This window comes from Weissella sagaensis (assembly GCF_005405285.1).
Taxonomy (GTDB): Bacteria; Bacillota; Bacilli; order Lactobacillales; family Lactobacillaceae; genus Weissella; species Weissella sagaensis.
In genome coordinates this window covers 115,344-173,014 of record NZ_BJDT01000002.1, presented here as the reverse complement: position 1 = coordinate 173,014, position 57,671 = coordinate 115,344, and the positions used below count along the sequence as shown (strand labels likewise).

Genomic DNA, 57,671 nt, shown 5'->3' with positions numbered 1-57,671 from the left:
CATAAAAAGGGTGAATTTGAATAAAAAAGAATTTTATTTGCGATAGATTGGAATAAAATATGTTTAAAAGTTTAAATTTTTCTAAAGTTTAGCTATTTCAAAAAAATAAAGACACTTTATATATAAATATTAGTTTGTTTTTTAGTGTAGATTTTTACTATTTGTTTGTAATGCAAATGATTGTTTTTATATTATAATTAGCTATTTTTTTAAAAATAGCATGCGAATTATAAAAAAATTTGATAAAAATACATAAAAAAAACAATATTTTTATATAAAAGCCAACTTGACACGTGGCCACTATTTCCAATATAATTTTAAGTGGTAAAAGAAAAGTAAGCGTTTTCAAACGCGTCGAGTAGGAGAATGTGGAATGTCAGATAAGAAAATTTCTGCTGGATTAGCAGCATTGAAGGTCATGGAAGGCTGGGGGGTACCTACAGTTTATGGTGTTCCTTCTGGAACGTTGAGTGGCTTTATGAATGCTATGGGTGATCCAGAGAATAACATTAAGTTTTTGCAAGTTAAGCACGAAGAAGTTGGTGCTATGGCTGCAGTTATGCAATGGAAGTTCGGTGGTAAGCTAGGTGTTGCTGTTGGTTCTGGTGGACCTGGTGCAACTCACTTAATTAACGGTTTGTACGATGCAGCAATGGATAACGTTCCTGTATTGGCTATCTTGGGATCAAAGCCTGTTCGTGAGTTGAACATGGATTCATTCCAAGAATTAAACCAAAACCCAATGTACGAGAGCATTGCTGTTTACAACCGTCGTGTTGCGACTGCAGAGCAATTGCCTCACTTGGTTGATGATGCGATCCGTACTGCTATTGCAAAGCGCGGAGTTGCCGTACTTGAAGTTCCTGCAGACTTTGGTTTTGCAGAACTTGATGAAGATTCAATTTACTCAACACCTTTGTACTCATCAGGTTTGAAGTTTAAAAACTACAAGTCAGCACCTGTTGAAGAAGAAGATATTGATGAAGCTGTTGAATTATTGAACGCTGCAAAGCGTCCAGTAATCTATGCTGGTGTTGGTACTATGGGTCACGGATCAGCTGTTCAAGATTTGGCTCGTAAGATCAAAGCACCTATTATCACAACTGGTAAGAACTTTGAAACTTTCGAATGGGACTTTGAAGCCTTCACTGGTTCAACTTTCCGTGTTGGTTGGAAGCCAGCTAACGAAGCTGTTCTTGAAGCAGATACGGTATTGTTTGTGGGAACTAACTTCCCATTCTCAGAGGTTGAGGGAACATTCCGTAACGTTGACAAGTTCATCCAAATTGATAACAACCCTGCAATGCTAGGTAAGCGTCACCAAACTGACGTTGCTATCTTGGGTGATGCTGGTGAAGCAATTGATGCTATCCTTGGTAAGGTTTCAGAAGTTAAGGAATCAACTTGGTGGAATGCTAACGTTAAGAACGTTCAAAACTGGCGTGACTACATGAACAAGTTGGAGCAAAAGACTGAGGGTGACCTACAAGCTTACCAAGTTTACAATGCTATTAACAAGTATGCTGCAGAAGATGCAATCTTCTCAACTGATGTTGGTAACGTAACACAAATGTCAATTCGTCACTTGCACATGACACCAAAGAACCTATGGCGTACTTCACCATTGTTTGCAACAATGGGAATTGGTTTGCCAGGTGGTATCGGTGCCAAGAACATCTTCCCAGAACGTCAAGTATGGAACTTGATGGGTGATGGTGCCTTCTCAATGACTTACCCAGACGTTGTGACAAACGTACGTTATGACATGCCTGTTATTAACGTTGTCTTCACAAACACTGAGTATGGTTTCATTAAGAACAAGTATGAAGATACTAATACTTATAACTTTGGTGTTGACTTTGGTGATGTTGACTACGCTAAGATCGGTGAAGCTCAAGGAGCTGTTGGTCTAACTGTTAGCCGTATCGAAGATATTGACAGTGTTATGAAGGAAGCTGTTGAATACTACAACCAAGGTCGTGTTGTGGTTATCGATGCTAAGATTACTAAGGATCGTCCAATTCCAGTTGAAACTTTGAAGCTTGACACTAACTTGTATAGCGAAGATGTTGTTAACGCATACAAGGAAAAGTATGAAGCACAAGAATTGGTACCATTCCGTGAGTTCCTTGAAGCTGAAGGCCTAACTTCAAAGTACATCAAAGAAGAAAACGGTAACAAGTTCAGCTTCTAATCTAAATTAAACAATTTATAATATCTATTAAATACGATAAGATTATGAATTGTGATAAAAAGCTACCAAATCTATCTGATTTGGTAGCTTTTTTGTTGGTTATTTTTAATAGCGAGTTTATTGTTCACGATTAATTTAAAACTTTGTTGTAAAAGTGCCGTTTCACTATATACTAATTATATAGAAGTGAGTATCTTTATGAATGTTGTTTTATTTAAAGAACTGGTAAATAGTTATTGAACGTCATAACATATAGCTGGTTTATGGTAGTAGTAATTTATTTTTGGGAGATCGTATGAATAATCATTATTTAAAACAAACAACGTTAATGATGATGTTGTTATTGGTTTATAATTATATTGCATCAGTCAGCATTGGGTATATTAATGACTATTTGCCACCAGCTTATCAGCTTGATACGTCAGGAGTATCAGCGTTGTTGAGTGACTTAAAAGCAAATGGTTTACAATATGGTATGTCGATGTTGGGCTATTTTTTAGTTTATTTAGTCTTTGTTATCTTGTTGATTGGGGTTATTTTATATCATTATCACAAATTAAGTATTAAAACGTTGTTGCATAATATGCATCGAATTAAAATATATGTTTTTACATTTATTTTATTATTAATTTTATTACCGCTGAATCAAGTCGGATTGAAAGTGCCCGTTATTAATTACATTCCAATTCCTGAAACTTTTATTGGTATGATTAGTGGATTTTGGTTAAAAGTAATTGCAGCATTTGTTTATATAGGTATAGTGCTAGTTTTACTTAGATTTAAGGATTCGATGTATTATCTAGTCGTTGCGGATGATAAGCTAAAAAACGCATTAACTAAAAGTTGGCATAGAAATAGTCATCAATTAAGCGCAAGTATTATGGCGGTATTACGATTAGTTGGACAATTATTAATATCAGTTGGCGTATTAATGGGATTACAGTATCTAGTTGATCAATTAGGCAATTCAGATTTTAGTACTTTGATGGTGAACGTATTAACGGCCTTTTTGATGGGCATGTTGTATTTTATAACTGCTGAAGTATTATTGTTGTTTACGACTAATTTAAATCCACGTATTGGTAGGGAGCCGGCTAAAATAACGTGGTTGCTAACGATTGCAACGATGGGCGCAACTGGCGGGTTATCGTTAAGCTTAGCAAATCGATTTATTCAACAACCTATGGATTCACAATTAGTGATGGCCCATATGGGTGTAACGTCTAAGAACGATGCGCAAAATGCCATTGAAAATTTGGAAAAAGTGAGCGCAACAAAGCCAGACTATGTTGAAATTGATATTCAACATACAAAAGATGGGGTTTATGTACTAAGCCATGATGCTAAGATTACAGCGCTTAATGGGCAAAAATATAAAATTAGTGAGACGAATTGGTCGGAACTAAAAAATATCAGCTATGATTCAAATGGGCATAAAGTTAGCGTATCCAATTTTGGTGACTATCTTAATAAAGCCAATGAGTTAAATCAAAAATTGTTAATTGAGTTAAAAATTAATTCATCAATTAGCAATCAAGAGCTAAAAGATTTTAGTAGCAAATATGGACAAGCAATAAAACAAAATAAGGCACAGATTCAATCGTTAAATCAAAATGCATTGAAGCGTCTATCTGATTATATTAATGCCACGAGCGGGCTACTATCGCCACTCAATAATACGATTAATCGTGACAAGTCGCATCAATTTTATGCACTTGAATATTCAAGCGTTGTGCCAAAAACAAGCGATCAGGCACATCAAGTAGGTAAAAAATTATATGCATGGACAGTAGACGGCCATGTTAATATTATGACGATGTATGCATATGGCGTAGATGGCTTTATTACTGATGAGCCTAAAAAAACACGGGCATACTTAACCAAGATAAAGAAGCAGCCAAATTATGCATTGGTACTTTGGAAGAGCATGATGTTTACGAAAAATAATTTTTAAAGTGAATGGATGAAAAACAACCTAAGCTAGGTTGTTTTTTTGTATGCATGAATCATGACACGCCACAATAGAAAAAATCACTAAATTCGATAGAATTTAGTGATTGAATCAGGCATATTAAGCTTTATTAGCATTGCCAAAGACATCAATGCGTTCAGTGAGAGCAGATTCAATGCCTTTAACACCAGTTGCCAGCAACTTACGTGGATCATAATTTTTTCCTTCTAAATCATGATCAGCTAGAATAAATTCACGTAGCGCTTCATGGAAGGCGAGCTGTGCTTCTGAATTAACGTTAACTTTTGAAACGCCCATTGAAATAGCGGTCTTTATTTGATCGTCGGGGATGCCAGAACCGCCATGTAAGACGATAGGCATTTCGTGACCAATGGCCTCGTTAACCGCTAAGGTGATGTTTTTTAAGTGGTCTAGATGTAGCCCTTTCCAGTTATCAGGATAAGGACCATGAATGTTACCAATACCAGCAGCTAAAAAGTCGATGCCTGTATTAACCATTGCCACAGCATCCGGGATAGGTGCGATTTCGCCGCCACCGATGATGCCGTCTTCCTCACCGCCTATTGAACCGACCTCGGCTTCAACAGAGATGCCTTTAGCATGTGCGAGATTTACGATTTCTTGTGTTTTAGCAAGGTTTTCATCAATGGGTAAGCTTGAACCGTCAAACATAACCGACGTGAAACCAGCTGCTATAGCTGCTTTGGCGGCTTCAAAGTCACCATGGTCAAGATGGATAGCAATTGGTACGGTAATGTTTAAATCATCATGCAAATCATGGATTAAATCGACGACAGTTTTAAAACCACCCATGTATTTAACGGCACCCATTGAAGCGGCGATAATTGTTGGCGCCTGTTGTGCTTGTGCTACCCGTAAAATGGCTTCGGTCCATTCAAGATTATTAGTATTAAATGCGCCAATCGCATAACTGTTTTGACGAGCTTTGTTGATTATGTTTTTTCCTGAAACAATAGTCATTAATTATTCCCAGCTTTCTTTTTTAAATTCAGTTGTTGCATGACGCAACTGGTACTGCTTTTGCTCATTAGCCTGAACGATAGCTGTGCGTAAAGTTTGCTCATCATTTTGTGCAATGCTAATTAAAAAAGGCACGAGGTCGTCAGTCCAAACTAGGCGAGGATCGTATCCGTATTGTAACCAAAAGCTATCAAGCATTTCATCGTCCCAATCGCTTGCACCGTGATAAGGACGATCGTCAAGCAAGATACTATTGGGTAATTTTACAAGATTTTTTTTGTGAGTTAATACAACCTTTTTGTAAAAGGGACTGTTTTCATCATTGCCAAAGTATTCGGTAAGCCAATTAATTTTATCTTGCCAAGAACTTGGGTTTTCCCATGGAGCAGTTGATAAAATGTAAAGATCATAGTAATTTGCTAGTTTGAAGACGCCATCAATGGCACCAGGAATTGGCTGTAAATTACGAAAAATACCAGGAATTTGATCTGGTTTATTGACATGATATTTTTGGATATTTTTACTCTCTGCATTTAACACGGGTAATGTGTCAACCAGCGTATTATCCATATCGATAAATAATTTTTTGATAATGCCCCTCTTTTCTATACATTATGTCATAACATTATTTAGGAAGAGTATACCTCTAAAAAGGGAAGTTATCAAGGTGAAAACAAAAATGGTATAGTTATTAAAATTTATTATATTTATTTAAATAGTATGTAAAATGACTGTATTAGTTTAAAACAATGTGATTAATAGTTGATTTAAGGCTTTTGTGATAACGTTAACGATTGTGAAATGTATGGAGGGGTTTATATTATAGTGATGATGATACGTGATGTGATTTTAATATTGGTATAGGCTTTGTTTTGTAGCGGTAGTTTTTAGCGTATAATAGTAAACTAACATTGTAGGTAAAATTAACACGTAAGTGACTTTATATGTGATAATAGATATAGTAAAAATAGGTTATTAGAGGAGTGGACAATGACCGATGAAGAAAGATTGCGTCAGTATCAAGAATTATTGAATAGTGGCGTTATTACAAAAGATGAATATAATGATATGACAAAACATTTGCAAGCAAGAGTGCAACAACATGCAGAGTTTGATGCGCAAGTTGTACCCGAAGCAAAAGAGGAGGTAAAACAAGACACGTCTCAATCGGCGGTGGATGACGCGCAAATGTCATCAGAATCTAGTATCGATGAACAAGCTGAGGCACCAAAGGAAGTCGAAACGGTTATTGATGAGCGCAAAAAACCAATTATTTTGATGCCAAGTCAGACAACAAAAGAAGCTGTGACAACTACGCTTGATGAACAGCCGTCACGTGTGACGCGTATGGCCAATGAAGCTGACCAAGTTTCTCCAAAAGGACCTAAGAAGAATAGTGATTTGTTAATTGCTATCATCATAGTGTTAGTGGTTTTGATTGGTGGTGGCGTTGTTGTAACGCATCATAATCAAAAGAATGCCCAAATTGGAACTGAAAATGTTAAAAAAGAAACCAGCAAAAAGGCAGCTGCATCTTCTTCAGTAAAGAAAAATGCTAGTGAAAATGCAGAAAAGAAAAAAGCAAGTAGTGAAAAGAAAAAAGCTGAAGAAAAGGTGCCAGCCCAATGGTCTGATGCACAGAATAAAGAATTAGCAGATTACATGGGGATATGGCAAACCGCTGTTGGCCAAGACTTTGTTGGTACCTATAATGGTGGTACGCCAAAGCACTTAGCATATAAATTTCCAGATGCCCTTAAAGATGGTCAATTAAAGGATCATTTGAAACTCGATGATCATAAAGTGGCCTTTACTTGGTCACCAAAAGCTGATAAAAAAGCTGATTATCAAGTCGTTGCAGTTGCAACAGGATCGCGCCAAGGTGTTGATTCACCTACTTCTTATTTCTTTGTTATTCACGAAGGTCAAGGACAAGTGTATGCAACAGAAACGGCTAGTGGTAAAGATTTGACACTTACCGAAACGCAAAATGCGGACTTAAAGAATAATTTTGCTAGCATTGTTGCGGAAACACAAAATGCTGCAAGCGAGGCACAATCAGATGAAACGCCACAAGAAGATGTCACCATTAGTGATGATGCGACGGTTACAGAGTATTAAATAGTGCAATTAACCAGTATGACCTGCGCCAATGCGCTAGTCATACTGGTTTTTTTGTTATTTTGAGATGAGATAAATTCTTTACGAATATCTTTAAAAAGCATATACTTACTTTTAGTAAATTAAAAAATAAAAAAGAAAGTCAATTGGTGAAAATGAAAACAGCACGATATGATATTCAACATTTAACAATACGCGTAGTTGATGAAAAACGGACTCGGGTCTTTTATGAAAAAGTTTTGGGATTAGTGGATGTTGCATCAGACGAAACGCAAATTAATTATGCATTTCATGCAGGTGAAGCACCATTTTTAACGATGTTACTAGGTGGAAAACCACAAACGGTGGCACAAACTGGTTTATATCATATGGCATTGCTTTTTCCAAATGCTGCCGAGTTAGCATCCATTTTGCATCGTCTATTAACCTTACAGATTCCAGTGGGAGCTGGTGATCATGACGTCAGTGAAGCAATCTACATTAATGACTTTGAAGGGAATGGTATCGAATTATATCATGACCGGGATGCGCAGAATTGGAAATGGCAAGATGGCTTTGTCACAATGGGCACAAATGAAGTTGATGGCGATAAGCTATTAGCACAAAAGCAACATGATTGGACAGGCTTTCCAACCGGTATGAAAATTGGACATTTGCATTTTATGGGGAGTCATTTAGTTGATGCTGACAAGTTTTTCTTAAAATTTTTACAAATGGACTTAGTGTCAAATGTTTCAACTTCAGCGCATTTTTATTCAAATAATCATTATCATCACCATCATGCGGTTAACTTATGGCAGAGTGAAAACAGTGATTTACGTCATTTGGATGAAGCAGGATTAATTGATTGGCGTGTGGTTGTTGACCAAGCGTATTTTGATTTATTGGCACAACGCGCACAATCAGAAGAGGTGACTGTTAGTGTGAATAATGATAAACAAATTAAGGTTATAGACCCTATGGGGACGACTTTATTGATTATGCATGACTAAGATAGCGTGCTTAGTTATTAACACTTATCACTAATACGATTTGTTAGACAGGTAGCTGATGACTATGTTACGCTTCCAATAAGATAATGATTGTTATAATTAATTTTAATGAACAACGTTCTTTTAGAAAGAAGGATACAAATAATGACAACAATTTATGATTTTACTGAAACAGAAATGAATGGAAAGCCAATTAATTTAAAAGATTATGAAGGCAAGGTCGTTATTATCGTCAATACTGCAAGTAAGTGTGGCCTAGCCCCTCAGCTTGAAGGATTAGAAGCTTTATACAAAGAACACAAAGATGAAGGGCTAGTTGTTTTGGGATTGCCATCTAATCAATTTAAGCAAGAACTTGATAGTGATGGAGAAACTAACGAATTTTGCCAAATGCACTATGGTGTCACTTTTCCAATGACAAAACGTGTTATGGTTAATGGTCAAGATGAAGATGAATTGTTTACATATTTAAAAGAACAATCTGGTAATGGTGCTATTAAGTGGAATTATACAAAGTTTTTGGTTGGGCGTGATGGTAAATTAATTCATCGTTACGCACCAATTACGACACCTGAAAAAATGACGGATGATGTGTTAGCAGCGTTGAAAGACTAAGCAAACATGTTGATTTGTGTAAAATAAAACAATCTACAACGGTGGTTATATAGGTTTTCAAGTCTATATAACCACTTTTTTGTTAAAAAAATCACAAAAATGATTGAATTAATAAAGATTCCCGTATTTGGGAATTTTGTTGTTTCGTATAGGAGTAATGCCTTAGTTGATTATGGATATTGAGAGCGATAAAATGTAATTGTTGATAGATAAGTTTATGAAATATAAATTGATTGTAATTATATATAATTTCTAGTTACTCGTATTATTTGGGGGTATTAACATGAAGGCAGCAGTTTGGCATGGTGTAAAAGATATTCGCGTAGAAGATGTAGATTTAAAGCCAGCGCAAGATAATGAAGTCGTTGTTCGCGTTGCCTATGCGGGAATTTGTGGTAGTGATTTGCATGAGTACTTAGAAGGACCTGTTTTTATTCCAGTTGATAAGGTGGATGAGTTAACGGGTGGACAAGCACCATTAACAATGGGTCACGAGTTCTCAGGAGTTATTGAATCTGTTGGTAAGGATGTTAAGAATTATAAAGTTGGTGATCATGTATCAGTAAATCCAACTGTTACACATGCACAATCACCTGATGATGTTGATGTGTATGATGGTTATAGTTTTATTGGACTAAGTTGTGATGGTGGTTTTGCAGCACATGTTAATGTACCAGAAACTAATTTGTATGCTTTGCCAGCTGATTTCTCATTGAAGTTAGCAGCAACGATTGAACCAACAGCTGTTGCAGTTCAAGCTGTTAAAGAAGGTGGCTTAAAGTTTGGTCAAAAGGTTGCTATTTTTGGTGCTGGTCCAATCGGTGTTTTGGTAGCAGCTGCAGCCAAAGCAGCTGGTGCAACTAAGATTGTTGCAGTTGATTTATCAGCTGTTCGTTTGGAAAAGGCACTCACAATGGGCGCAACTGATGTTGTGAATCCAGCTGATTTTGCGGACCCTGTAGCAAAAGTTCGTGAAATTTTAGGTGGTGGTGCAGATGTATCCTTTGAAGTTGCAGGAGTACAACCAACTTTTGAGCAAGCTATTTCAGTAACTAAGGCTCGCGGAACAGCTGTTATTGTTTCAATCTTTGCCCACCCAATTTCATTTGATCCAATGCAATTGATGAATGCTGGTGTTAAGTTAACATCAACGATTGCATATTCACGTGAAACATTCCAACAAACTGTTGATTTGGTAAGTTCAGGACAAATTAATGTTGAACCTGTTATTACGGATATGATTGACTTGGATGACGTGGTTGAAAAAGGATTTGATCGCCTATCAACTGATAAGTCACAAGCGAAGATTTTGATTGATTTAACTAAAGAAGATTAAACTAAATATAATATCTAAAACACATGTATTTCATATAATATGTGTGTTTTTATTTTGCTTATTTAAAATAAGTGTTTACAACTTTGTAAAAGTAAGTTAAGTTAGTATTAACGACGAAAACGTTGTACATAATGATTAATTTTAAGGAGAAATATCATGGCAAAATATGGTGTAATTGTTGGATCAACTCGTAAGAACTCATACTCATTGGGTGTAGCAGAAGCATTGGTTGCTGGTTTACCAGCAGATGCAGAAGTTACTTATTTGGATATTGCAAAGCTTCCTTTGTATAACCAAGATTATGATGAAGCTTCACCAGTAGAATATACTGAATTCCGTGATGCTGTTAAGGCACAAGATGCATTTATTATTGTAACGCCAGAGCACAATCGTAGTGTGCCAGCTGCTTTGAAGAATGCTTTGGATGTTGCTTCACGTCCTTGGGGACAAAGTGTTTGGGCAGGTAAGCCAGTATTGCCAGCTTCACAATCAATTTCTGGTATTGCTGGTGTTGCAGCACACCATGTTTTGCGTAACTCATTGGACTTCTTAGACATGAAGATTATGCACCAACCAGAATTGTTCATTGGTAACACTGCTGAACTAGCTGATGAAAATGGTAAGATCACTAACGAAGGCACAAAAGAATTTTTGGCTAACGTAGCTGGTCAATTTGCAGAATTTGCAAAGAACTAATAAATTAAATCAATAGTCATTGATTTAATTATCTAAATAGCAAACCACTAACACACTGGTGGTTTGCTATTTTTTGTTTATTAGTTAAGTAATTATTTTTTCATATAACAAATGCATTAAAAACTAATGTAAAATTTATTTTTGACAGCTATAAAATAAGACGGTATAGTTTTTAACGGACTTTTAAAATTTTATTTGATAGAAAACAGAGGTATTATATGAAGAAAAGATGGTTATTTATTTTAAGCATTGTTTTGCTTGGTGTGGTAATGCGGTCAACGTTTACAACAATTCCCGTAGTTATTGATAATGTGGCTAATACATTTGGCTTGCCAGTATCTCAACTAGGTATATTAACGACACTACCTTTGTTAACATTTGCAGTTGTTTCGCCAACAACAACATTTTTTACAAAACGTTTTGGGATTGAAAAAACATTATTAGCTGCTTTGTTGTTTGTCTTGGTTGGATCAATTGCCCGTATTGTGAGCGCACCAATGTTATTTATTGGCACAATTTTAGTTGGAATTGGTATCGCCTTTATTAACGTGTTATTACCAGCAACATTAGTGAAATTTACACCTAACAAAATAGGCGTTTATACATCACTGTACAGTACAACCATGACGTTAATGACAGCAGTATTTCAAATTATCGCAGTGCCAATTACCAAAACATTTAGTTGGCAAATGCTAGTTGTCTTTATCACAGTCATTGTTTTACTAGTAGTGGTGACTTGGATAGCGCATATGTTAGTTAATACTGACCCGGAGTTAGATAAGGCAGTAACACAAACAACACATACGACAACGAGAAAAATTAATCCTTGGCGTAATAAGTATGCCTGGTCATTACTAGTGATGGCAGGGATTCAATCGGCAGTTTTTTACACGTCGATTGCATGGGTACCGACGATTGCACAACGAACAGGTGTAACAGCCATACAATCAGGTTGGGTAATTGGTGTCCTATCATTAATTGGAATTCCAGTATCAATGTGGGTGCCTAGTTTTTTGGAACGCTCGTCATATAAAGGACGACGGACATTGATGACAGGTGCTACGGGTCTATGGTTACTTGCCATCCTAATGATGTTTAATCAACATGCTGGTCTTGTCTGGTGGTTAATTGTCACTGCCTTTATTGGTATTGGTGGAACTGCTGTGTTTGTCTATATGGTAACCTCTTATGCTATTCGGACACGTAACGCAAATGAGAGTTCAGCGTTATCAGGAATGGCACAAACGGGTGGCTATCTCATTGCAGCAGGTGCACCTTGGGCTTATGGTGTTTTATATGCGCAACTTAATAACTGGATTTTGCAAACAGCTGTGATGGCTGTTGCAATTGTTGTATTTATTATTTTAATGTGGTTTTCTGAACGTGATAAAACGATTTTTGAATAGTCTAGTTTAGTTAGATTAGTTGATTTAATATACGTCTTGAGAGTAGCAAGCTACCAGGTTAATGGTTAGATTGTTACTCTTTTTTTAAGGGTACGTTTGTACTCAAAATGTGCCATAAAATAAGGGGTACGCTGGTTAAAACAATACTTGCAATAGATAAAATTAGCTATCGCCTTAGTAAAGGCGAAATCAAAATAATTGTAGCAATTCATGGCTGATTGGTATGGGTATCGACTTTGTCGAGCATGATTTGGCTAATATAACAATCGTGTGAGTTAAATAGAAGTCGATTAATTAAGGCATTAAGTAGAATGATTGCCTGATATTGATAAACTAGTATAATGAAAGACAGTAATGCTAAAGATAATGAGAGAGATAATATGAGTCATACAATCATGCCTGTACGATTAGGGCAAATACTAACAGGAAAAGTCGTCGAAGTGCTCTATAATGGATTCGGTGTTGTTATGTTGAATGATTATCCGATTCGCATGGCAAATGCATTTACAGACGAGACTGTTAAGTTTGAAATTACCCAGGTAAATCGTAAATTTGCGCGTGCTGAAGTTGTGGGTATTATTGACCCGTCACCAGATCGTGTTGAAATGGGCAAAGATTACTTGTTGGATGTAGGGATTGCACCCTATGTAAACTTACGTTATGAGGCCCAATTAAAGTTAAAGCAGGCGCAAGTTAAAAAAATTTACGAAACAGCAGGGATAGCAGCAACCATTGCACCAACTATTGGTATGGCACATCCTATTCAATATCGTAATAAAACAGTCGTACCGATTAAATATGATGGTGAAAAATTAGTAACGGGTTTCATTAAGCGACGGACACCTGGAGAAATTTTGCCGTTAACGGACTATTATGTCAACGATCCAGTTATTGATCAGACAATTGCCACAGTACGTAATATCTTAAATCAACACCAAGTAACGGTGTTTGATGATGATACCCAACAAGGGGCAATGCGCTATATTATGGTGCGTCGTGGTTATTATAGTCATGAATTAATGGTTGTTTTGGTTTCTCAAACTGCGACAATTAAGGATGAAGCAATAATCGCACAAGAAATTGTTGCCGTTGTTCCTGGTATTCATAGTGTTGTCTTAAATCATAACCCGCGTTCATTACATTTGTTGATGTCTGGTAATAACCGAACGCTATGGGGAGAAGATGTTATTCATGATACTTTGTTAGGAATTGAATTTGAAATTGGTCCTAATTCATTTTATCAAGTTAATCCACAAACAACAGAAGTGTTATATGCATTAGCTGCTAAAAAAGCTGAATTAAAGTTAACAGACACGGTCATTGATGCCTATTCTGGTATAGGTACAATTGGGTTAACAGTTGCTAATCAAGTTAAACAAGTGTTGGGTGTTGAGGTAATTGAGCGTGCTGTTATTGATGCACAAAAAAATGTTGCGAATAATCATGTAGAAAATGCCAGCTTTATTACAGCAGATGCGCCAGAACAAATGCGTAAATGGCAACAATCAGGAATTAAAGCGGATGTTATTTTCGTTGATCCACCGCGCCGTGGGTTAACAAATGAATTATTGGATGCAGTAACAGAAATTCGACCTAAGCGCTTTGTTTATGTGTCATGTAATCCAGAAACCATGGCGCGTGATGCCAAGTATTTGATTGAAAAGGGATTCCACATCAAAGGGGATGTGCAACCATTAGATCAATTCCCACAAACAGCCCATGTTGAAGTGGTAACGGTTTTTGAACCTAACAATTAAGCGGCGCAAGCCAAAGCACAATAAAAGTCGATTTTGAATATGTTTGAGTACCGTCAAGCGACAGCGCAATGTTGTTAGTCTGACGGTTTTTCTGTTATATAATTAATAAAAATTGTTAAGGCTTATTGATGAAAATGATTATTTGATTTCTAATAGAGCATGCATTTTTGGAGAATCTAGATGGTCAAAATCAAAGCGTATGACTGGTGAGCTTTGATATAATAAGCTTATACAAGATAATTTTTGAAAGGTAAGCACGGTTAGTATAATGAAACCTAAGTTAGAAGATGTCGCAAAATTAGCGGGTGTATCAAAAACAACAGCCTCTCATGTGCTTAATAATCGTGGCTATTTAAGTGAGAAAACGCTTGAAAAAGTACATGATGCAATGGAAACATTAAATTATCAACCAAATGCAGCCGCACGGCAATTGTTTAAGCAAAAGACGGGATTGATTGGGCTTATTTTCCCAACTGTGTCAAATCCTTTTTTTGGTGAGTTAGTAAATTATTTAGAGTATGAATTATATCAACGAGATTTTAAAGTAATTATTGGTAATTCATTGCAGGATACACATAAAGAAACGGATTATTTAAATCAATTATTAGCAGGACAAGTAGACGGTTTAATTTTGGGAACACATAATCAGGGGATTGCTGAGTATAAATATAGTCATCTACCAGTTGTGGCAATTGATCGTGTTATGAATAGTGATATTCCAATTGTTGAATCTGATAATTATAAAGGTGGTATTTTAGCAACACAACGACTAATTAATGCTGGTGTTACACGTATTATTCATACAAATGGACCAAGTTCGTTAGAAACACCAGCACAGCGACGGCGTACTGCTTATGAAAAGGTCATGACCGATTATGGATTAGAGCCACATACTTTCACAATTGATTTTAGGTTATCGTTTGCTGAGAAAAAGCAACGTTATAATGAACTATTTGAGATATATCCAGATATGGAAGCGATATTTGTTTCAAATGATGTCGATGCAGGCATTGTGATGTCAATTGCAAAGGAACGTGGCCAAAATATTCCTGCTGATTTATTGGTTGTCGGATATGATGGTACTGAACTCATGAGAAATATGGTGCCTGAATTAACGACAATTGTTCAGCCAATTGAAGAAATGGCTAAAGTAGCCGTTGATGTTTTATTAAAACGGATTTCGGGAACGAAGACGGAATTGGAATATATACTACCTGTCGATTTGTGGGAAGGGGAAACAAGTAACAGATAGTTTTGAGAGACCAGGTAACTGGTCTTTTTTTTGTCGCTTTATATCAACCGGTTGACATACTCCAGAAACCCGGTTTATAATATCAATTGTGAAAGCGATTACATTTTTGTTTTAGTTACATGACACGATTTTTTGTTTATTCGAAGGGGGACTATCTTGTGTCAAAATATATGAAAGCTTTTAAAAATGAATCTTATCTTCAAAGTTCGGTAACAATGTTTTTGTACTTTGCATCCTGGGGGATTTGGTGGTCATTTTTTCAATTATGGTTAACATCTAAAAGTGGTTTGAATTTAAACGGTAGTGCTGTGGGGACAATTTATTCTGCTAATTCATTAGTGACATTAATTTTGATGTTCTTTTATGGGGCATTACAAGATAAATTGGGAATTAAAAGACATTTGCTAATATTTAGTGGTATCTGTGCAGCGCTAGTAGGGCCATTTTTTATTTACGCATATGAACCCATGTTGAATAGTAATTTTACAATTGGGTTGGTAGTGGGTTCAATTTTCTTGTCAGCAGGCTTTTTAGCAACTACGGGTATCTATGAAGCTTTAATAGAGCGATTTAGTCGGGTATTTAAGTTTGAATACGGTCAAGCACGTGCTTGGGGATCATTTGGTTACGCAGTGGTAGCACTATTGGCAGGACATTTATTTGTTATTAATCCTGATTTAAATTTTTGGATTGGTTCAATTTTTGGTGTGCTATTACTGTTAAATGTTTGTCTTTGGGTGCCTAAAGCAGAGCGAGAAGAAAAAAAGCGTAGCAACCAAGCAACACAAACGTCAGTACCTAGTGTTAAGGAAATGTTTTCCTTATTGAAGTTACGTGATCTTTGGATTGTTATTATTCTAATCTTTTTTACATGGACATTTTATACAGTGTTTGATCAACAAATGTTCCCAAGCTTTTATGCAGGTTTGTTTGGGTCAGTTGCTCAAGGACAACAAATGTATGGTAATTTAAATTCAATCCAAGTTTTTGTAGAAGCTATTATGATGGGAATTGTCCCCATTATTATGAATAAGATTGGCGTACGTAACACGCTATTACTAGGAATCACAATTATGGCAATTCGTATCGGCCTATGCGGATTTATTGATAATCCAGTTGCGATTTCATTTGTTAAAATGCTACATTCTTTTGAAACACCACTCTTTATTTTATCGATTTTTAGATATTTCACATTACATTTTGAAACCAAGTTATCAGCTACTTTATATATGATTGGTTTTCAGGTTGCGGCTCAATTAGGTCAAGTTGTTCTTTCAACACCATTAGGAATGTTACGAGATAACTCAGGCTACGCAACAACTTTCCATATCATTACGGTTATTGTGGCCATTGCCGGTGTTTATGCATTCTTTATGATTAAAAGAGATGATCAAGATGTAAATGGTGAGCCATTAGTTAAGCCAGCTGCTTAAGAAGAAAGGAATTTGACATAATGACTGAAAAATTAATACAAGTAACTAATCCACGTTATCGTCCTAATTTTCATGTGGCAGCACCATCAGGTTGGATTAATGATCCAAACGGTTTTGTTTATTTTAAAGGGTATTATCATATTTTCTATCAATACCATCCGTACAGTGCAGAATGGGGACCAATGCATTGGGGGCATGCCCGTAGTTTAGATCTTGTTCATTGGGAATCATTGCCAATTGCATTATCACCGGAAAAACCAATTTCTAAGAACGGTATTTTTTCAGGAAGTGCGCTTGTTAAAGATGATAAATTGTATTTGATGTACACAGGACATCATTTTGGCGATAGTGGTGATGATGATGACTTCTATGAGGATCAAAATATTGCTGTTAGCGAAGATGGACTTAATTTTGAAAAATATGCAAATAATCCAGTTATTTCAACGCCACCCCGTGATAATACAGCTAATTTCCGTGATCCAAAACTTTGGCAAAGCGACGACACTTATTATGTAATTCTTGGTGGGCAAACGCTAGATTCAAAAGTAGGGCGCGTATTGCTTTATTCATCAAAAGATTTGTTGAGTTGGCATTATGAAGGTACAATCGCGCAATCGCAATCAGTCGCTACAGAAGGTTATATGTGGGAGTGTCCAGATATCTTTTCACTTGCTGACCAAGATGTTTTGTTGATGTCACCACAAGGTATGCAACCTGATCATGAAAAGTATTTAAATCTACATCAAACAGGATATATGATTGGTAAATTGGATGTGGCGACAGCAAACTTTGAAAGAAGTGGGTTTGTTGAAATTGATCATGGTCATGATTTTTATGCTAGCCAGACCATGTTAGCACCAGACGGTCGACGCATTATGTTTGGTTGGATGGCCATGTGGGAAAGTGAAATGCCTGAGAAAAAAGATGGCTGGGCAGGAGCATTAACTTTTCCCCGTGAATTAACGCTCAAGGACAATCATGTTTATATGCAACCGGTTGCCGAACTAGATCAGTTAAGGATTAAGCAGACTAAAAATAAAATATCATTTGTATCAGGTTCAACAACGCAATTATTGCTATCAGATGCTGATAGTCACGAAATTCAAATGCAATTAAAGGCAGATGAAGATTTTACGATAACGTTTATGGCGGCTGATGATGCGGCCTTAGCCTTACAATTTGCGCATCAAGAAAATAAGGTAACGATTTCAAGATCTGATCGCATAGACAAACGAATAGCTTACGTTAACGAATCAGCAATAATAAAGTTACAATTATTGATTGATCGTAGTTCAGCAGAAATTTTTATTAATGATGGTGAAACAGTATTTACAGAACGGTATTATAGTGAGATTCATCCAAATATCATCCTAGATAGAATAAACTTTGATGATGTGCAAGTGACCACGTATGAGTTAGAGAAAGATGCTGTTAAATATTAACATAACTAAAATAGGAGAAATAAAATGTCACTTTTAGGAGCAATTGAAGCAGGCGGAACAAAGTTTGTTGTTGCAGTAGCTGATGTAAGTGATCCAGATACAGTTATTGCACGTGAAAGTTTCCCGACGTTAGATGGATCGGCAACAATTAAGCAAGTTACGACATTCTTTGATCAATTCGATGATATTGCTGCGATTGGTGTTGCTGCGTTTGGTCCAATTGATATTAATCCACACAGTCGGACATATGGGTATGTCTTGGATACACCCAAAAGAGGTTGGTCGGGTTATGATTTTTTGGGAGCTATGAAAGCATGGCGTGACATACCTTACTATTGGACGACAGATGTGAATGGTGCCGGTTGGTCAGAGTATGTTTCCGGCGCCGCAAAAGATGTTGAAAATGTGGTTTATCTAACGGTCGGTACCGGTATTGGGGCAGGAATCATTCAACATGGTCAATTACTAAGTGGGCATTCACATCCTGAGGCTGGTCATATTATGATGCGCAAACATCCTAAAGACCAATATGTCGGTCATTGCCCCTTTCATGGCGATACATGTTTAGAAGGATTAGCTTCAGGACCAGCCATTGAAGAACGCTGGCAAGAATCAGCTAAGTCTTTACCTGATGATCATGTAGCTTGGGAAATTGAAGCAGATTATTTAGCACAGGCTTTGGTAACTTATACGACTATTTTAAGACCAGATAAGATTGTATTTGGTGGTGGTGTACCACATCGTCGAATCTTGTTGCCAATGGTTCGTCAATCATTTGCACGACAATTAGCGGATTATTTGCCAGTTGATGATTTAGAACGTTATATTGTACCTGTTGAACATGGGGACAATGCGGGAATCTTAGGATGCTTTTACTTAGCTAAATCATTGTTAATCGAATAAATTGATAAAACAAAAAGTCATTGCTTACTAACGATGTTGACCACACTAGTTAGATAAGCAATGACTTTTTTAGTGCCGTTGAATGACGAGGGCACTTTCGGTAGTTAATAGGTCTTCATAGTAAGAGACGCTATAAGAATTGGCGGGTAGTTTTGCAAAGTAGGCTTTGCTGGTGTTTAGCAATTGCGCATCGTCACTTAGCAAACATAATAAACCATCTGTTTTTAAAAACATTAAAATGGCCTTAGCAGCATTTTGCACAGCAGCTAAATCCATTTTGGAATCTACTTGAAACATGGCAGCACCAATGGGCTGTGTTGGTTCTAGGTAGTTAATAATATTTGAAAAATCTTTATTAATTAAATCAACTCGGTCGTTCAGACCACTTAAGAATAGTGAGGCAGCAACATCATCGATTTCATCTTTTTTTTCTGAAAAAGCCAAAAGTTTGCCAGTATCACCAATACGACTAGCTAAAAAACGAGTGATGTCCCCATGATGAATAGTGGCATCAATCGCGAGGTCACCAGGGTTTAGGTATTCATTTAGTGATATTTGAACTAGATTTTGAATTTTGCGCATTTTCGAAAACCTCTCGTGTACGATATTTAAAAATAATTTCCTTAGACATGATTAATAGGAAGACGCCCAAGCCAAAACCGGCCAAAACATCTGACAAGTAGTGTACGCCCAAATAGACACGACTAACAGGAATGGCAATAATTAAAGCCGCAAACAAAGTCATAAAAGCATAGCGAATATTATCTTCAGATTTTAAATAATAATGAACTAAAACAATTAATGAACCATAGAGCAAAATGGCATTTAACGCATGCCCTGAAGGAAATGAATAACCTGATTGCTCAATAACATGATAAATGTCGGGGCGTGGCCGTTTGAAAATATGCTTAAACACACTCATAACGCCACCACCAAAGACACCAACGTTGACAACCATAAATACAGCAACATCCCATTTGCGAATCAATAATGCAATGATGGCGGTGATAGCCATGACGAGAGCAGTCCATTTTGTGTTACCAGCACGTGTAATGTTGCGGAAAAACCAGGATCTTTCAGGGGTTAATGGTTCACGAATATAACGGAAACCAAAGTGATCGATTATGCCAATGTAACCAAGATTGTAGACATAACCCAATGCCATGATAATAAAGATTGCTAAACCACCTAAAGCAACGGCTAATTGGAAATAATCAAATTTACGTAAGTGCACTTGTTGCGACCTCCTTCTTATTTATTTCTCATTTTATTAGTTTAGCACAAAATGTCTTAAAAATATTAATAAGAATTAATTTGACGAATCCTTTATGAATATTGAAAGCTCGGTCTTTTTTTGATAAAGTAAGACTATTAAAGTGAGGTTATCAATCATGGCATATCAACACAAATTAGTAGAGAAAAAATGGCAACATTTTTGGGATGAAAATCAGACATTTAAAACAACAAATGCAACTGATAAAGAAAAGTTTTTTGCAATGGACATGTTTCCATTTCCATCTGGTCAAGGCTTGCATGTTGGTCATCCAGAAGGTTATACGGCGACGGACATTGTATCACGTATGAAGCGGATGCAAGGCTATAATGTTTTACATCCAATGGGATTTGATGCTTTTGGGTTACCAACTGAAGAATACGCCATTAAAACTGGTGAAGATCCAAAAACGGTAACGGCTAAAAACGTTAAGACTTTCCGTCACCAAATGAAATCATTGGGGTTGTCTTATGATTGGTCACGCGAAGTTAACACAACAGATCCAAAGTATTATAAGTGGACACAATGGATTTTTGAACAATTATATAAAAAAGGGTTAGCTTACGAAGATGAAATCATGGTTAACTGGGCCCCTGATTATAACGGTGGAACAGTGGTTGCCAATGAGGAAATCATTGATGGTAAAACTGAACGTGGGGGTTATCCAGTTTATCGTGTGCCAATGCGCCAATGGGCTTTGAAAATCACGGCATATGCAGATTGTTTAATTGATGATTTGGAAGATTTAGATTGGCCAGAAGCCATTAAGGAACAACAACGTCACTGGATTGGTCGTTCAATTGGGGCATCAGTTAATTTTAAAGTACAAAATACTGATGATGAAATTGAAGTCTTTACGACACGTGCTGATACGTTGTTTGGTGCAACATATTTGGTCCTATCACCAGAACACCAACTTGTTGAAACGATTGTTAGTGATGCACAACGTGATGCTGTTGAAGCTTTGAAGGCTGAAATTGCTTCTAAGTCAGATTTAGAGCGTACGGACTTGAATAAAGATAAAACTGGTGTGTTCACAGGGGCTTATGCCATTAACCCAGTTAATGGTGAAGCATTACCAATCTGGATTGGTGATTATGTCTTAGCATCATACGGAACGGGTGCTATTATGGCAGTTTCTGCTCACGACAGTCGTGATTATGATTTTGCTAAGAAATACGACTTGCCAATTCGTCCTGTTATTGCTGGCGGTGATCTTGAAAAAGAGGCTTATACTGGCAATGGTGAACACATCAATTCTGGCTTCTTAAACGGTTTGGATAAAGAAGAAGCCATTACAAAGATGATTGATTGGCTAGAAGAAAATCATGCTGGCCATAAGAAGGTTAACTTCCGCTTGCGTGATTGGATTTTCTCACGTCAACGTTATTGGGGTGAGCCAATTCCTGTTATTCACTGGGAGGATGGCGAACAAACATTAGTACCTGAGTCAGAACTACCATTACGTTTGCCAGAGGTTGACAATATCATGCCTTCTGGTACTGGTGAGTCACCATTGGTTAATGTTGATGATTGGGTTAATGTTGTTGATGAAAATGGCCGTAAAGGTAAGCGTGAAACGAACACGATGCCACAGTGGGCTGGTTCATCATGGTACTACTTACGTTATATGGATCCACACAATGATCAAGAAATTGTGTCACCAGAAGCAGAAGCTTACTGGAAAAATGTTGATTTGTATATCGGTGGTGCTGAACATGCGGTATTGCATTTGCTATATGCACGTTTCTGGCACAAGGTATTGTACGACTTAGGCGTTGTGCATACGAAGGAACCATTCCAAAAGTTAGCTAATCAAGGAATGATTCTTGGTGAAAACCATGAAAAGATGTCAAAGTCAAAAGGAAACGTTGTTAATCCTGATGATGTTGTTGATGAATATGGTGCAGATACATTGCGCTTGTATGAAATGTTCATGGGACCCTTGGAACAATCGATTGCTTGGTCAGAAGAAGGATTGGCTGGTTCACGTCGTTGGCTAGATCGCGTTTGGCGTTTGTTTATTGATGATGAAGATAAGTTGCGCGATCACATTACAACAGTTAATGATCACAAGCTTGATAAAATCTACAATGAAACAGTCAAAAAAGTAACTGATGATTACGAGAACTTACGTTTTAATACGGCAGTTTCACAAATGATGATTTTTATCAATGAAGCTTATAAGCAAGAAAACTTGGCAGTTGAATATGTTGAAGGATTTATTAAAATGTTAAATCCAATTGCGCCACACATGACTGAAGAATTGTGGAGCTACTTACATGCTGACGAGTCAATTGCGTACGCTAAGTGGCCAACATATGATGAAGCTGCTTTGGTAGCTGATGAAATAGAAATAATTTTACAAGTTAATGGTAAGTTACGTGGTCGGGTTACTGTTCCTGCTGATGCTGATCGTGAAGCAATGATTACGATTGCTACTAACGAAGAAGCTATTCAAAAGCAACTTGATGGTGCTGAACCAAAGAAAGTTATTGCCGTACCTGGTAAGCTAGTTAACTTTGTTGTTTAGTTTGACAATTTATTTGTAATAGGTAAATGAAATCACTGTATTCGTCTGAACACAGTGATTTTTTTATGTGTTATTTATGGTCAAATACGTTATCATTATTGAATATGGTGAATTACATCTACAAACAATGAGATTTATTGTGTATAATAATATATTGGGTTGATACTGGCGCTATAGTTCAACAGGATAGAACAAGGACCTCCTAAGTCTTAGATCACAGTTCGAGTCTGTGTAGCGTCATTAAATATTAGGAAGGGGACTACGCATGAAGGACGATAAAACACCCCAATCAAATTCACCATTTCGACGAGATATTACGTTTGAAGAATTAAATCAAATTATTAATGGTAAAAAAGTTGATGAAATTTTTGATGAGCGGCATGATGAGGCACTTTCTCCGGAAAATACAACGTCAGAGCGTACGAAACCACTGACAGTAAATAGTGCTAACGTTAAAATGCATAAAAATGGGGTTGCAACGTTTAAAGTACATGAAGTACCCGACACGGTCACTAGCAATTCAGCAACGCCCCTGACTAAACAACCAGTAACTGAGAAGGTGTTTAAAAACAGTGTTGCAGCGCCGCCTGTACAACCAGAAGTAACCAATCAAGAAACAATGACACCACCAGTAGAATCAGAGAAGGATGCAAAATCCCGAATGTTACGTGGATCAGCTTGGATGACAATTGGTAGCTTAGCATCACGTCTGTTAGGTGCATTATATGTGATTCCTTGGATTGCAATGATTGGTAATGTGTACTATAACTTAGCTAATTCACTATTTTCACAAGGTTATCAAATTTATAGTGTAGCTTTGCTGATTGCTACAGCTGGGTTGCCTAACGTTTTGGCACGATTAGTTGCTGAATATAGTGCTTCGCGTCAGTATGAAGCAATTCGGCATATTTTCCGGCAAGCTTTAAATTTAGGTGCTATTTTAGGCATTGTTTCTGGTGCAGCATTGTATTTGTTAGCAGGGTTATTATCACAAGGTGATCCTAACGTCGTTCGGGTTATCAGAGCTTTATCGGCTGCTGTTGTGATTATTCCGGTTCTATCAATGTTGCGAGGCTATGTGCAAGGGTTTGAATTCATGGCTTTATCGGCTTGGTCACAGTTTATTGAACAACTAGTGCGAGTCGTGTACATGCTGGCCATGACGTATTGGATTATGGTCGGACATCATGGTAACTGGGTTGATGCCACTGTCCAATCAACGTTTGCTGCCTTTTGGGGTGCTTTGGCAGCGATTATTATTTTACTATTTGGCATTTTACGTAGGCGTCGTTTCTTTAGTGAACAACGCCAGCAGGGTGTTCAAGTTAAGAAATTTGATGCTCGTGCTATTTTAATCAGAATGGCACGACAATCAGTACCGGTTATCTTTGCAGGGTCAGCCATTTCCTTAGTCCAAGTATTTGATCAGTATACATTCTTTAGAATTATACGTGCCTTTACTAGTGTTTCGAATGATGCAATGCAAGCAATGTATGCCCAATTTGCTTTTAATTCAAATAAGTTGGTCATGTTAGTTGTGTCGCTAGCAGTTGGGATGTCTGAAACAGCGTTGCCAATGATTTCAAGAGCACGTGAGCTGGGTGATCGTGAAAATATTGGCCATCAGATTCAATTTGCTTTTAAATTATTAGCGTTTGTTATGGTGCCGGCAGTTTTGGGGATGGTGGCAATTGCACGACCACTTTATATTTTGTTTTATCAAACATCTGATTTGACTAATGGTACTTTAATTTTACAATTTGCTAGTTATTCAGCTATTTTCTTGAGTTTATATATGGTTGTTTTAGCAATTTATCAAGGATTAGGACGATTGGGTTATACAGTTAGACTGTTAGTACTAATTTTCATTTTGAAATTTGTTTTGCAAATACCATTAACCATCTGGCTACAAGGTATGGGACCATTGCTTGCAACAACCATTGCATTTATGGTGGGGATGATTATTGCGATTCATCATCTATCAACGCTATATCATATTGATTGGTCATCCTTTAATGCAACATTCATGGTTATTCTGTTTTGGAGCTTGATTATGTATGCGGTTGTCACGCCAATTACGTACACGTTAGGTTTGTTTGTGCCAGATACTAAATCAGCACAATTATTATTGTTGCTAATTGCTGGTGCGATCGGGACCGTTATTTATGGTATTACTATCTTAAAAACGCATGTTGGTGAAGAAATTTTAGGTGCTCGTGCTGTTAAATTAGCACATAAGTTGCATTTGAAAAAATAAAATGATGAATATTACGATAAAGTTGGACTCAAATATTGAGTCCAACTTTTTTTATGCTAAACTGTGGAAAAACTTGTGCAAAAGATCGCTTGTTTGTGGAAAACTCGCGTGAAAAGGTGGAAAAGATGGTTAGATTTCCACCGACTATTTTTAATTTAAGTTTGAAGCCATAAAAAAATAGTAAAAAACCAATACAAATTGCTTGTTTGGACACTTTTTATTAAAATTTTTAACACTATTTACTGTGGAAAACGTAGATTTATGAGTTGTTTGCCAAAATTTAAGGCAGATAGCGTATAATTTAAAATAACATATATGAAGATAAGGATGAGAGTTAAACATGACACGTTCATTTGAAGAATTAACAACGGCAGAATTTGAAGCATTTGCCCAAACGCATGCTGATGGTAGTTATTTACAAACAGCCTCACAAGCTCGCCTGTTGGCTCGTCGTGGCTGGCAAACAAGATTAGTTGGTTTAGTTGAAGATCATAAAGTTCAAGCAGCTGCAGTTTTGGGATGGATTCCAGTTAAAATGGGAAATCTTTTTCAAATTGACGGTGGTATGTTGATTGATTTTAGTAATCAAGAATTAGTTACAGAATTTGTTGCAGGTGTTATGGCGTTTGCCAAGGAACATCGAGGTCTATTTTTACGAATTATGCCAAATGCAATTTATCGTAAATTTAATGATGACGGTGACCAAATTGGTACAGATAATCGTACTGTGATTGATGCACTAACAGCAATTGGGTTTACACATACGCCAGCAACCCAAGGCTGGACGACTAATTCATCACCATCTTGGCAATATGTGAAATCACTACAGCCAGTATTAGATGCTGGTGGTGATTCTAAGGCATTACGGGCATCGTTTGCCAAAGATGGTAAATATTATTTGAAGAAAACAGATCAATTTGGTATCAAAGTGCATCGTTTAGTCAAAGATGAATTACCAGCATTTAAGGCTTTAACGCAAGATACGGCTAATCGATTAGACTATCACGATAAAGACTTAGATTTTTATGAAACTGTCTTTGAAGAATATGGTGATGATGCGTACTTTGTGTTTGCTGAAATGGATTTTCCAGCCTATATTAAGGGACAACAACAAGCTCGTGATCATTTAGCTGAAGTTGTGGCTAATTTAGATACACGCATTTCTGAGAAACCAAATTATAAAAAGTTAAAACGACAACGCGCTGAATATGCTGATCAACATAAGCAACATGAGAAACGAATTGCGCAAGCACAGACTGCACGACAAGAAGCTGGTAAGGATGTTGTTGTCATTGCAGGTGCTTTATTCTTGGCGACAGCTAATGAAATGATTTACCTTTATTCAGGAACGTATGATGAATATAAGAATTTTTATGGACCATATGCTGTGCAAGAATACGCGTTTAAACAGGCAGTTGCACGTAAAATTCCAAATTATAATTTTTATGGTATTTCTGGTGTGTTTGATGGTTCTGATGGTGTATTAGGATTTAAACAAGGTTTTGCTGGTCATGCAGAAGAAAAAGTTGGTTCATTTATTAAGCCGATTAACAGTACCAAGTATGCCGTGTATCGCTTCTTAAAGAAAATTTTGGCTCGAGGATAGTGTGAATAAATAAAAAAATGTAACGAAGGCCGTTCTAAACGACGTTTGTTACATTTTTTTGTTTTATTTATTTTTTAAAGAAACCATAACGCCATAGAATTAGTGTGATAATAACCATAAAAATAACGGTAATCAAGATAGTGTATATCCAACCATCGTTAACACGCGTTAATGGTAGAATGACGTTTTGACCAAAGAAGCCAGAGATAATTGTGGGGACGGTTAAAACGATTGATGACACAGTTAATAATTTCATTGTCCAATTTAGATTAGCGTTGGCAACATTATCAAAAGCATTCGCAACACTACTGGTAACTTCTTGAGATAGTTTGCTAGTATCTAAAGCTTGCTTTAGTTCTACCTCAACATCTTCAATTCGTTCGATTTGCCGAGAATTTAGATTGTTATGATCATGATTTTTAAGCGTTGTTAGTAATGTATAGTCAGTTTGTAATGAATTAATTAAATAAATTAAGTCCGTTTGTAGGGACATTAATTGATTAATGGCAGGTTGAGTAGGTTTCGTTGACTTGATTGAACTTTGAATAGAAAGACGTTTCCGATTGATATTTAAAATTACTTTCATAAATTCATCAGACAGTTTTTCAGCAACGTTGAGAATAAGATCAATGGGTTGGATTTGTGAATTTTCATCTGCTTTATTGGTGAATTCTGTGATGTAATTAATAACATAGTCAGTTTCTTTACGTGTAAATATGTACAAATCAGGTTGGTCAATGTTGTATAAAAAGCTAATTGGTTCAGTTGTTGCACGATTTGATGTCGGAGTAACAACGTCAAAAATCATTAGATTATAATGATGGTCATCATCAAATTCCATGCGTGCACTTTCATAGGGATCGATAGCATAGTTTATTATTTCGTTTGGAATATTTTGGGAATTTATTAGCCATGCACGGTCGTTGGAAGTTAATTCATCGATTTGGTACCAAGTAGAGTTGGCAGATAATGGTTGCTTGTTAATCATGGGAGTGGCTCTTTTCTTTAATTAATTCATACATTTTTAGAGTATTTTATCATACTTTAACCAAATAGATGGTATATATAAAGACCGACAAACTAACTCATTGAATATGAGCAGCTTGTCGGTCTTTGGTTTGACTATAAATTTTATTGATTGTTGAACATAGAAGAGTCGGTTAAGCGATTTGTGTACCTGCTTCTAATGTGTTGTCTAATTTAAAAATATGCTCTACATCGATAATAACCAGAGCAGCGCGTGGAAAACGTTCGAAAATACTTTCAGGCAATAGTTCATTAGCTAAATCATCATTTTCATGTATGTGAGCTTGGCCTTCAAAGCGGAATCCTTTTTGCGCCTCTCTGTCAGCAACGGCAACAGCAGCTCGTCCGTTTTGTTGTAAATTATGGTATGCATGATGGAAAGTGTGCTCGAAATATACTAAATGTGAGTCGTCTAACACGTGTAATGATCCTTTTGGTCCAACTTTTGGCATACCGTTTTCATCAGCAGTTGCTAAAAATGGGAATTGTTCTTGTAGCATTTTTTTCATGTCATCAGTTAATTTAGCCATAATAAATGACCTCCCTCATAAAATTCAGACTATATCACTTACTAATTATAAGGAGTCGAAAGCTAGAAAGCAAATGATTATTTCTTATTTAGAAATTATGTAATCTAACGGTAATGAGGAGTTGACTAATTTGGTAAATATCGGTATACTTTAAAAGTTATCGATAACAAAAATGGAGGAATTAAACTATGACAGTAAAGTCACCATATAACTCATGGGCCAGCCGTCGTCCAGTTTCACATGACCAAGCAAAGAAGGCTCGTCATGCTGAAGTTGTTAACATCCAACAATGGGCCAAGGGTAAAGCTGAATTAGAATCAAAGTAATCCGATTCTAATTAGTGATTAAACAAAAACCGTACTGATGTAGATATACATTTGTACGGTTTTTTTGTTATTAAAAAAGCAGTGATTATAAGATATAGGTAAAATAGAAGATGAATGAGTTATAAAATATCAAAAGATTAATAGGAAGGTTAAACTATGGCAAGTAAATATCCGACAGCAGAATTGATCGGCGTTGTAATGCAACAAACCAATAATGGTCAATACGCACTAAAAGAAAAGCAAGTCGACCAGGTAATGTTCCATAGTTGGCGTATCGGCAAACATACTAAAGGTAAATTACTAGAACCAGGTCAATTATTTTTAACAGAAAATAATTTAATTGTGATGTTGATTGCAATTAGACCATTAGCGTTTAAAAATCGGCATGACTTAAATCCAATAGCACGCTTTCTAACAACAATGGGACCAGAATCGTTGAAAAATCAATTATTAACAAACTATACCAGTTAACTTTTATTATCAAATATTGGGCTGCTATTTTATAAGACTCAGGTTAAAATAATGAATATAGACTATTTTTATTTGAACAAATAGGGGGGATTTAAATATGGCAACAGCCGAATTTGGGGTTGTAGGACTAGCTGTTATGGGACGTAATTTAGCCTTGAATGTCGCATCACGTGGCTATAAGGTAGCACTTTATAATCGTACATCTGGGCGTACGGAAGACTTGGTGGCAAAGCATCCTGATTCAGGATTTGTCCCTAGTTATTCGATTGAAGATTTTGTCGCATCAATTCAAAAGCCACGTCGTATTCTGCTAATGGTTAAGGCAGGTGCCGGAACTGATGCCGTCATTGAAGAATTATTACCTTATCTAAATGAGGGTGATATTTTATTGGATGGTGGTAACACTTTCTTTGAAGATACGATTCGTCGTTCTAAAAAGTTAGAAAAATCAGGGATTAACTTTATTGGCATGGGAGTGTCTGGTGGTGAATTGGGAGCTTTACAAGGTCCTTCAATGATGCCAGGTGGTCAGCGGGGTGCTTATGATTTAGTCGAACCAATTTTGCAAGAAATTGCAGCAAAAGCGCCTGAAGATGGCAAGCCAACAGTTACTTATATTGGGCCTGATGGTGCTGGTCATTATGTGAAAATGGTACACAATGGGATTGAATATGGCGATATGCAGCTAATTGCAGAATCATATGATATTTTAAAGCGTGTTCTTAAACTAGATAAGCAACATTTAGCGGATACTTTTGCGCAATGGAATACAGGTGAATTAGATTCATACTTGATTGAAATTACGGCAGATATTCTAACGCGTGATGATGACTTGGGGTCAGGTAACCCAATGGTTGATATGATTTTGGACCGTGCTGGTAATAAGGGAACTGGTAAGTGGTCATCACAATCAGCCTTAGAAGTGGGGGCACCACAATCATTAATTACAGAATCTGTCTATGCACGCTATATTTCAGCATTGAAAACTGATCGTGTTGCAGCTGCTGAAGTATTATCAGGCCCAAATTATGAATTCCAAGGTGATCAAAATGCAACGATTGAAGATATTCGTAAGGCATTGTACTTTGGTAAAGTAATGTCATACGCGCAAGGATTTGATCAATTACGAATGGCTTCAAATTACTACGATTGGTCACTACCATTTGGTGAATTAGCACAATTGTGGCGTGCTGGTGCAATTATCCGCGCGCAATTCTTGCAACGCATTACTGATGCATATGATGAAACGCCTGATTTACACAATTTATTACTATCACCTTACTTTAAACAAATTGCTGAGTCGTACCAAGCTGCAGCCCGTCGTGTGATTGCATTAGCCACCACTGCAGGTGTCCCAGTGCCGTCATTGTCAGCAGCGGTGGCTTACTATGATTCATATCGTTCGGCAGTATTGCCAGCTAATTTAATCCAAGCACAACGTGATTATTTTGGCGCCCATACGTATGAACGTGTCGATAAGCCAGCTGGTGAAATGTATCATTATTCATGGTATGACGAAGCATAAAATAAAAACACATATTTATTTATGTTGTTATGCGATATAAAGTATGGTAATATTTATTTGGTTAAGCAAAACCCGTACATTGATTAAGGAGAGTTAAACAAATGATTGTATTTATGAACAATAATAATAATCGCTTGAACTCAACACAATTAGTGATTGGGCGTTTTGTGTAACGCTTAAACTGTGAGTACTTATCGAGCAGTCACCCAATTACTAAATTGGGTGACTGCTTTTTTTGTTTATTTTTATATTAGGAGAGTGATTATATGGCGCAGGATGTCGAGTTAAAACGATCGATGGGTATTTGGTCAGGATTATCGTTGGTCGTGGGGACGGTAATTGGATCTGGAATCTTTTTCAAACAAGCAGGTGTTTTACAAACAGCTGGTTCATCAACATTAGGGTTATTAGCTTGGCTAGCGGGAGGAATTATTACGCTGGCGGCTGGTTTAACCATTGCAGAAATTGGCGCACGTTTACCTAAGACAGGAGGGTTGTATAGCTATATTGAATCTTTATATGGTCCTGTTGCTGGCTTTTTAACAGGGTGGATGCAAGTCGTTATTTATGCACCAGCAGTTATAGCATCAATTGCAGGTTATGCTGCCTTTTTAACAGCTAACTTTTTAGGTGTGTCAACAAAATATGCGACTTGGATTTCTGTCTTATATGTTGCCTTCATTGCAGCTGTCAACTTATTTGAAAATCGTGTGGCAGCTGGGTTTCAAGTATTAACAACATCAATTAAATTAATTCCCATTGCAATTTTAATTATTTATGGACTATTTTTTGGGAAAGTTGATGCTCTTGGACAAACTGTGACACATACTGTGACACACGGTGGTGGATTTGGAATGGCTATTTTGGCAACATTATTTGCCTATGATGGTTGGATTTTATTGGCTAATATTGCTGGTGAATTAAAGAATCCTCGCCGCGATTTGCCACGATCACTTGTTGGTGGCGTTAGTATCATTGTAGTTGCTTATGTAGGTGTCTCGTTTGGTGTGTATCATGCATTACCATCAGATAAAATCGTTGCATTACAAAACAATGCAACATTTGCTGTTATGCGCTCGGCTTTTGGTGATTTAGGTGGACGTGCTTTGAGTATTGCCATTATTATTTCAATGTTAGGGACCTTGAATGGAAAAATGATGTCATTTCCTCGTATGGCCTATGCAATGTCTTTGGATGGCTTATTTCCAAAATATTTATCAAAGTTAACACGTAAAACGCAAGAGCCAACAAATGCCATTTTGACTGTTGCCGGTATGACAATTGCTTTAGCGATTGTTTATACAAATGGTGTTGATCGTTTGTCAGATATTGCTATTTTTACAATTTGGATTTTTTATACAGCTGCATTTATTGGTGTTTTCATCTTGCGTCGTAAAAAGACGGATGCAACATTAGATGAGAAAACTTTGTTTAAGACACCTTTGTTCCCAGTTACACCATTAGTTGCTATTTTCGGTGCTCTTTTTGTGATTTTTTCAACGATTATTAATGATTTCACTGGTGCAGTTATTTCTTTGCTATTAGTTGCGGTTGGATTACCAGTATTTTATTACTATAACCATAGGCGTCAGCACTAATTGTGAATGATTGTCAGCAATGTTAAAACGCGGTACACTAACTCTATTAGAATTTAATTAGAGGTAGGGATAATGACGTGGGCGACACAAGCAAAACAGTATGAACAAGCATTAATTAATGATTTAAATCAAATTATTCGGATTCCTTCTGTGTTGGATGTAAAGACGCAAACGCCACAGACACCATTTGGGATTGATATGATTCGTGCTTTGAGTCAAATGGAGGCGTTTGCCAGTCGCGATGGGTTTAGGTATGGGCGTGTTGATAACATGGTGACATGGATTGAATTTGGACCACAAGATGCTATTGAAACAGTTGGCATTTTAACACATATCGATGTTGTTCCAGCGGGGGATGGTTGGCTACGACCAGCGTTTAATCCAGAAATATTAGATGGTTTATACTTTGGCCGGGGTGCTGCTGATATGAAAGCAGATCTTATGTCAGCTTATTATGCGATTAAGATGCTAGCTGATCAAAATCGATTATTAAAGCGAAAAATTCGACTTATTATTGGAACTGATGAAGAAAATGGTTGGCGTGATATACCACGCTATATTGAACAAGAAGGCGAACCGACATTGGGCTTTTCGCCTGATGGTGCCTTCCCGGTTATTAATGGCGAAAAAGCTTTTCAAACGGTACAATTACGATTTCCTAGTATTTCAAATGGTACTTATATTTTAGAGCGGTTTATATCAGGAAATCGACCAAATGTCGTGCCAGGTGAAGCTAAAGCTCGTATTCAAGTACCACACGGTGTTAACTTGGTGCAAGATTTTGATAACTTCTTACAACAACAGCCTTTTTTAAACGGCGATGCACAACAAATTGGTCAAACAGTTAAACTGTCGTTGTTGGGTGTACAGGCGCATGGGGCTTATCCGGCTGATGGGAAAAATGCTGGCACTTATCTTGCTCATTTTTTGAGTCATTATGACCTTGGTGGGGATGCTCGTGCTTTTCTTGATTTTGTGGGTATCACCATTCACCAAGATGTATATGCGCATGGATTAGGCTTAGCCTATCAAGATGCACAAATGGGTGATTTAACGTTAAATGTTGGGGTGATGCGTTATAGTAATCATGGTCAGGGAACAATCTTATTGAACTTCCGTTATCCGCAGGGTGTTAATTTACAAGCGGTTATTACACAAGTTCAACGCCATTTAAATGGGTTACAAGCAACGGTAAATCAAGTTCAAGCGGGGATGCCGCCACATCTAGTACCAGTTGAAGATGAATTGGTACGAGTTTTATCCGATGTTTATGCCAAACAAACTGGGCAGTATTTACCACCTAGGACATCAAATGGTGGGTCATATGCACGTTTATTGAAACGAGGCGTTGCTTTTGGCGGTCAGTTTCCGGATTTAAAAGTGACCAGCCATCAAGCGAATGAAAATATACCAGTTGTTAATTTGACTAAAACGATGGCTATTTTCGCAGAATCTCTATGGCGATTATGTCAATAAAGAGATTTTTAATGTTTAATCAGCCATAAACAGTCGTTAACGGTTCATGAGGTGTACCCCGAAAGTTAATTTTTAACTTTCGGGGTATTTTTGTGATTAAAATGACTAAACAAATGAAATTACAAGCTAGTTATATCTATTTAAACTGTTCCAATAGTGTTAAGGAAATTTGTTAGTCAAATCAGACGATAACCAAATTTAATCCAATAGATAAAACTGGTAAAATGATAACAAACAAAACAATTAATGGGGGTAAGAAATGGCATTAGAATTATTGTTTGGTCGCGCAAGTGCTGATCATGAGCTAGCTTTGTTAGAGCGGGCACAACATATTTTAGCTAATGATGATCAAGCAGAAATATTTTATTTGGTGCCTAATCACATTAAATTTGAAACGGAAATTAAGGTTTTAAATCGATTGGCCAATTTGTCGGGACATTATGGTGCAGCTGTCTCAGTGCCACGAGTATCCGTGTTTTCCTTGAGCCGTTTAGCATGGTATTACATGCAAAATGATCCGTTATATCAACGAGCAACGATGTCACAAAATGGCTTAACCATGTTGGTACAAACGTTACTTCAAAAAAATAAAAAGTCTTTAGAACTTTATGGTAATTTGCTATCAAAGCAAGGGTTTATCGGTCAATTCACGACCCAATTACTAGAATTAAAGCAATCGGGTGTGCGTTGGTCAGAAGTTAATGAGATGGCTGATCAATTAACGAATCAAGAAACCTTACAGATGAAATTGCACGATTTAGCAACGATTGGGATTGATTTAGATAATGAGTTGATGCAACGTGAACAATATCTAAGTAGCGACTTGTTGTTAGCGTTACGCGTTTATTTAGCAACCGGTAAAACAGATATCTCGCATCATTACTTTTTAATTAACGATTATTCGCAAATGACATCAGTGGAGCAAAGTTTAGTTGAAGCTTTGATTATGTATAGTGCGGGGGTTATTTTAGCATTACCAGCTGATGATGGTGCAGCGAGTTTGACGCAAGCTGCAATCAGTGAAAACGATTTATTTTATCGCCCTAAAAAATTAGGCCGCCAATTACGTGATTTCTCAATTAAGCATGATATTCAGGTCGTAACGAAGACGATTGAACCACAAAGAAAAATTAGTTCAAGTATGCAGGCAATTGAATCATTTTGGATTCAGTATGAGCAAACTGGTGTCACGCAAACGGTTTATCAAGCTGATGATGTGGCCGTGTGGCAGTTGCACACACGTTATCAAGAAGTTGAACAAATGGCGCGACTAATTCGTCAAGAAGTTGCTAGTGGTAAACGGCGTTATCGGGATTATTTGTTGATGACTCGTGATTTAGGGCAATATGAAAATATTATGCCAGCAGTTTTTGAACGCTATAATATTCCCATGTTCATGGATTTAGATCGGCCGATGGCAGCTCACCCATTAGTAGCCTTTTTAGATAAATTATTGCGATTAGCACCAGCATACACAATTACTGATGTTATGAGTTTTTTAAAAACAGAATTATTTATACCAGCAGATGTATCGGTAGCAGATTATCGCGAAGCGCTGACAGAAACTGAAAACTTTGTGCTAGCTAAAAATCTTGGCGGGTGGCAATGGACAAATACAAATGCCTGGCGCTATGATCGGCAAGCACAAGTTAGTGATGATAAAGTAACGCGTGAACGAGTAGCTAGTAAAGATGCGCAATTGTCGCTGATTCACGATCAGATTAGCCAAGTAGTAGCGCCATTTTTAAAAGATTTGCAACATGCAACGAATGCTCGTGATATGGCTGTAAAGTTGTATGAATTTATGACGCAAATTGGTATTCAAAAACGTTTGATAGACTGGCGCGATACAGCAATTGCACGTGGTGATTTATGGGCAGCCCAGCAGCCTGAACAAGTTTGGCGGGTCTTTATTGATGTTTTAGATGATTTTGCCACAATTTTTGATCAAGACACGATGACTGTCGTGCAAATGCAAGAAATTTTTAAAGCAGCTTTTGATAATGCCAAGTATGCAGGTATTCCAGCAACGATGGATCAAGTGCGGATTTCAGAAAGTGGTATTGTACAACGAACGGGATATGAAACAGTCATTGTGTTTGGGGCAACCAATCATAATTTACCAGCTGTTACCCGTACTAAAGCTATTTTGCACGATGGTGATCGCGATATATTACAATCAATTTTACCGGAACATGTCTTTTTAAAGGAAACCTCCGAGCAACAAATGGCACAAGAATCATTATTGATGTATAAAGCGATGATGATCGCTGATCAACGTTTGATTTGGACGTATGCGACTAGTGATGGTGATAGTGGGCAACAACCGTCAACGTATGTCACACGGATTCAAAAACAATTTAATTTAGTAGTAAAGCAATTTGATGCTTTACCAGATCCTGATAGTGATGATTTAACACCATATGTTGGTACGCCAATAAGCACAATTGCACAATTAGTTGTTGTTAATCGACAAGCAAAATTACAACAAAAAGATCAAATAGTGCTGAGCTCAGCTTGGCAGAACCTGACGCAACAACTACAACAAATTGCGCCGAATAAGTTAAGACAGTTATTGGGCGGTCTTTATTATGTTAATGAACCCGAGCTCTTACAACCAGCATTAGTGACATCATTATTTGGTCAAGAATTAAAGGTATCTATTTCACGACTAGAAAGTTATTCACGAAATCCATTTGAATTTTTCTTGCAGTATGGATTAAAACTACAAGAACGCCAAGTTTTACAATTAACACCAGCAGAAAAAGGAACATTAATGCATGCATTGTTAGAACAAGTATTCCAAGCATTAATTGCACAACAAAAAGCCTTAGGTGAACTGACCGAACAGGCGCTACAGCAATTAGAACAAGACATGTTACAAGGCCTTTTAAAGAGTGATGATCCAACCTATGATATTTTTAATAGTTCATATCGTATGGGCTTTTTAACGAAGCGATTGGCTGATCAAGTTCATGAAACGATTATGAGTATGCGTCGGGGGCAACTGGATCAAGGTGGTGTACAAACAATTGGTGTAGAAGCTGGCTTTGGGTTACCACAAAGTCAATTAAAACCTGTAATGTATGAAATGCCATTTGGTAAAGTGACCGTCCGAGGCAAAATTGATCGGTATGATTTGGTTACCACAGCGGCTGGTAATTTTTTGACAATTATTGATTACAAATCAGGAGCTCGTAAATTTGATTACAAAAAAGCATATGTTGGTCTTGAATTGCAGTTAATGACATATTGGACCGCTATTTTGATAAATCAGCAGTTGTTACCAGCAAGTCAGATGGGCGGTGCCTTGTTTTGGTCATTGAAAAATCCCTGGATTGAAATGAAAAATGTTACGGGCGATACGTTCACCCAAATGCAAGATAACGCGGGACAATTAATGGTTGAACAAGGTCGCTATCGCGGTGTTTTGAAAAATGATGAGGATTATATTAGTCGTTTAGAAAGTGCTGATGAAATTGTCGCACCCTATGCGATTGATCGTAAAAAGGATGGCTCATTTAAAGCAGCTAGTGACGTAGTGACTGATGATGATTTGGACACGCTATTGTTATTTAATGAATTTAAAATTAAAGAAATCGCTGAAAATATATTGGCAGGTACTTTTCCATTGTCTCCTTTTAAGGATGGTGCTACGAGTACAGGATTAATGTATTCACCATATACGCCGGTGATGATGTTTGATGCCATGATGGGAAATAAATATAACGATATTAGTGGTGCACTTAAAGACAATGAGGTTTTGACGGCAATGAAGGCATTCATCGCACAGTACAATCAGACATCATCGCAAGGAGAAAAATAATGAATTTTACGGACTCACAAACTGCAGCAATTACCACAAAAGGACAAAATGTTTTGGTTTCTGCCTCTGCTGGTTCTGGTAAAACTCGTGTTTTGGTGGAACGCGTATTGCGACGCTTATTGGCAGGGGAAAACGTCAATCAGTTTTTGATTGTGACGTTTACGGAAGCAGCAGCAGCAGAAATGAAAGAGCGTTTAGAAACAGAAATTCGTAAAGCATTAGCAAATGCTAGTGGGCAAGAACGACAACACTTGTTAAAACAATTACGGTTATTAAATGTTGCTAATATTTCAACCTTGCATGCATTTGCATTACGTTTAATTGAACAATATCATTATACGATTGATTTAGATCCGCAGTTTCGGTTGATGGATGATGCAGAACGTACTTTAGTGATGTTAGAAGTCTATAACACATTATTAGAAACGCAGTATACACAAGATGTCGAAGATGAGTTTGCGACTTTTGCAACGCAGTTTACAAGTAGTACGACTGATGATCAAAGTCTGCAAGATGCTGTGTTCTCATTATATAATTTTGCAACAGCACGCCCGGATACTAAGGAATGGCTAAGTCATTTAGCAGATTTATATGATATTGGGACTGATGATTTCACCCAAAGTGATTTTTACCGTAATTACTTACGCCCAGTTATCTTAACAGAATTACAAGCGATTTATGATAAAGCACATCAATTAAGCCAACAAGCGCCAGATACCATGGATGCCGCACCGGCAATCAATCGGTTATTAAATTTACAAACTGATGAAACAACGTATCAAAATGTTTTAAAGGTTGTACAAAATGAGACAAGCGATTGGCATACGATTCGCCAAGTCGTTCAGAATGCTGATTTGATGGGATGGGGAAAGGACGATCAAGGTAAAGGCAAAAACTTTACTAAAAAACACGATCCGGCACTAAAGGCAGCTTGGGAACAAGTTAAGGTTGAACGAGTAGCTTTAAAAGATCGATTTGATAAATTACAAGCGCAATATTTTACCTTAGATCAAGATGGTTTACGTTTTGCTATTCAAGGCGCGAAAAAAGTCATGCAACAGCTTGTGGCATTGACCACAGCATTTAGTGATGATTTTCTAACTGAAAAATTACAGCGGAAAGTTTTAGATTTCAATGATTTAGAGCATTTTGCATTGCAGATTGTAAATCAAGAAAAAGTAAAAAAAGAGTTGCAAGCACACTATAGTGAAATTATGGTGGATGAATACCAAGATACAAATCAATTACAAGAAGCCATTTTGCATGAAATGACTGCAGGCGATAATTTATTTCAAGTAGGTGATATTAAACAATCAATTTATAAATTTCGTCAAGCTGATCCAACATTGTTTGCGCATAAACTGACAACATATCCACAAACTACCGATAATACTGTGATTACATTGCAAGAAAATTTTCGCTCGTTACCAAATGTCACCAATTTTATTAATTACATCTTTGCCCAATCGATGAGCCAATCATTAGGTGACATTGATTATGAAGGGGATGCTGAACTAGTAGCTGGTGCTGATTATTATCCAGATGAATTAGTGAAAAAAGCTGATTTATTAGTGTATTTGAATGACGATCAGGATGAATCATTAGATGAAACAGCAGCATCATTGTTGACATCAGAGAGTTATACAAAGGCTACTGGTCAAATTCGCATGACGGCGTTGAAAATTCAAGAATTAATGCAATCCAAATTTGTCATATTTGACCGTAAAGCTGGAATATCACGACCAATTAAGTATAGTGATATCACAATTTTAGTCCCAACGAAGGGACAAAATTTAGAAGTGTTGGACGTTTTTCGTGAAATGAATATTCCCATTGTGATTGATGGTACAGAAAATTATTTTCAAACGACTGAAATTTCTGTCATGATGAGTTTTTTGAAAGTAATTGATAATCCGCATCAAGATATTCCGCTAGCAGCGGTTTTGCGTTCACCTTTGTATAATATTACTGAAAATGGCTTGGCCTTAATTAGATTACAAGCAACGGATGCTGATTTTTATACGGCTGTTCAATCTATGGCCAAGCTCGATATCGCTAACCAGACGGCAACGGATGATACACAATTAGCCAGTCAAACGCAGCAAAAAGTCCAACAATTTTTACATGATTTGGCTATTTTTCGAGACTTAGCAGTCCAAAATCAAATCGTGACATTACTATGGTCAATTTATAATGAAACTGGTTGGCTCGATTATGTAGGTGGTTTACCATCTGGTGCCCAACGGCAAGCTAATCTACATGCACTATATGAACGTGCTGCAGCCTATCAAAAGAGTAGTTTTATTGGTTTATATCAATTTATTAATTACGTCACACAGTTGCAAAGTCAAACGAAGGATCTTGGTGAAGCTGATGCGAATGTTGCCCAAGAGACAGTTTCTTTGATGACAATCCATCATTCCAAAGGTCTAGAGTTCCCAGTTGTCTTTTTGCTAAATGCAACACGCACGATGATTAGTACTCGTGAAACGCAAGGTAGTATTTTATTAGATGCGCATGCTGGTGGTGGGTTAAACTATGTTGATATTGCACATCATTTGAATTTATTGACACCACAACATGAATACATCGCACAGGTGAAGCGGAAGAATGCCTATGCAGAGGCGTTACGCGTGTTATATGTTGCCTTAACACGTGCAGAGCAACAATTGTTTATTGTGGGTGCGTATGACAATGTTCAAAAACTTTGGTCAATGTGGCAACAAAGCGCGGGTGAGACAGAATGGATGTTGCCAGAGACAGTTCGTTTAGCTGGTAAATCATTTATGGATTTAGTGGGGATGGCATTAGTACGCCATCCCCAAGCGCCAGAAAAATTAGCAGCATTGGTAAAATACGATACGGATGATAACATGCAATTTGATGATATTCGGATAAAAACGCCTAAACAACCGTTTGAATTCAATGTGGAAGCTTTGAATGCGCAAGAATTAGCTGATGCGATGACGAATTATCAACCAATTATTAAGGAGACAACAACGCCGATAGCTGTTGCAACGTCTACCAGTGATGTTACCCAAGATTGGCGGCAAGTTTTAGAATTTAAATATCCTTATGACAATGCCACTCGCGCAACCTCATATCAATCCGTTTCAGAAATTAAACGGTTGTTTGAAGATCCGGACTTGCCACAAGGTCGGGTTCCAGTCGACCGACGCTTAGTGACTGATGATTTTGCTGGATTACGTGCGTTAGATGAAACATTGCCCGAACCGGCGTTTATGCAGGTTAGTACACCGCAGGTTTCACCGGCAGCTATTGGAACAGCGACGCATTTAGTGATGCAGCGGATTGATTTAGCTAATGGTCAGATTGATACCGCAACGATTCGGGCGCTTATTCAACAATTAGTTACGGATAAAATGATTGATGAAAAAGTTGCCCCATTAATTAGTGTGACGAAAATTCAGCGTTTCTTTACTGAATCTGTTCTAGGACAGCAGATGGTGCAACATGCGAATACTCTGAAACGTGAAGTGCCTTTTTCGTTGTTATTGGATGCCAATCGTTTGTATCGCAACTTTGATGGTGATGATAAGGTGTTGGTCCATGGAATTATTGATGGTTATTTCCAGGTAGGTGATGAAGTATGGTTATTTGATTATAAAACAGATCATGTTAAGCCGGCACAGGCAGCCACAACTTTAAAACAGCGATACGCTGGTCAAATAAATATCTATTCACAAGCGTTAATTGCGATGGGATTAGCAGTGCCTAGAAAGTTTATTTATGCGTTAAACGCAGAAACCTTAATCGAACTAACGAATTAATATAAAAAGAAATCCTGATAGCTATTGATATATGAAATCAATAGCTATCAGGATTTTTAATGTTATATCAGCCCTAAATTTAGCAGAAGCAGTCTGATAATTTATGCTCTTTTATGTAAGTTACTGAGTAACCAAGTTAATATGATGAAGAACAACATTATAATAAAGACTGACGTAAATAGTAATTTATACGAACCACTGTCAATTAATAAGCCACCGTATAATGGTCCGATTGCGCGTCCTAAGGATACAAACATGGTTAATAATCCTTGGGCATGTCCTTTAGCATTTGGATCACTAACATCATCTACCCAAGCAGGAATTTGAGGACTAGCTAAAATTTCACCAATCGTCAGAATCAAGAAACTAACAATAAACATTGAATAAGTTGTCGCTTGAATCAAAACTAAGAATGAGCCGGCAAATAAGGTTGAACCAACTAATACGGTCCAACGTACAGGTAAACGTTCGATAAAACGATCCAGCAAGCCTTGACCAAATATAATGACGATACCGTTTAGCGTCCATAAGAATGAATAATCTTTGGTCGTCATGCCTAAATCAGTCATGTGAGTCGCAATAACAGTTTCCCAGAGGATGTATGCCATATAAAATGAAAAAGCTAATCCTAAAATGGCATAAATAACAACGGGGGTTTTAAAGTTGCTTTTAGAAGCCCTAGCGGTAGCACGAGCGCTTTGCTTAGCAAGACCTTTGACGTTGAAATAGTAGCAAACCAGGATAAAAAAGATACCATACATGATGGCAGCACTACCAAAGACCAATTGAACACCATGGTCGAATAAAAAGCCAACAATAGCAGTACCAGCAACAACACCAACATTCATAAATAAATATTGTAAATTAAAAACTTTACGTGTATCAATTTTTTGAATTGTTGTGGCGTAAGAATTTAATAATGTATAAATTAAGCCATCTGAAAAACCTAATAGTAATAAAAAAATAGCAAATACTGGCCAACCATTCCAAAAAGTTAAGCATAACAGTGTGGTTAAAGCTAGGCCAACTGAAATGACGAGGGCTTTAAACGGATTCCAATGATCAAAAAGTTTGCCACCAAACCAATTGCCAAGCATCATTGCAGCAGAAAGCCCCATGACAACACTACCTGATATTGTCATATTTTTATGTAAGACATTATGCATATATAAAGTTGTTATTGGCCAAATTAATGATGCGCCAGTTGATTGGAAAAAAGTTGTGATATAAAGAACAATAGCGTTAATTTCGACGTGCTGTGATCTGAGCACATCGCCGTCTTGTGACGACTGACTTATCATAAATCCTCCATGATGATGTAGTTTTATTTAAACTAAAATTTGATGCCAGATATCATTTAAATTATATCTGGCATCGAACACATTTTTAATGTGTTTGTCCGTTTTTATTAACGAGAAAAGTTTAGCATAAATCAAAGGAGTTGGTATACTTAAAAAAGATAAGTTTCAAATTTATATAGAATTATTGGGGAATAGAAGATGGCGATTAAGAAACCAGAATACATTTTAGCGATTGATCAAGGGACGACAGGGACACGGGCCATCGTTTTTAATCACAATGCTCGCCGTGTGACATCAGCATCGATTCCAATGACGTTAATAGCACCACAACCAGGTTGGTTAGAACAACAACCTTTGGATATTTGGCATGCAACGCAAACTGCCATCGCAGATGCATTGATTAATGCAGGTATTCGTGGTGACGAAATCAAAGCGTTAGGCATTGCAAATCAGCGTGAGACGGCCATTGTATGGAATCGTCATACTGGTCAACCGATTTATAATGCTATTAGTTGGTCGTCAACACAATCACAAGCAATTGCACAAAAAATTGCAGATGATGAACAAAAAACAGAATTAATCCGCCAAAAAACAGGATTACCAATTAGTGCCTATTTTTCAGCTACTAAAATTCGTTGGATGCTAGATAATGTACCTGATGCACAAGCTGCAGCGCAACGTGGTGATTTGTTGTTTGGAACGGTAGATACCTGGTTAACATGGCAATTAACAGATGGTGCAGTGCATGCAACGGATGCAACTAATGCAGCTCGAACAATGTTGTACAACATTCATACACAAAAATGGGATGAAGAGTTATTAGCATTATTCAATATTCCAGCAGCAATGTTGCCACAAGTGCATAAAAGTAGTGAAGTCATCGGTCATACCAGCCCAATGACATTTTTTGGTGGCCGTGTACCAATTGCTAGTGTGATTGGTGATCAAAATGCCTCAATGGTGGGTCAGTTAGCCTTGGAAAAAGGGATGGTTAAAAACACTTATGGTGCAGGAGCATTTATGATTATGAATACTGGTGAACAGCCAGTTGTTTCAAATAATCGTTTGGTAACAACGATTGCTTATCAAGTTGAAGATCAACCAGTTTATGCTTTAGAAGGATCTATTTTTTCAGCAGGAACTGCTATTCAGTGGTTGCATGAGCGACTAGATATGATTGATACACAATTAGACGCATGGATGTTAGCCGAAGATTCTAAAAATCATAACGAAGTTTACGTTGTCCCTGCTTTTAATGGTTTGGGTGCACCATATTGGGACCCACATGTACAAGGAACTGTATTTGGTATGACTAGAGGGACTAATAAGGCTGATTTTGTTAAGGCAACGTTGCAATCAATCGCGTATCAAACAGCGGATATCTTAGATATTATGAAAAAGGACTCGGGTTATACGTTAGCAACAATGAAGGCGGATGGTTCTGTATCACGTAATCCATATTTGATGCAATTCCAGGCTGATATTGCTCATGTTGCAATTGAACGTTCATTAGATGAAGACGCAACCCCAATGGGAGCGGCCTTTCTTGCAGGATTAGCAGTTGGTTATTGGCGTGATTTGTCAGACTTAGAGCAATATGTACAAGCAGGTCGGCATTTTGAGCCACAGTTACCAAAAGAACAAAGACAACGTTTGCACAAGGGCTGGCAATCAGCGATTAAAGCGACCCAATATTTTGGAGAAATTTAAATAAGTAAGCGTTTCACATTATGATAGAAAAAAGATGATAAAAAGTTTATAATTAAATGGTGAATATAGTAACGAACTTATTAAACGACCATTTTAATGAACTAACTAGCAAAGGAGCATCCATCGTGCCTAAAGAAATTACAACATTGTTGACGTTTTTTGGTGGAACAGGAGATTTAGCTAAGCGTAAGCTATATCCATCTACTTACAACCTTTTTAAGAAGGGATTTTTGCAAGAGCATTTTGCAATTATTGGAACTGCTCGTCAAGATATGACGAATGATGAATTCCGTGAAGTTGTTCGTACATCTATTGCTGATTTTACGGAAGATAAGGCAAACGCCGAAGCATTTATTGAACACTTTTACTATATTCAACAAGATATCACTGACCAGTCTGGTTATGCTGATATGCTTGCTTTGAATAATAAGTTAGACGCGCAATATGATTTGAAGGGTAACCGTATTTTTTATATGTCAGTTGCGCCTCGCTTCTTTGGTACTGTAGCGCAATATTTGAATTCAGAAGGTTTAATTACTAAAAATGGTGAATTCAACCGTTTGATGATTGAAAAGCCATTCGGTTCATCATATGAAACTGCTGAAAAATTGCAAAATGAATTATCAGAAGCTTTTGATGAAAATCAAATTTATCGTATTGACCACTACTTAGGTAAGGAAATGGTTCAAAATATTGCAGCTGTTCGTTTTGGTAATCCATTATTTGATGCAGCTTGGAATAAAGACTACATCGAAAACATTCAAGTAACGTTGTCAGAAGTCTTGGGTGTAGAAGAACGTGCTGGATATTACGATACAGCTGGTGCTTTACGTGATATGATTCAAAACCACACGATGCAAGTAATCGGTTGGTTAGCAATGGAAAAGCCAGCATCATTTACTGATAAGGAAATTCGTGCTGCCAAGAACGCAGCATTTGATTCTTTGAAGATTTATAATTCAGCTGAAGAAGTTGCACAAAACTTCGTTCGTGGACAATACGGTGAATCTGCTGATGGATCTCAAAAGAAATACTTGGATGAAATGGATGTTCCTGCTGATTCACAAAATAATACGTTTGTGGCAGGAAAATTGCAATTTGATATGCCACGTTGGGAAGGTGTACCTTTCTACATTCGTTCAGGAAAGCGTTTAGCTGCCAAGTCAACGCGTGTTGATGTTGTCTTTAAGAAGGGTTTGAATATCTTTGGTGATGATATTTCATTAGCAAATCCGGTGCTATCAATTTTGATTGATCCTAAGGGTGGTATTGAATTTAAGATTAACGCCAAGGATATTAAGTCAGCCTTTGATACACGTACAATTGATTTGGCATGGCAAGTATCAGACGAAGATAAGGCCGTTACACCAGAGCCTTATGAACGAATGATCCATGATGCTATGAATGGTGATGGTTCAAACTTCGCTGATTGGAATGGTGTTGGTACTGCATGGCGTTTTGTTGACGCTATTCAAGCTGCTTGGGATGCGAAGAAGGAACAATTCCCTAATTATGTTTCAGGTTCAATGGGTCCAGCTGCATCTGATGAGTTATTAGCTAAAGATGATAATGAATGGGTCTTTAAAGGTTAATATTTAAATAATTATAAAATTGATAAACAAAATAAACCTTCGTGATACATGCTAGCTTGCTGGTAAATTGCGAAGGTTTATTTTTGTTAATGAGAAAGGCATTGGTATGGCTAGATATACGGAAATTGAATTAACAAATATGATTATGATTGAAAATCCTGTAACGCAAGAGATTTTAGTTGAAAATCGACAAAATCCCAATTGGGCAGGCGTGACGTTTCCTGGTGGACATATTGAAGTAGGAGAAACGGTGACACAATCAGTTTACCGCGAAGCTTATGAAGAAACGGGTCTGACCATTGTAGAGCCACAATTGAAGGGCATTAAAGAATGGCCATTGGCGAACGGGGCACGTTACATTGTGTTTTTGTATAAAGCGACCTCTTATACTGGCGAAATTCATGCGAGTCGTGAAGGTGACATTTTTTGGACAACACGTGAAAAATTATTACATGGTCAGTATCATTTGCCAAATACATTTGCGGAAATGTTGCCAGTATTTGATGATGCAAATATTAATGAACTGGCACTGCATACGATTGTTAACGGGGTGGAACAACATATTGCCTGGCAATAAAAATCAAAAAACGAACGTCCGATAAAAGCGGGTTTCGAAGTTTAAAATAGTTGCTGAATTCGTGTTTGCTGTCATTTTTAAAACTTAAGATGAACAAATGTGTTATAATGCCAGTATTAAATTAAAAATTACCGAACGTTCGAGGTTATAAAATTATGAAAACACGCCGAAGCGATCGTCTAGTAGATATGACTCGTTATTTATTAGAACGACCACGTACATTAGTATCACTAACACATTTTTCAGAAGAATATGAAAGTGCTAAATCTTCCATTTCAGAAGATTTAACAATTTTAAAGCGTACTTTCCAAGAGCGCGGCATTGGTTTATTGGAGACAATTCCAGGCGCTGCTGGCGGGGCTCGTTTTACACCTTATATGACGCAAGCTGATGCCAAAGATTTTGTGGCTTCATTAGTTAATGCAATCGACGATGAAACTCGGGTATTGCCTGGGGGCTATGTCTATCTATCAGATATTTTAGGTCAACCATGGTTTTTGCAGCGAATCGGGCGCTTGATTGCAACGCAATACTTGCGTGAGCCAATTGATGCAGTTATGACTGCTGCAACAAAGGGTGTACCTGTTGCACAAGCAGTTGCAGCGCAACTAAATGTGCCTTTTGTTATTGTCCGTAATGACACAAAAGTCACTGAAGGACCTACAATGTCGGTTAACTATGTAACTGGTCAATCACAACGTTTAGAAAAGCTGGAATTATCACGACGTTCATTACCTATGGGTTCACGTGTGTTAATTGTGGATGATTTTATGAAGGCCGGCGGTACAATTCGTGGTATGGCTTCGCTAGTTAAAGAATTTGAAGGCCAAGTTGTTGGTGCGGCTGTGGTTGCTGAAGGTCGCGTGGCACACCGTGTGATTGATGATTATACATCATTGATCCATGTTGATACGAATAAGGATGATGGCATTATTAGTGTTACTGCAGGTAATTATGCAGATGAAATTTATGCTAATTTTGAAGAGAATTTAGAAAATAAAGTTAAATAAAAGGGTGGGAATCATGGAGAGATTTGTCATTGTTTTGGCAGCTGGAAAAGGTACGCGAATGAAGTCAACCCGACCAAAAGTTTTACATGAAGTCGGTGGAAAACCGATGGTACAGTTGGTAGTTGACACAGTAAAGCGTGCTAATGTTGGCAAAATTGTTACGGTAGTTGGTAATGGTGCACAACAAGTAGAGGAGGTTCTAAAAGAAACTTCTGAATTTGCTGTACAAGCAGAACAACTCGGAACAGGACATGCGATTAAAATGGCAGCCCCGTTATTAGCTGATAAAAAAGGCATGACCTTGATTGCATCTGGTGATGCACCAATGTTTACAACAACAACGTATGAAGAATTGTATAGTTATCATGAACAATCAAATAATGCTGTCACTGTTTTGACTGCTAAAGCACCTGACCCAACAGGGTATGGTCGAATTATTCGTGATGAACAAGGCAATGTCTTGCGGATTGTTGAACAAAAAGATGCCGATGATGATGAAAAGAAAGTTGATGAAATCAATACTGGTGTTTATGTATTTGATAACCAACTACTCTTTGAAAGCTTGCAGCATGTCAATAATGATAATGCGCAAGGTGAGTATTATCTACCAGATACGTTAGAAATTTTACGTGAATCAGGGCATACTGTTGGGGCTTTCCAAATTAGTGATTTTGGTGAATCGATGGGTGTTAATGACCGAGTTGCATTAGCGAAGGCAAATGAAATTATGCGTCAACGAGTTAATGAAGCGCATATGCGTGCGGGTGTAACACTGATTGATCCAATGAATACATATATTGACGTCGATGTGGAAATTGGACGTGATACATTGATTGAACCAAATGTTTACTTAAAGGGAAAAACAAAAATTGGTCAGGGTGTTGTGTTAACGTCTGGCACCAAGATTATTGATTCGATTGTTGCTGATGGTGCCCAAATTGATAGCAGTCATTTGGAAGAAGCCGAGGTTCGTGAAGATGCAACTGTTGGTCCGTATGCACATTTGCGTCCAGCTGCTTATTTAGCTCGTCAAGCACATGCCGGTAACTTCGTTGAAGTAAAGAAGGCCGTTTTGGGTGAGCGTTCAAAGATGGGGCATTTGTCATACCTTGGGGATGCGACGGTCGGTAAAGATGTTAATATTGGCGCTGGCACGGTTTTTGTTAATTATGATGGTAAAAATAAGTGGCACTCAAATGTTGGTGATCGCGCATTTATTGGTTCTGGTTCAAAAATTATTAGTCCGGTTGAAATTGCGACTGAATCATTTGTGGCAGCCGGCTCAATTATTACAGATGACATTCCAATGCATGCAATGGGCATCGGACGTGCACGCCAAACAATTAAAAAAGATTTTTGGCAACGGACACCTTTGTTTAATAAGTTTAACTAATCGTAAGTGCTTTGGGGTCTTATTAGATAGTTTGGTCGATAATAATGGATTGAAGATTAAGGTAAAAAACTGTACAATAAAATTATTAAAGACTTGAGCACACATTTGAATGTGTCTATGGAGGAAAGCATGTCAACTTATTCGGATCCACATTTGAAAATTTTTTCGTTGAGTAGCAATCGCCCATTAGCGGAAAAGATTGCCACTTCTATTGGTGTGGAACTATCGGAAATAAATATCTCTCGGTTTAGTGACGGGGAAATTCAAATTAACATTGAGGAGTCTGTCCGTGGCGATAATGTATATGTTATCCAACCGACTTCAGCACCAGTTAATGATAGTTTAATGGAACTACTTATTATGATTGATGCATTGCGTCGTGCAAGTGCGCGTTCAATTAATGTTGTTATGCCTTATTATGGCTATGCACGTCAAGATCGTAAGGCGCGTTCTCGCGAGCCAATTTCAGCAAAATTAGTTGCTAATATGTTACAAATGGTCGGTGCAACACGTGTGTTGGCACTTGATTTACACGCATCACAAATTCAAGGATTCTTTGATATTCCTGTTGATCATATGATGGGTGCCCCTTTGCTAGCTGATTACTTAATTACAACGGGTATTGCAGATGATAATACGGTTGTTGTTTCACCAGATCATGGTGGGGTTACGCGTGCACGTGCTCTAGCAGAACTATTGGGTTCACACGAACCAATTGCGATTATTGATAAGCGTCGTCCTAAGGCTAATGTCGCACGTATTATGAACGTCATTGGTGATGTTAAGGGTAAGCGTGCAATTATGATCGATGACATGATTGATACTGGTGGCACTATTACACAAGGTGCGCAAAAGCTAAAAGATGAGGGCGCTTCAGAAGTTTATGTTGTGGCAACTCATGCAGTATTCTCAGGTAAAGCTGTTGAGAATTTGCAAAATTCTGTTTTTGAGAAAGTTATCGTGACAGACTCAATTAGTTTGCCTGAAGAAAAGCACTTCTCTAAGTTAGTTCAAGTTTCAACAGCTGAACTGATCGGTGAAACAATTAAGCGTATTAATGAAAATAGGCCTGTTTCACCATTGTTTAAGAGTCGCTTCCATCGCACGACTGATTAAGAAAAAGCATATCGTTGTTCTAGCATAGTTTAGAGCAACGATTTTTTATCATAAGGGGAAAATAATGGCAAAAAAGAAAATGATTTTGGACTTAGATACTGGTGTTGATGACGCATTGGCACTTGCATATGCTTTGGCAACACCGGATGCTGATTTGATTGGAGTGGTGACCTCATTTGGTAATACACAAATGCAAACGGCTGCTCAAAACACATTAAAATTATTAGAATTATTGGGTGAGGATAAGGTGCCGGTATTCTTGGGTGCTAGTCATTCGTCGACAACAACTGATTTTGAGACAATGCAGGTATCAAAGGATATTCATGGAGATAATGCCATTGGGGATGTTATTTTGCCTGAACCAAAACAAGATGTGGCAGGACAAACAGCTGTTGATTTTCTAATTGAATCAGCACACAAATATGCGGCTGATTTGGTTGTTGTGCCAACTGGACCATTAACTAATTTAGCAGCAGCATATCAAAAAGATTCGGCGATTGCCGATTTAATTGGTAATGTTACATTAATGGGTGGTGCATTAACAGTGCCTGGTAATGTGACGCCTTATACAGAAGCGAATATTAATCAAGATCCAGCGGCAGCTGACTATGTTTTTAAACATGCAAAGCATCTGGTCATGGTTGGTTTAGATGTGACGTTGCAAACATTGTTGACCAAAAAAGAGACCCAACAATGGCGTGATTTAGGGACTGAAAAAGGACGCGTGTTTGCTGATATTTTTGATTTTTATATTGATGCTTATGATAATTTGAATATCAATAAAGCTGGTGCAGCGTTACATGATCCTTTAGCTGTTGGTGTTGCAGTTGATCCTAAATTAGTCACATTGTTACCACTAAATATGATAGTTGATACTAATGATGGTCGTACAATTGGTGATCCGACTCGTTTGCGCCAGGCACACAAGAATAATTTTGCGGCAGTTGCAGTTGACGAACCGTTTTATTTAGAACGCTTTATGAACTACACGTTAGCTATTTTGAGTTAATACGAAGGTGTTATTGCTTGCAAAAAGGTGTATTGTCGTGTATCATGAATGTTTGTGAGTTATCAAATAAATGATGACTCTCCTTGCCGGCAGGTAGTCGGCCACAGACCAAAAGGAGGAATATATATAATGGCATACGAATTAACTTACATTATTCGCCCTGACATGAATGCTGACGATAAGAAGGCATTGGTTGAGCGTTTTGACAAGATTTTGTCAGATAATGGTGCTACGGTGGCTGAGTCAAAAGACTGGTCATCACGTCGCTTTGCATATGAAATTGCGGGTTACCGTGAGGGTCTATACCACATCGTTAACTTTACTGCAGAAGATGACGCAGCTATTAACGAATTCGATCGTTTAGCAAAGATTTCAGAAGATATCTTGCGTCATATGGTCGTTAAGCGCGAAGTAGCATCAGCTAAGTAATTTTTGAAATTACCTATTAATTTAATAAGTTTGGTGTTTAGGTGTAAAAACCTTGGAAGGAGGCTTTCCATATGATAAATCGTGTTGTTTTGATTGGTCGTTTAACGCGTGATGTTGAATTGCGCTATACGACTAACGGTTCTGCTGTTGCTTCGTTTTCGCTTGCTGTTAATCGGCAATTTACAAATGCCAATGGTGAACGTGATACTGATTTTATTAATGCGGTTATTTGGCGTAAAGCAGCAGAAAATTTTGCTAACTTTACTTCAAAAGGCTCATTAGTTGGTATCGAAGGTCGGATTCAAACACGTAATTATGAAAATCAACAGGGCCAACGTGTTTATGTCACGGAAGTTGTTGTTGAAAACTTTTCATTATTGGAAAGTCGTGCTGAAAGTGAAGCGCGGCGTAGCCAAAATGGTTCAAATAATACGAATAATTTTGGCGGTGGCCAACAAGCTAGTCAAGGGAACTATAATGCTTCGGCATCACAAAACCCATTTGGAGCACCCGCTTCAAATGGTAATGTGTTTAATGGCAACAACTCGGCTAGTTCGCAATCAGCTAATGATCCTTTCGGTGGTGGCCAAGAGATTGAAATATCAGATGACCAACTACCATTCTAATTTATTAAAGACAACATTGTCTTAGACATTCTATCAGGAGGAATTTAATCATGGCACAACAACGTCGTGGTGGCGGACCTCGTCGCCGTCGTAAGGTTGACTTCATCGCAGCCAACCACATTGAATATGTGGACTACAAAGATACTGAATTGTTGGAGCGTTTCATCTCAGAACGTGGTAAGATTTTGCCTCGTCGTGTGACTGGTACTTCATCAAAGAACCAACGCAAAGTTACGACAGCTATCAAGCGTGCTCGTATCATGGGACTTTTGCCATTCGTTGCAGAAGACTAATTTGCTTAAAAAGGCTATCACTTTATAGTGATAGCCTTTTTTGTGTATTTTGTTCATAAAATCAGATAAAATAAACAATAAAGGAGGGTGGTTATGAAAAGGGTTCTATTGTATATTATAATTTTTGTATTGGGCGTACTTGCTGGTGGTGTAGGTGTTCATTATTGGACAGAATACCAAGGGGATAGGACTGAGAGTCAATATGAGTCAAGTTACCGTGGGACGCAAGCTTCTTCTCTTGCTGAGAGTCAGACGAGTAGCGATTCACAGTCAGCATCTTCTGCAGTAGATTTACCATCCCAAGATACTGTGACGAAACGAGTAAATGATGATCTAAACAAATTTATTAAGGAACAAAAGCAGGATTTGATTAAACAAACATCAGTTGATGATGCTGTTGATGCTTTTGAAGATTCTTACCTTGATACGTATGAAAATGAATTACAAGCACAATTTCCGGGTGAGACAAATGAAAATCAAATTGAACATTTAATTGATGTCGCTGTAACAACAATCAATGTCCACCAAAAAGTAACAGATGCGAAATAATTCGTGTGTGTATACGGGGCATTTATGAAAAAAAGCACAAAAAAAGAGAGTGATGATTATCACTCTCTTTTAAGTAGTGGACAAGCAGGGGCTCGAACCCTGGACCCACGGATTAAGAGTCCGTTGCTCTACCAACTGAGCTACTTGTCCAAAAAAGTATATGTTGTCTCATAACAACGTATATAATATTAACACATAATAAATCAACATACAAGATGTTTTTAGATAAAAAGTCAAAACTAATTATCGATGGACAAGCAGGGGCTCGAACCCTGGACCCACGGATTAAGAGTCCGTTGCTCTACCAACTGAGCTACTTGTCCAATAAATTAAGTGTTGTCTCACAACAACGAATACTAATATATCATATAAATCAATACTATGCAAGCTTTTTCGTAATAAAATAGAGGGTTGCTTTTTTTAAAAACCCGTGTAAAATCAATTGATAAATAAATATTTAAATATTTTGTAGATTTAATCGTTAGATGAATGGGCTAACAAGTTTCTACCGCCTACCCAAGTTATAGGCGACAATCCACAAATGTTCTAAAATACGTGAGTTAATGGGCATTCGTAGGATTCTATACTATTCTACTAATGCTTTTTTTATACAAAAAAATGGAGGAATGATGGCTAATTATAGTATTGCTAATAAATTTGTACCAATGGGTTTGACGTTTCAAGATGTGACGTTACCAATCGACAAGACGGAAAATAAACAAGATGAAGTATTGATGCAAACTATATTGACGCCAACGTTAAAGTTAAATAAGCCAATTTTGTCAGCTGCTATGGATACGGTAACAGAATCAACAATGGCGATTGCTTTGGCTAATTTTGGTGGTTTGGGTGTTATTCACAAGAATATGCTGATCAAAGATCAAGCTGCTGAAATTAAAATTGTAAAAGATATTCACGTTGATTTTAAAACAGCGCCAAATGCAGCAGTTGATGCGCATAATCGGTTATTAGTTGCTGGTGCTGTTGGTGTAACTTCAGATACGATTGATCGTGTGACTGCTTTAGTTGAAGCAGGAGCTGATGCAATTGTGCTAGATTCAGCACATGGTCATTCAGAAGGTGTTTTGCGTAAGATTAGTGAGGTACGCAATGCCTTCCCTAAAATTAATATTATTGCTGGTAATGTGGCAACTAAAGCAGGGGCAAAAGCTTTATATGATGCCGGTGCCGATGTTGCTAAAGTTGGTATTGGGCCTGGCTCAATTTGCACAACTCGTGTTGTTGCTGGTGTTGGCGTGCCGCAAATTTCAGCAATTGCAGCGGCTCAAGAAGCGGCGCATGAGTATAACAAAGCGATCATTGCCGATGGTGGTATTAAAACGGCAGATGATATGAGCAAGGCAGTTCTAGCTGGTGGTAATGCTATTATGCTAGGATCAGTATTAGCTGGTACATTTGAAACGCCAGGCGAGGTCATTGTTGACGAAAAGACAGGGCAACGTTACAAAGCTTATCGTGGTATGGGTTCAATTGCGGCTATGGAAAATGGGTCAAAAGATCGTTACTTCCAAGGTGAAGTTAATGAAGCTAATAAGATGGTTCCAGAAGGTATTGAGGGACGAACAGCTTATAAAGGAGAGTTGCTAGACGTTGTTGTGCCGATGATGGCAACAGTAGCAAAAAATATTGGGCAAGCTGGTTTTAAATCAATTACACAAGCAGCTAATGAAGGTCAATTATTGAATACAACAACAATGGTTGATTATGCACAAGTTACACAGAATAAGCGTATTATCACAACAAAGGAGGCATTTGCATAATGATTAGTCAAGGTGGATTAGGGTTAGATGAAGTGTTGTTAGTACCTAGTGCTTCAGATGTATTGCCCAATACAATTGATATTCAAACGCAACTAGCTGATCAAGTGAAATTAGCTATTCCAGTTATTGGATCAGCGAACTTTACAACTGTGAATCGAGCAATTGAATTTGCACAAGAAGGTGCACTTGCTATCTTACCTTCAGCATTGGCTACCATTGAAAATATAGCCACAGTTAAAGCGAAAGATTCCCATTATTTAGTGGGGGCTATTGTGGATAATGCAACAAATGCCAATGCATTAGTTAACGCTGGTGCTGATGTTCTTCAATTAGTTGTAACGAACGATACAGATGCTTTGGTACAAAATATTGAAATGATTAAGGCGACAAATCAAACAGTTCCATTATGGGTTGGGCCAATTAATGATTTGGCTATCGCTAAACGTGCTTTAGCAGCTGGTGCTGATACTATTATTGTAGCTAATGCAGACGGTAAATCATTAGTAAATGTTGTTACAACAGTAATGTCGTTTGCGCAATTAGCTGCTGAATATGATGGCAACGTTATTTTGGGATCAGATGTAAAATATTCAGGCGATGTTGTGAAAGCTTTGGCGGCCGGTGCTGTAGCTGTTATGGTTGATGACGCCATTATGACTGATGTGATTGCAGATAATCTTTTCCAAATTAGTGGTGGTTTACGTTCGGGAATGGGGTATACCGGATCAGGTGATGTGTCCACACTACGTCGCCAAGCACAATTTGTCCAAATTACTGCTGCTGGTTTAACAGAAAGTCATCCACATGACGTTGAATTGACGAGGGATGCACCAAATTATCATCAACGTTAAATTTAAAAGATGCATCAAAAAACGACCATCACATATGTGATGGTCGTTTTTAATGATGGACAAGCAGGGGCTCGAACCCTGGACCCACGGATTAAGAGTCCGTTGCTCTACCAACTGAGCTACTTGTCCAAAAAAGTAATAGTTGTTTTTTAACAACGTTTATAAATATATCATGTATATACATATAATGCAACAAAATAATTGCTTTTTCTAAATATTTAGGTATAAAAGTCGTTTGAATATCTAAATTAGAATTTTTTTGATTTGCGAATATTTTGAAATTATTCAGAGATAATTATTTATAAATAAAGTATAATGTGGACTGCCATATCATTTATGAAGTTTTATTTTGGTAAAATTGGCTCGCATGCTATAATGAAAATCAGAGACCCACATTGGGAGGAATGATAATGAGTAAAATATTAGTTGTAGATGACGAAAAGCCTATTTCAGATATTATAAAATTTAATTTGACTAAAGAGGGTTATGAAGTTGCAGTCGCAATGGATGGTCGTGAAGCTTTAGATTTATTTGAAAGTGAAACGCCTGATTTGGTATTGTTAGACCAAATGTTACCTGAGGTTGAAGGAACAGAAGTGTTACGTCAAATTCGAACAACTTCTCAGACGCCAGTTATTATGGTGACTGCTAAAGATTCAGAAATAGATAAAGTTTTAGGATTGGAAATGGGTGCGGATGATTATGTCACCAAGCCATTTTCAAATCGTGAATTATTAGCGCGAATTAAAGCTAATTTGCGTCGTAAGTCATCCGTAACGGGTCAGGGCCAAGTTGATGATAGCGGTGATATTAAAATTGGTGCTTTGACAATTCATCCGGAAGCTTACATGGTTTCTAAGAATGGTCAAGATATTGAATTGACGCATCGTGAATTCGAATTATTGCATCATTTATCAAAGCATATTGGTCAAGTTATGACGCGTGATGACCTGTTGCAAACAGTTTGGGGTTATGATTATTTTGGTGATGTACGAACAGTTGATGTAACAGTGCGTCGAATTCGTGAAAAGATTGAAGAAACACCTAGTCATCCACAAATTTTGATGACACGTCGTGGTGTAGGTTACTATCTAAAAGCTTCAGAAGAATAAAGTGTTTAGACACAGAGGCTAGTGCCTTGCCGAAATGGCATGGGACTAGCTTTTTTTCAATTAAGAAAGGTAGTATATAAAAGATATGGAAAGTGGGCATAAGCGACGTCGTTTTTTTGCGTCGATTCATTTTAAAATTGCATTGGTCTTTACGTTAACGCTAATTGTGACTTTGGAATTAGTGGGTGCTTTTTTCGTGCGTCAATTAGAACAGCAAAGTTTATCAACATTCCGTGATCAAATTACACTACCTGCCTATGTTGACGATTCGTTAACGCAACAGTTAGCTAGTAATAATCAGCGTAATGTTAATCAAAATATTCATACAATTTTAAATTCTACCAATAATGCAGCTATTTCAGAAATTCAAGTTTTTGACACCGTTGGTATTTTACGAGGAACTAGTGATGTTAATAATCAAGATGAAATTGGTAAAAAAACAACTGATACCAACGTTAAAGCTGCAATTGCGGGAGGAAAGTATAAAAAAAATGTCATTGTGACGCAGAATGGACTGCGTTATCAACTAGTTATCAAAACTTTAACAAATACAGTTGATGGTGAAAGTAATGTGGTTGGTGTGGTTGTTGTACGTGCTAGTGTAGAGACCGTTTATGATAATTTATCTAAAATTTCATTTATTTATTTTGCGTCAATGGTGTTTGCAATTGTGCTAGGAATTATCATGGCGATATTTATTTCACGTAGTATCACACGCCCAATTGCACAAATTAGTGCACGAACTAATAAAATTGCCCAAGGTGATTATTCTGGAGGGATTAATGTCCATACAGATGACGAAATTGGTCAATTAGCACAAAATGTTAATATGCTAGCGGAACGGATAGAAGAAACAACTAATTCAATGGACTTTGAACGGCGACGTTTGGATTCAGTTCTTGAATATATGACTGATGGCGTGATTGCGACCGATAGGCGCGGCAATATTAATATCATTAATATTGCAGCCTTAAGAATGACAGG

General features: G+C 37.4%; 45 protein-coding genes, 4 tRNA genes and 1 riboswitch (1 of these 50 only partly in view). Of the genes, 39 read left to right on the top strand and 10 right to left on the bottom strand.

Annotation, left to right across the window (positions count from 1 at the left end; genetic code table 11):
• Positions 1-373 precede the first annotated feature (373 nt).
• Together spxB and FFM55_RS03405 are read left to right on the top strand one after the other, a co-directional pair.
• Positions 374-2,194: a pyruvate oxidase gene (gene spxB / locus FFM55_RS03410; protein ID WP_042493036.1), complete on the top strand. Its 1,821-nt coding sequence runs from the start codon at positions 374-376 to the stop codon at positions 2,192-2,194.
• Positions 2,195-2,489: 295 nt separating this feature from the next.
• The gene (locus tag FFM55_RS03405) at positions 2,490-4,148 is read left to right on the top strand and encodes a glycerophosphodiester phosphodiesterase family protein (protein ID WP_137600497.1); all 1,659 of its coding nucleotides are present in this window, start codon (positions 2,490-2,492) and stop codon (positions 4,146-4,148) included.
• Positions 4,149-4,265: 117 nt separating this feature from the next.
• Here the strand turns inward: FFM55_RS03405 and FFM55_RS03400 are convergent, their stop codons facing one another.
• A complete protein-coding gene (locus FFM55_RS03400; RefSeq protein ID WP_042493034.1) occupies positions 4,266-5,147 on the bottom strand; it encodes a class II fructose-bisphosphate aldolase in 882 nt (293 codons plus the stop codon).
• 3 nt (positions 5,148-5,150) lie between these two features.
• A complete protein-coding gene (locus tag FFM55_RS03395) occupies positions 5,151-5,717 on the bottom strand; it encodes a 5' nucleotidase, NT5C type (RefSeq protein WP_137600496.1) in 567 nt (188 codons plus the stop codon).
• A gap of 420 nt (positions 5,718-6,137) precedes the next feature.
• On the opposite strand from FFM55_RS03395, the gene FFM55_RS03390 reads away from it, so the two are divergent.
• The 11 genes from FFM55_RS03390 to FFM55_RS03340 all read left to right on the top strand — a co-directional run bounded on the left by FFM55_RS03390 (position 6,138) and on the right by FFM55_RS03340 (position 19,100).
• Positions 6,138-7,268, top strand: coding sequence for a DUF4767 domain-containing protein (locus FFM55_RS03390; RefSeq protein ID WP_052348408.1), 1,131 nt, complete (start codon positions 6,138-6,140; stop codon positions 7,266-7,268).
• Positions 7,269-7,423: 155 nt separating this feature from the next.
• A complete protein-coding gene (locus FFM55_RS03385; RefSeq protein ID WP_042493032.1) occupies positions 7,424-8,260 on the top strand; it encodes a VOC family protein in 837 nt (278 codons plus the stop codon).
• 144 nt (positions 8,261-8,404) lie between these two features.
• Positions 8,405-8,875 (top strand): glutathione peroxidase, encoded by a 471-nt coding sequence (locus FFM55_RS03380; RefSeq protein WP_042493031.1) that lies wholly within the window; start codon positions 8,405-8,407, stop codon positions 8,873-8,875.
• 283 nt (positions 8,876-9,158) lie between these two features.
• Positions 9,159-10,211, top strand: a complete 1,053-nt coding sequence (locus FFM55_RS03375) for a 2,3-butanediol dehydrogenase (RefSeq protein WP_042493029.1) — start codon at positions 9,159-9,161, stop codon at positions 10,209-10,211.
• 156 nt (positions 10,212-10,367) lie between these two features.
• Positions 10,368-10,907: an NADPH-dependent FMN reductase gene (locus FFM55_RS03370; RefSeq protein WP_042493028.1), complete on the top strand. Its 540-nt coding sequence runs from the start codon at positions 10,368-10,370 to the stop codon at positions 10,905-10,907.
• A 218-nt stretch (positions 10,908-11,125) separates the two neighbouring features.
• Complete coding sequence (locus FFM55_RS03365; protein WP_137600495.1) at positions 11,126-12,313, top strand: MFS transporter; 1,188 nt, start codon at positions 11,126-11,128, stop codon at positions 12,311-12,313.
• A 380-nt stretch (positions 12,314-12,693) separates the two neighbouring features.
• The gene (gene rlmD / locus FFM55_RS03360) at positions 12,694-14,070 is read left to right on the top strand and encodes a 23S rRNA (uracil(1939)-C(5))-methyltransferase RlmD (protein ID WP_137600494.1); all 1,377 of its coding nucleotides are present in this window, start codon (positions 12,694-12,696) and stop codon (positions 14,068-14,070) included.
• A 268-nt stretch (positions 14,071-14,338) separates the two neighbouring features.
• Positions 14,339-15,322: a LacI family DNA-binding transcriptional regulator gene (locus FFM55_RS03355; RefSeq protein ID WP_137600493.1), complete on the top strand. Its 984-nt coding sequence runs from the start codon at positions 14,339-14,341 to the stop codon at positions 15,320-15,322.
• A 170-nt stretch (positions 15,323-15,492) separates the two neighbouring features.
• On the top strand, positions 15,493-16,755 hold the full coding sequence (locus FFM55_RS03350) for an MFS transporter (protein ID WP_170999651.1): 1,263 nt from the start codon (positions 15,493-15,495) through the stop codon (positions 16,753-16,755).
• Positions 16,756-16,775: 20 nt separating this feature from the next.
• Positions 16,776-18,197 carry a glycoside hydrolase family 32 protein gene (locus FFM55_RS03345; RefSeq protein ID WP_137600491.1) on the top strand — a complete coding sequence of 474 codons (1,422 nt, stop codon included), beginning with the start codon at positions 16,776-16,778 and terminating at the stop codon, positions 18,195-18,197.
• A gap of 24 nt (positions 18,198-18,221) precedes the next feature.
• Complete coding sequence (locus tag FFM55_RS03340; RefSeq protein ID WP_137600490.1) at positions 18,222-19,100, top strand: ROK family protein; 879 nt, start codon at positions 18,222-18,224, stop codon at positions 19,098-19,100.
• Between the two features lie 69 nt (positions 19,101-19,169).
• On the opposite strand, the gene FFM55_RS03335 is transcribed toward FFM55_RS03340, so the two are convergent.
• Positions 19,170-19,682, bottom strand: a complete 513-nt coding sequence (locus FFM55_RS03335) for an RsmH family class I SAM-dependent methyltransferase (RefSeq protein ID WP_042493020.1) — start codon at positions 19,680-19,682, stop codon at positions 19,170-19,172.
• On the bottom strand, positions 19,642-20,334 hold the full coding sequence (locus FFM55_RS03330; protein WP_042493019.1) for a phosphatase PAP2 family protein: 693 nt from the start codon (positions 20,332-20,334) through the stop codon (positions 19,642-19,644). Before FFM55_RS03330 ends, FFM55_RS03335 begins: the two co-directional genes overlap by 41 nt.
• Positions 20,335-20,491: 157 nt before the next feature.
• Here FFM55_RS03330 and leuS point away from each other — a divergent pair, with 157 nt between their 5' ends.
• The 4 genes from leuS to FFM55_RS03310 all read left to right on the top strand — a co-directional run bounded on the left by leuS (position 20,492) and on the right by FFM55_RS03310 (position 26,769).
• Positions 20,492-22,906, top strand: a complete 2,415-nt coding sequence (leuS, locus tag FFM55_RS03325; RefSeq protein WP_137600489.1) for a leucine--tRNA ligase — start codon at positions 20,492-20,494, stop codon at positions 22,904-22,906.
• Between the two features lie 167 nt (positions 22,907-23,073).
• A tRNA-Arg gene (locus FFM55_RS03320) sits at positions 23,074-23,146 on the top strand.
• 25 nt (positions 23,147-23,171) lie between these two features.
• On the top strand, positions 23,172-25,163 hold the full coding sequence (locus FFM55_RS03315; protein WP_052348407.1) for a putative polysaccharide biosynthesis protein: 1,992 nt from the start codon (positions 23,172-23,174) through the stop codon (positions 25,161-25,163).
• A gap of 340 nt (positions 25,164-25,503) precedes the next feature.
• On the top strand, positions 25,504-26,769 hold the full coding sequence (locus tag FFM55_RS03310; protein ID WP_137600488.1) for an aminoacyltransferase: 1,266 nt from the start codon (positions 25,504-25,506) through the stop codon (positions 26,767-26,769).
• A 67-nt stretch (positions 26,770-26,836) separates the two neighbouring features.
• On the opposite strand, the gene FFM55_RS03305 is transcribed toward FFM55_RS03310, so the two are convergent.
• Both FFM55_RS03305 and FFM55_RS03300 read right to left on the bottom strand, forming a co-directional pair.
• Positions 26,837-27,757, bottom strand: a complete 921-nt coding sequence (locus FFM55_RS03305; protein ID WP_042493015.1) for a magnesium transporter CorA family protein — start codon at positions 27,755-27,757, stop codon at positions 26,837-26,839.
• A 172-nt stretch (positions 27,758-27,929) separates the two neighbouring features.
• A complete protein-coding gene (locus FFM55_RS03300; protein WP_042493013.1) occupies positions 27,930-28,325 on the bottom strand; it encodes a pyridoxamine 5'-phosphate oxidase family protein in 396 nt (131 codons plus the stop codon).
• Positions 28,326-28,513: 188 nt separating this feature from the next.
• Here FFM55_RS03300 and FFM55_RS09785 point away from each other — a divergent pair, with 188 nt between their 5' ends.
• From FFM55_RS09785 to addA, 7 genes are all read left to right on the top strand, one after another.
• The gene (locus tag FFM55_RS09785; RefSeq protein WP_165206676.1) at positions 28,514-28,651 is read left to right on the top strand and encodes a hypothetical protein; all 138 of its coding nucleotides are present in this window, start codon (positions 28,514-28,516) and stop codon (positions 28,649-28,651) included.
• 156 nt (positions 28,652-28,807) lie between these two features.
• Positions 28,808-29,122 carry a DUF7671 family protein gene (locus FFM55_RS03295; RefSeq protein ID WP_137600487.1) on the top strand — a complete coding sequence of 105 codons (315 nt, stop codon included), beginning with the start codon at positions 28,808-28,810 and terminating at the stop codon, positions 29,120-29,122.
• Between the two features lie 97 nt (positions 29,123-29,219).
• Positions 29,220-30,647, top strand: a complete 1,428-nt coding sequence (gnd, locus tag FFM55_RS03290) for an NADP-dependent phosphogluconate dehydrogenase (protein ID WP_137600486.1) — start codon at positions 29,220-29,222, stop codon at positions 30,645-30,647.
• A 266-nt stretch (positions 30,648-30,913) separates the two neighbouring features.
• Positions 30,914-32,245 (top strand): APC family permease, encoded by a 1,332-nt coding sequence (locus FFM55_RS03285; protein ID WP_137600485.1) that lies wholly within the window; start codon positions 30,914-30,916, stop codon positions 32,243-32,245.
• 72 nt (positions 32,246-32,317) lie between these two features.
• Positions 32,318-33,721, top strand: coding sequence for a dipeptidase PepV (gene pepV / locus FFM55_RS03280; protein WP_137600484.1), 1,404 nt, complete (start codon positions 32,318-32,320; stop codon positions 33,719-33,721).
• A gap of 259 nt (positions 33,722-33,980) precedes the next feature.
• Positions 33,981-37,547: a PD-(D/E)XK nuclease family protein gene (locus tag FFM55_RS03275; protein WP_137600483.1), complete on the top strand. Its 3,567-nt coding sequence runs from the start codon at positions 33,981-33,983 to the stop codon at positions 37,545-37,547.
• Complete coding sequence (addA, locus tag FFM55_RS03270; protein ID WP_042493006.1) at positions 37,547-41,338, top strand: helicase-exonuclease AddAB subunit AddA; 3,792 nt, start codon at positions 37,547-37,549, stop codon at positions 41,336-41,338. The genes FFM55_RS03275 and addA overlap by 1 nt, the downstream gene beginning before the upstream one ends.
• 101 nt (positions 41,339-41,439) lie before the next feature.
• Here the strand turns inward: addA and FFM55_RS03265 are convergent, their stop codons facing one another.
• Positions 41,440-42,639 carry an MFS transporter gene (locus FFM55_RS03265; RefSeq protein WP_042493005.1) on the bottom strand — a complete coding sequence of 400 codons (1,200 nt, stop codon included), beginning with the start codon at positions 42,637-42,639 and terminating at the stop codon, positions 41,440-41,442.
• A 198-nt stretch (positions 42,640-42,837) separates the two neighbouring features.
• Here FFM55_RS03265 and glpK point away from each other — a divergent pair, with 198 nt between their 5' ends.
• From glpK to FFM55_RS03210, 11 genes are all read left to right on the top strand, one after another.
• Positions 42,838-44,349, top strand: coding sequence for a glycerol kinase GlpK (gene glpK / locus FFM55_RS03260; protein ID WP_042493003.1), 1,512 nt, complete (start codon positions 42,838-42,840; stop codon positions 44,347-44,349).
• Between the two features lie 125 nt (positions 44,350-44,474).
• Entirely contained in the window at positions 44,475-45,941 is a 1,467-nt protein-coding gene (gene zwf / locus FFM55_RS03255; protein WP_137600482.1) for a glucose-6-phosphate dehydrogenase, read from the top strand.
• A gap of 106 nt (positions 45,942-46,047) precedes the next feature.
• Positions 46,048-46,518: an 8-oxo-dGTP diphosphatase gene (locus FFM55_RS03250; RefSeq protein WP_137600481.1), complete on the top strand. Its 471-nt coding sequence runs from the start codon at positions 46,048-46,050 to the stop codon at positions 46,516-46,518.
• Positions 46,519-46,673: 155 nt separating this feature from the next.
• Complete coding sequence (gene purR / locus FFM55_RS03245; RefSeq protein ID WP_042492999.1) at positions 46,674-47,528, top strand: pur operon repressor; 855 nt, start codon at positions 46,674-46,676, stop codon at positions 47,526-47,528.
• 13 nt (positions 47,529-47,541) lie between these two features.
• Positions 47,542-48,921, top strand: a complete 1,380-nt coding sequence (glmU, locus tag FFM55_RS03240) for a bifunctional UDP-N-acetylglucosamine diphosphorylase/glucosamine-1-phosphate N-acetyltransferase GlmU (RefSeq protein ID WP_042492998.1) — start codon at positions 47,542-47,544, stop codon at positions 48,919-48,921.
• A gap of 129 nt (positions 48,922-49,050) precedes the next feature.
• Complete coding sequence (locus FFM55_RS03235; protein ID WP_042492997.1) at positions 49,051-50,037, top strand: ribose-phosphate diphosphokinase; 987 nt, start codon at positions 49,051-49,053, stop codon at positions 50,035-50,037.
• 64 nt (positions 50,038-50,101) lie between these two features.
• Positions 50,102-51,046 carry a nucleoside hydrolase gene (locus FFM55_RS03230; RefSeq protein ID WP_137600480.1) on the top strand — a complete coding sequence of 315 codons (945 nt, stop codon included), beginning with the start codon at positions 50,102-50,104 and terminating at the stop codon, positions 51,044-51,046.
• Between the two features lie 129 nt (positions 51,047-51,175).
• The gene (gene rpsF / locus FFM55_RS03225; protein WP_042492995.1) at positions 51,176-51,475 is read left to right on the top strand and encodes a 30S ribosomal protein S6; all 300 of its coding nucleotides are present in this window, start codon (positions 51,176-51,178) and stop codon (positions 51,473-51,475) included.
• Between the two features lie 71 nt (positions 51,476-51,546).
• Positions 51,547-52,101 carry a single-stranded DNA-binding protein gene (ssb, locus tag FFM55_RS03220; protein ID WP_042492993.1) on the top strand — a complete coding sequence of 185 codons (555 nt, stop codon included), beginning with the start codon at positions 51,547-51,549 and terminating at the stop codon, positions 52,099-52,101.
• A 50-nt stretch (positions 52,102-52,151) separates the two neighbouring features.
• On the top strand, positions 52,152-52,394 hold the full coding sequence (rpsR, locus tag FFM55_RS03215; RefSeq protein ID WP_042492992.1) for a 30S ribosomal protein S18: 243 nt from the start codon (positions 52,152-52,154) through the stop codon (positions 52,392-52,394).
• Between the two features lie 93 nt (positions 52,395-52,487).
• Entirely contained in the window at positions 52,488-52,943 is a 456-nt protein-coding gene (locus FFM55_RS03210; RefSeq protein WP_042492991.1) for a hypothetical protein, read from the top strand.
• A 77-nt stretch (positions 52,944-53,020) separates the two neighbouring features.
• Here the strand turns inward: FFM55_RS03210 and FFM55_RS03205 are convergent.
• Together FFM55_RS03205 and FFM55_RS03200 are read right to left on the bottom strand one after the other, a co-directional pair.
• A tRNA-Lys gene (locus FFM55_RS03205) sits at positions 53,021-53,093 on the bottom strand.
• A 100-nt stretch (positions 53,094-53,193) separates the two neighbouring features.
• Positions 53,194-53,266 (bottom strand) — tRNA-Lys (locus tag FFM55_RS03200).
• A gap of 127 nt (positions 53,267-53,393) precedes the next feature.
• A riboswitch (purine riboswitch) is annotated at positions 53,394-53,497 on the top strand.
• A gap of 75 nt (positions 53,498-53,572) precedes the next feature.
• Between FFM55_RS03200 and guaB the strand changes: the two genes are divergently transcribed.
• Together guaB and FFM55_RS03190 are read left to right on the top strand one after the other, a co-directional pair.
• Complete coding sequence (gene guaB, locus FFM55_RS03195) at positions 53,573-54,724, top strand: IMP dehydrogenase (protein WP_042492989.1); 1,152 nt, start codon at positions 53,573-53,575, stop codon at positions 54,722-54,724.
• Positions 54,724-55,575: an IMP dehydrogenase gene (locus tag FFM55_RS03190; RefSeq protein ID WP_137600479.1), complete on the top strand. Its 852-nt coding sequence runs from the start codon at positions 54,724-54,726 to the stop codon at positions 55,573-55,575. Before guaB ends, FFM55_RS03190 begins: the two co-directional genes overlap by 1 nt.
• Before the next feature lie 56 nt (positions 55,576-55,631).
• Here FFM55_RS03190 and FFM55_RS03185 read toward each other — a convergent pair.
• A tRNA-Lys gene (locus FFM55_RS03185) sits at positions 55,632-55,704 on the bottom strand.
• A 281-nt stretch (positions 55,705-55,985) separates the two neighbouring features.
• On the opposite strand from FFM55_RS03185, the gene yycF reads away from it, so the two are divergent.
• Entirely contained in the window at positions 55,986-56,687 is a 702-nt protein-coding gene (yycF, locus tag FFM55_RS03180; protein ID WP_042492987.1) for a response regulator YycF, read from the top strand.
• A gap of 85 nt (positions 56,688-56,772) precedes the next feature.
• Positions 56,773-57,671: the beginning of a cell wall metabolism sensor histidine kinase WalK gene (walK, locus tag FFM55_RS03175; RefSeq protein ID WP_042492986.1), read on the top strand. The gene runs 985 nt beyond the window's last position; 899 of the gene's 1,884 nt are visible here — the first part of the coding sequence; its start codon is at positions 56,773-56,775; its stop codon lies off the right edge, out of view.

Bases quoted from the DNA above. Each gene is read 5' to 3' on its own strand.
- yycF (WP_042492987.1), top strand. From the start codon at position 55,986: ATGAGTAAAATATTAGTTGTAGATGACGAAAAGCCTATTTCAGATATT.
- spxB (WP_042493036.1), top strand. From the start codon at position 374: ATGTCAGATAAGAAAATTTCTGCTGGATTAGCAGCATTGAAGGTCATG.
- FFM55_RS03405 (WP_137600497.1), top strand. From the start codon at position 2,490: ATGAATAATCATTATTTAAAACAAACAACGTTAATGATGATGTTGTTA.
- FFM55_RS03310 (WP_137600488.1), top strand. From the start codon at position 25,504: ATGACACGTTCATTTGAAGAATTAACAACGGCAGAATTTGAAGCATTT.
- FFM55_RS03335 (WP_042493020.1), bottom strand. From the start codon at position 19,682: ATGCGCAAAATTCAAAATCTAGTTCAAATATCACTAAATGAATACCTA.
- glpK (WP_042493003.1), top strand. From the start codon at position 42,838: ATGGCGATTAAGAAACCAGAATACATTTTAGCGATTGATCAAGGGACG.
- purR (WP_042492999.1), top strand. From the start codon at position 46,674: ATGAAAACACGCCGAAGCGATCGTCTAGTAGATATGACTCGTTATTTA.
- FFM55_RS03300 (WP_042493013.1), bottom strand. From the start codon at position 28,325: ATGGCTAAATTAACTGATGACATGAAAAAAATGCTACAAGAACAATTC.
- FFM55_RS03250 (WP_137600481.1), top strand. From the start codon at position 46,048: ATGGCTAGATATACGGAAATTGAATTAACAAATATGATTATGATTGAA.
- pepV (WP_137600484.1), top strand. From the start codon at position 32,318: ATGACGTGGGCGACACAAGCAAAACAGTATGAACAAGCATTAATTAAT.
- FFM55_RS03275 (WP_137600483.1), top strand. From the start codon at position 33,981: ATGGCATTAGAATTATTGTTTGGTCGCGCAAGTGCTGATCATGAGCTA.
- FFM55_RS03345 (WP_137600491.1), top strand. From the start codon at position 16,776: ATGACTGAAAAATTAATACAAGTAACTAATCCACGTTATCGTCCTAAT.
- FFM55_RS03375 (WP_042493029.1), top strand. From the start codon at position 9,159: ATGAAGGCAGCAGTTTGGCATGGTGTAAAAGATATTCGCGTAGAAGAT.
- rpsR (WP_042492992.1), top strand. From the start codon at position 52,152: ATGGCACAACAACGTCGTGGTGGCGGACCTCGTCGCCGTCGTAAGGTT.
- FFM55_RS03305 (WP_042493015.1), bottom strand. From the start codon at position 27,757: ATGATTAACAAGCAACCATTATCTGCCAACTCTACTTGGTACCAAATC.
- FFM55_RS03295 (WP_137600487.1), top strand. From the start codon at position 28,808: ATGGCAAGTAAATATCCGACAGCAGAATTGATCGGCGTTGTAATGCAA.
- FFM55_RS03385 (WP_042493032.1), top strand. From the start codon at position 7,424: ATGAAAACAGCACGATATGATATTCAACATTTAACAATACGCGTAGTT.
- rpsF (WP_042492995.1), top strand. From the start codon at position 51,176: ATGGCATACGAATTAACTTACATTATTCGCCCTGACATGAATGCTGAC.
- FFM55_RS03315 (WP_052348407.1), top strand. From the start codon at position 23,172: ATGAAGGACGATAAAACACCCCAATCAAATTCACCATTTCGACGAGAT.
- FFM55_RS03400 (WP_042493034.1), bottom strand. From the start codon at position 5,147: ATGACTATTGTTTCAGGAAAAAACATAATCAACAAAGCTCGTCAAAAC.
- leuS (WP_137600489.1), top strand. From the start codon at position 20,492: ATGGCATATCAACACAAATTAGTAGAGAAAAAATGGCAACATTTTTGG.
- guaB (WP_042492989.1), top strand. From the start codon at position 53,573: ATGGCTAATTATAGTATTGCTAATAAATTTGTACCAATGGGTTTGACG.
- addA (WP_042493006.1), top strand. From the start codon at position 37,547: ATGAATTTTACGGACTCACAAACTGCAGCAATTACCACAAAAGGACAA.
- FFM55_RS09785 (WP_165206676.1), top strand. From the start codon at position 28,514: ATGACAGTAAAGTCACCATATAACTCATGGGCCAGCCGTCGTCCAGTT.
- FFM55_RS03210 (WP_042492991.1), top strand. From the start codon at position 52,488: ATGAAAAGGGTTCTATTGTATATTATAATTTTTGTATTGGGCGTACTT.
- gnd (WP_137600486.1), top strand. From the start codon at position 29,220: ATGGCAACAGCCGAATTTGGGGTTGTAGGACTAGCTGTTATGGGACGT.
- FFM55_RS03390 (WP_052348408.1), top strand. From the start codon at position 6,138: ATGACCGATGAAGAAAGATTGCGTCAGTATCAAGAATTATTGAATAGT.
- FFM55_RS03190 (WP_137600479.1), top strand. From the start codon at position 54,724: ATGATTAGTCAAGGTGGATTAGGGTTAGATGAAGTGTTGTTAGTACCT.
- FFM55_RS03235 (WP_042492997.1), top strand. From the start codon at position 49,051: ATGTCAACTTATTCGGATCCACATTTGAAAATTTTTTCGTTGAGTAGC.
- FFM55_RS03285 (WP_137600485.1), top strand. From the start codon at position 30,914: ATGGCGCAGGATGTCGAGTTAAAACGATCGATGGGTATTTGGTCAGGA.
- FFM55_RS03370 (WP_042493028.1), top strand. From the start codon at position 10,368: ATGGCAAAATATGGTGTAATTGTTGGATCAACTCGTAAGAACTCATAC.
- ssb (WP_042492993.1), top strand. From the start codon at position 51,547: ATGATAAATCGTGTTGTTTTGATTGGTCGTTTAACGCGTGATGTTGAA.
- FFM55_RS03265 (WP_042493005.1), bottom strand. From the start codon at position 42,639: ATGATAAGTCAGTCGTCACAAGACGGCGATGTGCTCAGATCACAGCAC.
- FFM55_RS03395 (WP_137600496.1), bottom strand. From the start codon at position 5,717: ATGGATAATACGCTGGTTGACACATTACCCGTGTTAAATGCAGAGAGT.
- rlmD (WP_137600494.1), top strand. From the start codon at position 12,694: ATGAGTCATACAATCATGCCTGTACGATTAGGGCAAATACTAACAGGA.
- FFM55_RS03340 (WP_137600490.1), top strand. From the start codon at position 18,222: ATGTCACTTTTAGGAGCAATTGAAGCAGGCGGAACAAAGTTTGTTGTT.
- FFM55_RS03365 (WP_137600495.1), top strand. From the start codon at position 11,126: ATGAAGAAAAGATGGTTATTTATTTTAAGCATTGTTTTGCTTGGTGTG.
- FFM55_RS03350 (WP_170999651.1), top strand. From the start codon at position 15,493: ATGAAAGCTTTTAAAAATGAATCTTATCTTCAAAGTTCGGTAACAATG.
- glmU (WP_042492998.1), top strand. From the start codon at position 47,542: ATGGAGAGATTTGTCATTGTTTTGGCAGCTGGAAAAGGTACGCGAATG.
- FFM55_RS03355 (WP_137600493.1), top strand. From the start codon at position 14,339: ATGAAACCTAAGTTAGAAGATGTCGCAAAATTAGCGGGTGTATCAAAA.
- FFM55_RS03230 (WP_137600480.1), top strand. From the start codon at position 50,102: ATGGCAAAAAAGAAAATGATTTTGGACTTAGATACTGGTGTTGATGAC.
- FFM55_RS03380 (WP_042493031.1), top strand. From the start codon at position 8,405: ATGACAACAATTTATGATTTTACTGAAACAGAAATGAATGGAAAGCCA.